Annotated in this window: 48 protein-coding genes and 1 pseudogene; 34 read left to right on the top strand and 15 right to left on the bottom strand. The window is 70.0% G+C overall.

Annotated features, from left to right (window positions below; all coding sequences use genetic code 11):
- The first annotated feature begins 138 nt into the window (after positions 1-138).
- From ACFWW9_RS28885 to ACFWW9_RS28865, 5 genes are all read left to right on the top strand, one after another.
- Positions 139-384: a putative leader peptide gene (locus tag ACFWW9_RS28885; protein WP_390384343.1), complete on the top strand. Its 246-nt coding sequence runs from the start codon at positions 139-141 to the stop codon at positions 382-384.
- Between the two features lie 63 nt (positions 385-447).
- Entirely contained in the window at positions 448-1278 is an 831-nt protein-coding gene (locus tag ACFWW9_RS28880) for an ABC transporter permease (RefSeq protein WP_390384342.1), read from the top strand.
- On the top strand, positions 1263-1964 hold the full coding sequence (locus tag ACFWW9_RS28875; RefSeq protein WP_390384340.1) for an ABC transporter ATP-binding protein: 702 nt from the start codon (positions 1263-1265) through the stop codon (positions 1962-1964). The genes ACFWW9_RS28880 and ACFWW9_RS28875 overlap by 16 nt, the downstream gene beginning before the upstream one ends.
- Positions 1948-2964, top strand: a complete 1017-nt coding sequence (locus ACFWW9_RS28870) for an ABC transporter substrate-binding protein (RefSeq protein WP_390384339.1) — start codon at positions 1948-1950, stop codon at positions 2962-2964. The genes ACFWW9_RS28875 and ACFWW9_RS28870 overlap by 17 nt, the downstream gene beginning before the upstream one ends.
- Positions 2961-4091: an LLM class flavin-dependent oxidoreductase gene (locus tag ACFWW9_RS28865; protein WP_390384338.1), complete on the top strand. Its 1131-nt coding sequence runs from the start codon at positions 2961-2963 to the stop codon at positions 4089-4091. Before ACFWW9_RS28870 ends, ACFWW9_RS28865 begins: the two co-directional genes overlap by 4 nt.
- A gap of 54 nt (positions 4092-4145) precedes the next feature.
- On the opposite strand, the gene ACFWW9_RS28860 is transcribed toward ACFWW9_RS28865, so the two are convergent.
- On the bottom strand, positions 4146-4544 hold the full coding sequence (locus ACFWW9_RS28860; RefSeq protein WP_390384336.1) for a hypothetical protein: 399 nt from the start codon (positions 4542-4544) through the stop codon (positions 4146-4148).
- Between the two features lie 140 nt (positions 4545-4684).
- Positions 4685-5812, bottom strand: a complete 1128-nt coding sequence (locus ACFWW9_RS28855) for a glycerophosphodiester phosphodiesterase (RefSeq protein WP_390384334.1) — start codon at positions 5810-5812, stop codon at positions 4685-4687.
- 206 nt (positions 5813-6018) lie between these two features.
- Between ACFWW9_RS28855 and ACFWW9_RS28850 the strand changes: the two genes are divergently transcribed.
- The 13 genes from ACFWW9_RS28850 to ACFWW9_RS28790 all read left to right on the top strand — a co-directional run bounded on the left by ACFWW9_RS28850 (position 6019) and on the right by ACFWW9_RS28790 (position 18283).
- Positions 6019-8022: a TRAP transporter permease gene (locus ACFWW9_RS28850; protein WP_390384331.1), complete on the top strand. Its 2004-nt coding sequence runs from the start codon at positions 6019-6021 to the stop codon at positions 8020-8022.
- The gene (locus tag ACFWW9_RS28845) at positions 8015-9004 is read left to right on the top strand and encodes a TAXI family TRAP transporter solute-binding subunit (protein WP_390384329.1); all 990 of its coding nucleotides are present in this window, start codon (positions 8015-8017) and stop codon (positions 9002-9004) included. The genes ACFWW9_RS28850 and ACFWW9_RS28845 overlap by 8 nt, the downstream gene beginning before the upstream one ends.
- A gap of 28 nt (positions 9005-9032) precedes the next feature.
- Positions 9033-10289, top strand: a complete 1257-nt coding sequence (purD, locus tag ACFWW9_RS28840) for a phosphoribosylamine--glycine ligase (protein WP_390384327.1) — start codon at positions 9033-9035, stop codon at positions 10287-10289.
- Positions 10290-10413: 124 nt separating this feature from the next.
- Complete coding sequence (locus tag ACFWW9_RS28835) at positions 10414-10857, top strand: hypothetical protein (protein ID WP_390384325.1); 444 nt, start codon at positions 10414-10416, stop codon at positions 10855-10857.
- Positions 10854-11462 carry a DUF3558 domain-containing protein gene (locus ACFWW9_RS28830; RefSeq protein ID WP_390384323.1) on the top strand — a complete coding sequence of 203 codons (609 nt, stop codon included), beginning with the start codon at positions 10854-10856 and terminating at the stop codon, positions 11460-11462. Before ACFWW9_RS28835 ends, ACFWW9_RS28830 begins: the two co-directional genes overlap by 4 nt.
- Before the next feature lie 9 nt (positions 11463-11471).
- Positions 11472-12755, top strand: coding sequence for a PPE domain-containing protein (locus tag ACFWW9_RS28825; RefSeq protein WP_390384321.1), 1284 nt, complete (start codon positions 11472-11474; stop codon positions 12753-12755).
- Entirely contained in the window at positions 12752-13525 is a 774-nt protein-coding gene (locus tag ACFWW9_RS28820) for an ESX secretion-associated protein EspG (RefSeq protein WP_390384319.1), read from the top strand. The genes ACFWW9_RS28825 and ACFWW9_RS28820 overlap by 4 nt, the downstream gene beginning before the upstream one ends.
- A 92-nt stretch (positions 13526-13617) precedes the next feature.
- Positions 13618-14199 (top strand): ESX secretion-associated protein EspG, encoded by a 582-nt coding sequence (locus ACFWW9_RS28815; protein ID WP_390384317.1) that lies wholly within the window; start codon positions 13618-13620, stop codon positions 14197-14199.
- A gap of 72 nt (positions 14200-14271) precedes the next feature.
- Positions 14272-14577, top strand: coding sequence for a hypothetical protein (locus ACFWW9_RS28810; RefSeq protein WP_390384315.1), 306 nt, complete (start codon positions 14272-14274; stop codon positions 14575-14577).
- A gap of 4 nt (positions 14578-14581) precedes the next feature.
- The gene (locus ACFWW9_RS28805; RefSeq protein ID WP_390384313.1) at positions 14582-15757 is read left to right on the top strand and encodes a transglycosylase SLT domain-containing protein; all 1176 of its coding nucleotides are present in this window, start codon (positions 14582-14584) and stop codon (positions 15755-15757) included.
- 353 nt (positions 15758-16110) lie between these two features.
- Complete coding sequence (locus ACFWW9_RS28800) at positions 16111-17277, top strand: pyridoxal phosphate-dependent aminotransferase (protein ID WP_390384311.1); 1167 nt, start codon at positions 16111-16113, stop codon at positions 17275-17277.
- A 48-nt stretch (positions 17278-17325) separates the two neighbouring features.
- Positions 17326-17490 carry a hypothetical protein gene (locus ACFWW9_RS28795; protein ID WP_390384345.1) on the top strand — a complete coding sequence of 55 codons (165 nt, stop codon included), beginning with the start codon at positions 17326-17328 and terminating at the stop codon, positions 17488-17490.
- A 40-nt stretch (positions 17491-17530) separates the two neighbouring features.
- Positions 17531-18283 carry a potassium channel family protein gene (locus ACFWW9_RS28790; protein ID WP_390384309.1) on the top strand — a complete coding sequence of 251 codons (753 nt, stop codon included), beginning with the start codon at positions 17531-17533 and terminating at the stop codon, positions 18281-18283.
- Here the strand turns inward: ACFWW9_RS28790 and ACFWW9_RS28785 are convergent.
- Both ACFWW9_RS28785 and ACFWW9_RS28780 read right to left on the bottom strand, forming a co-directional pair.
- Positions 18266-18853 carry an HAD family hydrolase gene (locus ACFWW9_RS28785; RefSeq protein WP_390384306.1) on the bottom strand — a complete coding sequence of 196 codons (588 nt, stop codon included), beginning with the start codon at positions 18851-18853 and terminating at the stop codon, positions 18266-18268. The two genes, ACFWW9_RS28790 and ACFWW9_RS28785, sit on opposite strands and share 18 nt — an antisense overlap.
- Positions 18854-18867: 14 nt before the next feature.
- The gene (locus ACFWW9_RS28780) at positions 18868-19887 is read right to left on the bottom strand and encodes a threonine aldolase family protein (protein ID WP_390384304.1); all 1020 of its coding nucleotides are present in this window, start codon (positions 19885-19887) and stop codon (positions 18868-18870) included.
- A gap of 153 nt (positions 19888-20040) precedes the next feature.
- On the opposite strand from ACFWW9_RS28780, the gene ACFWW9_RS28775 reads away from it, so the two are divergent.
- The 8 genes from ACFWW9_RS28775 (at position 20041) to ACFWW9_RS28740 (ending at position 25974) form a co-directional block, all read left to right on the top strand.
- The gene (locus tag ACFWW9_RS28775; protein ID WP_390384302.1) at positions 20041-20559 is read left to right on the top strand and encodes a SigE family RNA polymerase sigma factor; all 519 of its coding nucleotides are present in this window, start codon (positions 20041-20043) and stop codon (positions 20557-20559) included.
- A 23-nt stretch (positions 20560-20582) separates the two neighbouring features.
- Positions 20583-21296, top strand: coding sequence for a hypothetical protein (locus ACFWW9_RS28770; protein WP_390384299.1), 714 nt, complete (start codon positions 20583-20585; stop codon positions 21294-21296).
- A gap of 69 nt (positions 21297-21365) precedes the next feature.
- The gene (locus ACFWW9_RS28765; RefSeq protein WP_390384297.1) at positions 21366-21689 is read left to right on the top strand and encodes a DMT family transporter; all 324 of its coding nucleotides are present in this window, start codon (positions 21366-21368) and stop codon (positions 21687-21689) included.
- A gap of 19 nt (positions 21690-21708) precedes the next feature.
- Entirely contained in the window at positions 21709-22290 is a 582-nt protein-coding gene (locus ACFWW9_RS28760; protein WP_390384294.1) for a TetR/AcrR family transcriptional regulator, read from the top strand.
- Between the two features lie 64 nt (positions 22291-22354).
- Entirely contained in the window at positions 22355-22900 is a 546-nt protein-coding gene (locus tag ACFWW9_RS28755) for an RNA polymerase sigma factor (protein WP_390384291.1), read from the top strand.
- Positions 22897-23730, top strand: coding sequence for a hypothetical protein (locus tag ACFWW9_RS28750; RefSeq protein WP_390384289.1), 834 nt, complete (start codon positions 22897-22899; stop codon positions 23728-23730). Before ACFWW9_RS28755 ends, ACFWW9_RS28750 begins: the two co-directional genes overlap by 4 nt.
- A gap of 13 nt (positions 23731-23743) precedes the next feature.
- Positions 23744-25171 carry an adenylosuccinate lyase gene (gene purB / locus ACFWW9_RS28745; RefSeq protein ID WP_390384287.1) on the top strand — a complete coding sequence of 476 codons (1428 nt, stop codon included), beginning with the start codon at positions 23744-23746 and terminating at the stop codon, positions 25169-25171.
- Positions 25168-25974 carry an MOSC domain-containing protein gene (locus ACFWW9_RS28740; RefSeq protein ID WP_390384285.1) on the top strand — a complete coding sequence of 269 codons (807 nt, stop codon included), beginning with the start codon at positions 25168-25170 and terminating at the stop codon, positions 25972-25974. Before purB ends, ACFWW9_RS28740 begins: the two co-directional genes overlap by 4 nt.
- Positions 25975-26049: 75 nt before the next feature.
- Here ACFWW9_RS28740 and ACFWW9_RS28735 read toward each other — a convergent pair whose 3' ends face one another.
- Genes ACFWW9_RS28735 through ACFWW9_RS28720 form a run of 4 tightly spaced genes read right to left on the bottom strand, consistent with a single transcriptional unit; the run spans position 26050 to position 28948 of the window.
- Entirely contained in the window at positions 26050-26475 is a 426-nt protein-coding gene (locus tag ACFWW9_RS28735) for a hypothetical protein (protein ID WP_390384283.1), read from the bottom strand.
- A gap of 48 nt (positions 26476-26523) precedes the next feature.
- Positions 26524-27273, bottom strand: a complete 750-nt coding sequence (locus ACFWW9_RS28730) for an amino acid ABC transporter ATP-binding protein (RefSeq protein WP_390384282.1) — start codon at positions 27271-27273, stop codon at positions 26524-26526.
- Positions 27273-28100, bottom strand: coding sequence for an amino acid ABC transporter permease (locus tag ACFWW9_RS28725; RefSeq protein ID WP_390384280.1), 828 nt, complete (start codon positions 28098-28100; stop codon positions 27273-27275). The genes ACFWW9_RS28730 and ACFWW9_RS28725 overlap by 1 nt, the downstream gene beginning before the upstream one ends.
- Complete coding sequence (locus ACFWW9_RS28720) at positions 28097-28948, bottom strand: ABC transporter substrate-binding protein (protein ID WP_390384278.1); 852 nt, start codon at positions 28946-28948, stop codon at positions 28097-28099. The genes ACFWW9_RS28725 and ACFWW9_RS28720 overlap by 4 nt, the downstream gene beginning before the upstream one ends.
- A gap of 170 nt (positions 28949-29118) precedes the next feature.
- Between ACFWW9_RS28720 and ACFWW9_RS28715 the strand changes: the two genes are divergently transcribed.
- The gene (locus ACFWW9_RS28715; RefSeq protein ID WP_390384276.1) at positions 29119-30003 is read left to right on the top strand and encodes a phosphoribosylaminoimidazolesuccinocarboxamide synthase; all 885 of its coding nucleotides are present in this window, start codon (positions 29119-29121) and stop codon (positions 30001-30003) included.
- Between the two features lie 44 nt (positions 30004-30047).
- Here ACFWW9_RS28715 and ACFWW9_RS28710 read toward each other — a convergent pair whose 3' ends face one another.
- A complete protein-coding gene (locus ACFWW9_RS28710) occupies positions 30048-31037 on the bottom strand; it encodes an NAD-dependent epimerase/dehydratase family protein (protein ID WP_390384274.1) in 990 nt (329 codons plus the stop codon).
- Positions 31038-31228: 191 nt separating this feature from the next.
- On the opposite strand from ACFWW9_RS28710, the gene ACFWW9_RS28705 reads away from it, so the two are divergent.
- The 4 genes from ACFWW9_RS28705 (at position 31229) to purL (ending at position 35232) form a co-directional block, all read left to right on the top strand.
- On the top strand, positions 31229-31816 hold the full coding sequence (locus tag ACFWW9_RS28705; protein WP_390384272.1) for a hypothetical protein: 588 nt from the start codon (positions 31229-31231) through the stop codon (positions 31814-31816).
- 229 nt (positions 31817-32045) lie between these two features.
- Complete coding sequence (purS, locus tag ACFWW9_RS28700) at positions 32046-32285, top strand: phosphoribosylformylglycinamidine synthase subunit PurS (RefSeq protein WP_390384270.1); 240 nt, start codon at positions 32046-32048, stop codon at positions 32283-32285.
- A complete protein-coding gene (purQ, locus tag ACFWW9_RS28695; RefSeq protein WP_390384268.1) occupies positions 32282-32959 on the top strand; it encodes a phosphoribosylformylglycinamidine synthase subunit PurQ in 678 nt (225 codons plus the stop codon). Before purS ends, purQ begins: the two co-directional genes overlap by 4 nt.
- A complete protein-coding gene (purL, locus tag ACFWW9_RS28690; protein ID WP_390384266.1) occupies positions 32956-35232 on the top strand; it encodes a phosphoribosylformylglycinamidine synthase subunit PurL in 2277 nt (758 codons plus the stop codon). The genes purQ and purL overlap by 4 nt, the downstream gene beginning before the upstream one ends.
- Before the next feature lie 45 nt (positions 35233-35277).
- Here purL and ACFWW9_RS28685 read toward each other — a convergent pair whose 3' ends face one another.
- The 4 genes from ACFWW9_RS28685 to ACFWW9_RS28670 form a co-directional block, all read right to left on the bottom strand.
- Positions 35278-36054, bottom strand: coding sequence for a lysozyme (locus tag ACFWW9_RS28685; protein WP_390384264.1), 777 nt, complete (start codon positions 36052-36054; stop codon positions 35278-35280).
- Positions 36055-36146: 92 nt separating this feature from the next.
- Entirely contained in the window at positions 36147-36764 is a 618-nt protein-coding gene (locus ACFWW9_RS28680) for a GH25 family lysozyme (RefSeq protein ID WP_390384262.1), read from the bottom strand.
- On the bottom strand, positions 36764-37609 hold the full coding sequence (locus ACFWW9_RS28675) for a lysozyme (protein WP_390384260.1): 846 nt from the start codon (positions 37607-37609) through the stop codon (positions 36764-36766). The genes ACFWW9_RS28680 and ACFWW9_RS28675 overlap by 1 nt, the downstream gene beginning before the upstream one ends.
- Before the next feature lie 127 nt (positions 37610-37736).
- Entirely contained in the window at positions 37737-38591 is an 855-nt protein-coding gene (locus ACFWW9_RS28670; RefSeq protein ID WP_390384258.1) for an aldo/keto reductase, read from the bottom strand.
- A gap of 104 nt (positions 38592-38695) precedes the next feature.
- Here ACFWW9_RS28670 and ACFWW9_RS28665 point away from each other — a divergent pair.
- Positions 38696-39484 (top strand): annotated as a pseudogene (locus ACFWW9_RS28665) (LysR family transcriptional regulator); the annotation flags it as partial.
- Here ACFWW9_RS28665 and ACFWW9_RS28660 read toward each other — a convergent pair.
- Together ACFWW9_RS28660 and ACFWW9_RS28655 are read right to left on the bottom strand one after the other, a co-directional pair.
- Positions 39368-40465: a pentapeptide repeat-containing protein gene (locus ACFWW9_RS28660; protein WP_390384256.1), complete on the bottom strand. Its 1098-nt coding sequence runs from the start codon at positions 40463-40465 to the stop codon at positions 39368-39370. The pseudogene ACFWW9_RS28665 and the gene ACFWW9_RS28660 sit on opposite strands and share 117 nt — an antisense overlap.
- Complete coding sequence (locus ACFWW9_RS28655; protein WP_390384254.1) at positions 40465-41460, bottom strand: hypothetical protein; 996 nt, start codon at positions 41458-41460, stop codon at positions 40465-40467. Before ACFWW9_RS28655 ends, ACFWW9_RS28660 begins: the two co-directional genes overlap by 1 nt.
- Positions 41461-41563: 103 nt before the next feature.
- Here ACFWW9_RS28655 and ACFWW9_RS28650 point away from each other — a divergent pair, with 103 nt between their 5' ends.
- Positions 41564-42382, top strand: a complete 819-nt coding sequence (locus ACFWW9_RS28650; protein ID WP_390384252.1) for an SAM-dependent methyltransferase — start codon at positions 41564-41566, stop codon at positions 42380-42382.
- A gap of 61 nt (positions 42383-42443) precedes the next feature.
- On the top strand, positions 42444-44615 hold the full coding sequence (locus tag ACFWW9_RS28645; RefSeq protein WP_390384250.1) for a putative bifunctional diguanylate cyclase/phosphodiesterase: 2172 nt from the start codon (positions 42444-42446) through the stop codon (positions 44613-44615).
- The last annotated feature ends 322 nt before the right edge of the window (positions 44616-44937 follow it).

The following is a 44937-nucleotide window of genomic DNA, read 5'->3' as shown; positions in this document are numbered from 1 at the left end:
TTGATCGGGCCAAAAGGCAGTGCCCCAAAGCCCTGCCCGATCTCCAATTTTAAGGGGCAAATCCCCCAAATAAAATCGGCCACGTTCCGTGGCCGCGTCTTGCGTGCCGTCGGGGTCGCCAGGTGGCTGGTAGTGCCGATGTGGTCGCCAGGTGGCTGGTGGTGTCGTTGTGGTCGTCTGGTGGCTGTCTGTCTGTTGGTTGGTTCTTTTGCCGTGAAGGGTCGTAGTCCGAGGTATGTCAGTATTCGGGACGGCTGTGTCCGTCCGTTGACATCGCGTTGTGCCGGCCCAAAACTCTGTCTCATGAGTGGCCGCGAAGTCCTGGTCGCTCGCCTCCACGTCGATCTTCGGCGGCAGGCGAGCGCGATCTGTCGCACGCGCTGATCTCCCCTTCGCCGTTCGGGCGCTGACGCCCGCATCCCTTTTCCTGTCACCGCTGGAGAAATCGTGTCGATTTCCACTGCGGGTGTACTCGCGCGCCCAAATGAGGATGGTTTCGCTGCGCGCTCCACCCCTCGAGCCCGAAAACGTCGTTTGCCCGACCTGCGTCGCTGGCTCAGTCCTCTGGCTCTGCTCGTGCTCTGGCAGGTCGCCAGCAGTACCGGTGTCCTGCCGCCCGACAAGCTGGCATCGCCCCTCACCGTCTTCAACTCCGCTGTGGAACTGACCGCTGATGGCCAGTTGGGCAGTGCCTTCGTCGTGTCGATGGGGCGAGTTGCTGGTGGGTTTGCCATCGGTGCGTTCATCGGTGTTGCGCTGGGGCTGCTGTCTGGGCTTTCCCGGTGGGGTGAGCGTGTCTTCGATCCGCCGGTCCAGATGTTGCGCACCCTGCCCCACCTGGGGTTGATCCCTCTTTTCATCCTCTGGTTCGGTATTGGGGAGCAGCCGAAGTTGGCGCTGGTGGCGGCGGGGGTTGCCTTTCCGCTCTACCTCAACCTGCACGCCGGTATCCGTCAGACCGATCCCGGTTTGCTGGAGGCGAGTCGGGTGCTCGGTTACACCGGGGTGGAGCGGGTGCTGCACGTCGTGCTGCCGTCCGCGTTGCCGCAGACGTTGGTGGGGCTGCGGATTTCCCTTGGTGCTGCCTGGTTGTCGTTGATCGTTGCCGAGCAGGTCAACGCCGAGGCGGGCATCGGTTACCTGATCAACAACGCGCGGGAGTTCCTGCGCACCGATGTGGTCGTCGTCGGGCTGCTCGTCTACGCCCTCCTGGGGCTGGCGACCGATGGGCTCGTGCGGGCACTCGAAAGGAGGCTGCTCCGGTGGCAAGCGCGGTGAGCGTTCGTGGGCTGGTCAAGGAGTTCGGGGCGCGGCGGGTGCTCGATGAGGTCGACCTGGACATCCAGCCCGGTGAGTTCGTGGCCCTGCTCGGGCGTAGTGGGTCGGGCAAGTCGACGTTGTTGCGCGTGCTTTCGGGGCTCGACACGGATGTTGACGGGACGTTCGACGTGCCCGGCACTGTCTCGGTGGCGTTCCAGCAGCCGCGGTTGCTGCCGTGGCGGAAGGTGTGGCGGAACGTGTCCCTCGGGTTGAGGGGTGTGGATGGCCGTGCCGTTGCCGAGAAGGCGTTGGCCGAGGTTCGGTTGAGCGATCACGTCGATGCTTGGCCGTTGACGTTGTCCGGGGGTGAGGCGCAGCGGGTGTCGTTGGCCCGTGCGCTGGTTCGTGAGCCGGACGTGTTGTTGTTGGACGAGCCGTTCGGTGCTTTGGACGCGTTGACGCGGTTGGCCATGCACCACCTGGTGGACCAGTTGTGGCGTGAGCACCGGCCCGCCGTGCTGTTGGTGACCCATGACGTGGACGAGGCGTTGTTGCTGGCCGACCGTGTTCTCGTGCTCGATGAGGGGCGGATCGTCGCCGAGCACCACGTGAGCCTTGCCCGTCCTCGTCGTCGAGTGTCCCTTGTGGACCTCCGTACCCGTGTGCTGGCCGATCTGGGAGTCGATGATGTCGAAGCCGCGTAGGCGATTGCTGGTCGGAGCGCTGGCCGCGGTGCTGCTGGCGGGGTGCGGGACGGCGGCTACCACGTCGGGCACCGTGCCCGCCTCGGTCAGTCCCGAGGAACTGGCGAAGGTGGTGTTGAAGGTCGGTGACCAGAAGGGTGGGGCGAAGTCGCTGCTCACGGCCGCGAACCTGCTGGCCGACGCGCCTTACAAGATCGAGTGGGCCACGTTCACGTCCGGGCCTCCGTTGTTGGAGGCCGCGTCCGCTGGTGCGGTGGACGTCGGTGGGGTCGGGAACACGCCGCCGATCTTCGCCGCCGCGGCGAACGCCAAGATCGCCGCGGTGTCGGTGGCCAAGGGCAACGTGGAGAGCGACGCCTTCCTGGTGCCCGGTGACTCGCCGCTCAAGGCGGTGGCGGACCTGAAGGGCAAGAAGATCGCCGTGGCCAAGGGGAGTTCGGCGCACGGGCAGGTGCTGTTGACGTTGCGCGCGGCCGGGCTGTCCACAAAGGACGTGAACCTGACGTTCCTCCAACCGTCGGACGCCTACGCGGCGTTCACGCAGAAGCAGGTCGACGCGTGGGCCGTCTGGGACCCGTACACGTCGCAGGCCGAGCTGGAGGCGGGCGCTCGGGTGCTGGCGACCGGTGAGGGCACCTCGAACGGCTACACGTTCCAGGTCGCGGGCACGGCCGCCTTGGCCGACGGCGGCAAGAACGCGGCGATCAAGGACTACCTGATCCGGTACGCCAAGGCGCAGGTCTGGGCCGACTCGCACCGCGAGGAGTGGGCGCAGGCGTGGGCCAAGGAGACCGGGTTGAAGATCGAGGTCGCCCGTGCCGCCGTGGACCGGGGCAGCGACCTGCCCGGCGCGCTCGACGACACCGTGGTGAAGTCCGAGCAGGACCTGGCGGACGCGTTCACCGAGGACAAGACGCTGCCCGGAAAGGTGGACTTCGCGAAGTTCACCGACACCCGGTTCCAGGCCGACCTGAAAGCCGCCCGCGGAGGCAACTCATGAGCGTGACCCTGCACTGGTTCCTGCCCACGTCCGGTGACGGCCGCACGATCGTCGAGCGGTTCCACGCCAACCGCAGCCAGGGCGCTCCCGCGCAGCGGGACCCCGACATCGACTACCTGGCGCAGGTCGCCCGCGCCGCCGAGGCCAACGGGTTCGTCGGGGTGCTCACGCCGACCGGCACGTGGTGCGAGGACGCGTGGCTGACGACCGCCGCGCTGATCGCCCAGACCAAGACGCTGAAGTTCCTGGTGGCGTTCCGGCCCGGCGTCATCTCGCCGACGCTGGCCGCGCAGATGGCGTCGACCTACCAGCGGATCTCCAAGGGTCGGCTGCTGCTCAACGTCGTGACCGGCGGTGACGCGATCGAGCAGCAGCGGTTCGGCGACTGGCACGACCACGACCAGCGCTACGCCCGCACCGACGAGTTCCTGCACGTCGTGCGGAACGCGTGGACGGGCAAGCCGTTCGACTTCTCCGGCGAGCACTACCGGGTGGCGGGCGCGACCGTGCTCGCGTCGCCGAACCCGACGCCGCAGATCTACTTCGGCGGGTCCTCCGACGCGGCCCTGCCGGTCGCGGCGCGGCACGCCGACGTGTACCTCACGTGGGGCGAGCCGCCCGCGCAGGTGGCGGAGAAGATCGGCCGCGTGCGGGAGCTGGCGGAGGCGCAGGGGCGGACCGTGCGGTTCGGCATCCGGCTGCACACGATCAGCCGTGACACGTCCGCGGAGGCATGGCTGGAGGCGGCGAAGCTGCTGGACGCGCTGGACCCCGAGCACGTGCGCTCGGCGCAGTCGCAGCTCGGCGCGAGCCAGTCCGTCGGCCAGCAGCGGATGGTCGCGCTGCACGGCGGCGACCTCAGCGCGGGCGTGCGCGGCCTGGAGATCCACCCCGGCCTGTGGGCGGGGATCGGGCTCGTGCGCGGCGGCGCGGGCACGGCGCTGGTCGGCAGTCACAGCGAGGTCGCCGACCTGATCGAGGAGTACCACTCGCTGGGCGTGGAGGAGTTCGTGCTGTCGGGCTACCCGCACCTGGAGGAGGCGTACTGGTTCGGCGAGGGCGTGCGGCCGGAACTGGCCCGCCGCGGCCTGCTCGCCGGGCAGGAGAACCTGGTCACGACCGGGTGAGACGCCGATGGCCTGCCCTTCCTGGGGGAAGGGCAGGCCATCGGGTCGATCGGACTAGACGGACGGGGTGAGCGCCCAGTGGTTGCCCGCGGCGGTCGTGCCGTAGGTGATCACGTTGCCGCCGCGGCTCGGGCGGATCTGGCCGTTGCCGACCCAGAAGGTGTTCGACGAGGTGTTGTAGATGCCCCGGACCTCGATGGGCTCGACCGTGGTGCTGGAGCCGAGGATGTTGTAGGTCGCGCAGGTGCCCTTGTTGACGACGAAGGTGCTGAAGCCGCCGCGGTTGGGGAACACCACGTAGGACGCGTAGTTGCCGTTGGAGCAGACCTGGATCTGGCCGCTGCCCGCGGCGGCGGCGGAGCCCGCCGTGCCGAGCACCGTCGCGGTCGCCATGGTGGCGACCACGGCCGCGCCCGCCGCGATGCGCTTGACGCTGTCCATGCCGAGCTTCACGTTCTTCTCCCACTCGTCGGTGCTGTGCTGCTGTGGGCCAGAAGCTAGGGGCGGCGAACTCCTTGCTACAACGGGAAAACGCGTCTCGACGACGGCAGGGCAGGATCTGCTGCGCGAAAGATCATTCTCTTATCGCGCTCTTAACCCCGCAGTGACGAACGGGCTTCCACGGCGGTGTCCGAGTTGTCGCTGAACAGCCCGTCGATGCCCGTGGCGAAGAACTTCGCGTACTCGTCGAACGCGCGCCCGTACGCGGCCGGGTCGGTCGACGACCGGTAGTCCGCGGGCAGGAACGTGTTCTCGTTGCGGAAGGTGAACGGGTGCACGACAAGCCTCACCGCGTGCGCGTCCTTGACGAGGGTCGTCGGCGCGGCGAGGAAACCGGCCGCGTCCCGTGGGATGATCCGGTCCTTCGACGGGCCGATGCCGTCGGCGTAGGACGCGATCTCCTTGAGCCCGGCGGGCTTCACCAGGTCGTCGTACGTGCGCTTGTCACCGGCCTTGGTGAAGTCGTACGGCGCGCCCGTGGCGTTGATCAGCTGCACGATCGGCACCCGCAGGGACTTGTTCAGCACCTTGAGGTTTGCGACCTCGAACGACTGCACGAACACCTTGGCGTCGCGGCGGTTGAGGCCGTTGCGGTTGAGCGCGTCGACCAGCTTCGGCTCCAGCGGCAGGCCGATGTCCTGGAAGTACGTGGGGTGCTTGGTCTCCGGGTAGATGCCGATGTCCCGCCGCAGCTCCTTGGTGAGCCGCTTCTGGAGGTCGATGACCTCCTGGAAGGTCGCGATCTCGAACCGGCCGTCGTACAGGGTGTTGCGCGGGCGGACCTCCGGGATGCGCTCCTTGGCGCGCAGCGTCTTCAGCTCGGCCAGCGTGAAGTCCTCGGTGAACCAGCCGGTCAGCGCGACGCCGTCGATCGTCTTGGTCGCCTTGCGGGACGCGAACTCCGGGTGGTCGGCGACGTTCGTCGTGCCGCCGATCTCGTTCTCGTGCCGGGTCACGAGCTTGCCGTCCTTGGTGGAGACCAGGTCGGGCTCGAAGTAGTCCGCGCCCATCCGCACGGCCAGCTCGTAGGACGCCAGCGTGTGCTCGGGCCGGTAGCCCGCGGAGCCGCGGTGCCCGATGACCAGCGGGCCGGTCGGGCGCGACCAGGACTCGGCCTGGCGGTCGGTGTCCTGCGGGGCGGCGGACGCGGCGGGCAGCACCGCGACCCCCACGAGCGCGAGGGCGGCGAGCACCGCCCCGGCCAAAGCGATTCGGGCCATGGTCGAGGACCTCCTGGTACGGGACGGGACGGCCGCAGCCTCGTCGCGCGCGGCGTCATCCCGACCACCGTAGGAGGTACTCGAGGTCACGTCGGGGTGAACAAGAGGCAGCGGTTCGCCGTCTCGATTCCACGCCGATTGGCGGGTGTCGCTGTGACCCCGGTCACCGGTACGGTCGGCTGAGCTGATCGACATCGGGGGTGTCCGTGGCGGGTCCTGTCGAGCGCGTCAGCTCGTCCCCGGACGAGCGTCCCGACGTGGCCGGACTCGTCGCCGAGCACGACGAGGAACGGCCGTCGCGCACGCTCGGCGGACGCTGGGAACTCGGCGTGTGGATCGCCGCGCTGGCGGTGGCGCTGCTGGTGCTCAAGCAGGTGTTCGACCCGTTCAGCAAGGGCAACCAGTTCTACCTCGTGGTGTTCCTCGGCCTGACGCTGCCGCTGGTGTTCCTGAGCTACCGGCCGTGGCGGTCGGCTCCCGACGACCCCGGCCCGCTGGACTGGGCGCTGGCGCTGGTGGCGCTGCTCGTCGGCCTCTACCCGGTGCTCGGCGGCTACGACGCGTTCCTGGACCGGCAAGGCCAGCTCTCCACGCTGGACGTCATCGCCGGGGCCCTGCTGCTGGTGCTCGTGCTGGAGGCCTGCCGCCGCACGACCGGCGCGGTGCTGCCGGTCGTGTGCCTGGTGTTCCTGGCGTACGCCTACTACGGCGGGTACCTGCCGCAGGGCTGGGCGGTCGCGCACGCGGGCATCGACTTCAGCCAGATCGTCAACGCGCTCTACAACGACGCCAGCGGCTTCTTCGGCACCCCGCTCGACGTCGCCGCGACCTACATCGTGCTGTTCACGATCTACGGCGCGGTCCTGGACTCGTCCGGCGCGGGCAAGTTCTTCGTGGACATCAGCTTCGCCGCGTTCCGCAACTCCCGCACCGCGCCCGGCCGCACCGCCGCGCTGTCCGGGTTCCTGCTCGGCACGGTGTCCGGCTCGGGCACCGCGACCACGGTCAGCCTCGGCGCGGTGACGTGGCCGATGCTGCGCAAGGCGGGCTACCCCCGTGAGAACGCCGGTGGCCTGCTGGCGGCGTCCGGCATCGGCGCGATCCTGTCGCCGCCGACGCTCGGGGCGGCCGCGTTCATCATCGCCGAGTACCTCCAGACCTCGTACCTGGACGTGCTGCTGTGGGCGACCGTGCCGACGCTGCTGTACTACCTCGGCATCGTGCTCGCGGTAGAGGCCGACGCCCGCCGGTTCGGCGCCCGCCCGGTCGCCGTGGACTCGCCCAGCGCGGGGAAGTTGTTGCTGCGCGGCGGTTACCACTTCCTGTCGCTCGGCGTCATCGTGCTGTTCCTGGCGCTGGACATCCCGCCGTTCGCCGCCGTCGTCTACGCCAGTGGGGTCGCCGCGCTGTTCGCGTTGATCAGCCTGCGGCACGAGGACCGGTTCTGGCTGGTGTGGCTGCGGTCCGTGGCGAACGCGCTGGCGACCGGTGTGCGCGGCGCGCTGCCGGTGATCGCGGTGTGCGCGGCGGCCGGGATCATCACGTCGACGATCACCAAGACCGGGCTGGGGCAGGTGCTCGCGTCGGCGCTGGTGGCCGCGGCCCGCGCGGTGTCGTCCGACCCGACGGTCGTGCTGGCGCTGACGGTCGTGCTCGCGGCGGTCGCGGTCGGCGTGCTCGGCCTGGCCGTGCCCGTGACGGCGTCGTTCATCATCTCGTGGGTCGTGATCGGGCCCGCGCTGGCCGACCTCGGCGTCGCCGCGCCGGAACGCGCGATGTTCATCTTCTACTACGCCGTGCTGTCCGAGGTGACGCCGCCGACGGCGCTCGCCGCGGTGGCCGCCGCCGCGATCACCGGCGGCGCGGTGATGAAGACGATGTGGCAGACGTGGAAGTACACGCTGCCCGCGTTCCTCGTGCCGATCGCGTTCGTGCTGACCGACAACGGGTCCGCCCTGCTGCTCCAGCGGCCCTGGCTCGACGGGCTGTGGGTGGCGGTCGTGTCCGCGCTCGGCGTGGCGGCGCTCGCGGTCGTCACCGGCGGCTGGCTCGTCAGCCGGGCGGGCCTGCCGGAACGCCTGCTCTGCGTGCCCGCCGCGCTGCTCCTGCTGTACCTCCAGCCCGCCACCATCGCCGTCGGGATCGGCTTCCTGGCGGTGGCGGTGGTCGTCCACCTCGTGTTGCGGAAGGGGAGAACCCGAGATGCGTAGCTGGCTGCTCAAGGTCGCCGCGGGGGCGCTCGCGGTGGGACTGGTCGCCACGGGGTGCGGCGGCAAGCGCGAGGCGGCGCCCGCGGCGTCCGGCAGCTCGGGCTCGTGCGAGGCCGCGGAAGGCCGGATCACCATCGCGACCGGCAACGCGGGCGGCGTGTACTACGTGGTCGGCGGCGGCCTGGCGCAGCTGATCAGCGCCAACACGAAGCTGAAGGCCACCGCCGCCGAGACGGGCGCGTCGGTGCAGAACATCCAGCAGCTCGTCGCGGGCAACTACGACGTGGCGTTCTCGTTGGCCGACACGGCCGCGGACGCCGTGAACGGCAAGGACGCGTTCGACGGGAAACCGCAGAAGGTCAAGGCGCTGACGCGGCTGTACCCGAACTACACGCAGGTGCTCGTGCGGACGGACAGCGGCATCAACAGCGTCGCCGACATGCGGGGCAAGCGGATCTCCACCGGTTCGCCGAAGTCCGGCACCGAGGTGATCGCCAACCGGCTGCTGGCCGCCGCGGGCCTGAACCCGGCCTCGGACGTGCAGGCGCAGCGGCTCGACCTCACCAAGACCGCCGACGGCATGAAGGACGGCAGCGTCGACGGGCTGGTGTGGTCCGGCGGCCTGCCGACCGCGCAGATGACCGACATCACCACGTCGTTGAAGGACAAGGTGAAGCTGATCGACGTGAGCGGGCAGCTCGACGCGTTGAAGAAGATCAACCCGGTGTACGACGTGGCCCCGATCCCGGCGGCCACCTACGGTTTCGCGGCCGACGTGAAGACCATCGTCGTGCCCAACGTGCTGCTCGTCCGCGACGACTTCCCCGAGGCGAACGCGTGCGCCCTCACGAAGCTCGTCTACGACAAGAAGGCGGACCTGGAGAAGGTCCACCCGGCGGCCAAGGACATCCTCCGCGACAAGGCGGCCGACACCGCCCCCGTGCCCCTGCACCCCGGCTCGGAGCGGGCACTGCGGGGTTAGCCCGGATAGTCAACTACGCTGCTCCATCGTGCGTGTCCTGGTCATCGGGTCTGGCGCCCGTGAACATGCCCTTGTCCTCGCTCTGGCGAAGGACCCCGAGGTGATCGCGCTTGCCTGCGCACCGGCGAATGCCGGGATAGCGGGGCTGGCCGAGGTCTACGGGGTCGACGTCGGCGACGCCGGGGCTGTCGCCGCCCTGGCCAAGGAGTGGAACGCCGACCTCGTCGTGGTCGGCCCCGAACAACCGCTCGTGGCGGGCGCGGCGGATGCCGTCCGCGCGGCGGGCGTCCCGTGCTTCGGCCCGTCGAGGGACGCGGCGCGGATCGAGGGCTCCAAGGCGTTCGCGAAGGACGTGATGAACGCCGCGGGCGTGCCCACGGCCACGAGCGAGATCGTCGACACCTCGGCCCGCCTCGACTCCGCGCTGAACCGGTTCGGACCGCGCTGGGTCGTGAAGGACGACGGCCTGGCCGCGGGCAAGGGCGTCGTCGTCACCAGCGACCGCGCGGTCGCCCGCGCCCACGCCATGACCCTCCTCGAAGGCGGCCACCCGGTCCTCCTCGAGTCCTTCCTGGACGGCCCCGAGGTCTCCCTCTTCTGCCTCACCGACGGCACCACCGTCGTCCCGCTCCTCCCGGCGCAGGACTTCAAGCGCGTGGGCGACGGCGACGCGGGCCCCAACACCGGCGGCATGGGCGCGTACTCGCCCCTCCCGTGGGCGGGCCCGGACCTCGTCGACACGATCGTCTCCACGTGCGTCCAGCCGGTCATCGACGAGATGCGCGAACGCGGCACCCCGTTCACCGGCCTGCTCTACGCGGGCCTGGCCATGACGTCCACGGGCCCCCAGGTCATCGAGTTCAACTGCCGCTTCGGCGACCCGGAGACCCAGTCGGTCATCTCCCTGCTCCACACCCCGCTGGCGGGCCTGTTCCTGGCCGCCGCCAACGGCACCCTCGCTGCCCACCCGCCCCTCGACTGGGCGGAGGGCTACGCGGTGACGGTCGTCATCGCGGCCGAGGGCTACCCCGGCAGGCCCCGCACCGGCGACGTCATCGGCGGCGCGGAAGCGGACGGCGTCCTCCACGCGGGCACCCGCCGCCGCGAAGACGGCGCGGTCGTCTCCACCGGCGGCCGAGTCCTGTCCGTGGTCGGCACCGGCACCACCCTGGTCGACGCCCGCACCGACGCGTACACCCGCGTGGCGAGCGTCCACCTCACCGGCAGCCACCACCGCACCGACATCGCCCTCAAAGCCGCGAACGGCGAAATCCCGACCCCGTAGGCACCTGGTCGGTGACGGAACCGCCCACGCCTGGAGTTCGTCCAACACAGGCGCGTCTCACGCGGGCGTTGGTAGCCTGCGAAGCGGGACCGGACCGTCACCGACCGTACGGGGGTAGGACGTCGTGGCACAGGACAACACGGTCGGGGATGCGCTCCTCGGCGCCGTGGCCAGCGTCGGAGGAGCCGTAGGACAAGCCATCGGCGACCTGTTCAGAGCCGACGACCACCTCGGCTCCACCCCCGCGGCAGGCCAGCACTTCAAGGTCAACAAGGACACGGTGCTGGCGTCCGGGAAGATCATCAACGACCAGATCGTGATCCTCACCAAGGCCTACGACAAGGCCTACGAGAAGCTCCGGGTCAACCTCGAGGGCGCCGACGAGGTCAACGCGAGCATCGCGGGCGCGTGGAACTCGCGGCTGGTCGACGCGCCGGACTCCTACGCCAAGCGCGTCACGCAGTACATCGTGAGCCTGACCAACCTCGTGGAACAGCTCCGGACTTCGGCGGAGCAGTACGGGTTCGACGACGACGAGATTTCTACTTCGCTAGGGGTGCGTTCGTGAAGTTGCGTGGCCGGGTGCTGCTGATCGGTGTGCTGGCGATCGGCCTCACCGGGTGTTCGGGCGACAAGATCGGTCAACCGACACCGGAATCGTCGTCCACGCCGTCCGCCGCGCCGACCACCACGACCACGAAGTTCAACGCTCCACCCCCGGTGCGGCCCGCGGTCCTCAAGCTCGACGGCATCGACCCGTGCGCCACGCTCACCGCCGACCAGCGGAAGCAGTTGAAGATCGCGCGCTCCGAGAACGACCCGCTGGACGTCGGGAAGACCGGGAAGCCCGCTCCCACCTGCCGCAACCGCGCTACGGGCGAGAAGATCTTCAGCTACAACGTCTCCCTCGTCACCGATCGCGGTGTCGACTACTGGCAGGGAGGCGGGAACCTGGACGTCGACCAGAAGGAAGTCTCCGGTTTCGCCGCCTACCAGATCAAGCTGACCGGGACGTCCACCGGCGACTGCGTGATCACGGTCGACGTGGCGGACGGTCAGCAGCTGTTCGTGCAGTTCCTGCCGATCAGCGAGGGGTTCACGCAGGACCAGATGTGCCAGAACGCCAAGCAGGGTGCGGAGATGGCGCTCGCCACGTTGCAGACCTTGAAGTGAGGGGAAGTCATGAGCGGCTACGAGCAGATCGCTGACCATCGCTTCGAGGGCTACGACAACGCTGCCCTGGCGCAGCTCGTGGCCAAGTTCAAGTCCGGTGACGGGGCGCAGAAGTTCAGCGAGGCGTCGCACGCCCTGCGGGAGCTGGCCGCGAGTCTTGCCGAGACTGATGACGTGCTTCGCAAGGAGTTGGGGAAGCTCGGGATCGAGTGGCAGGGGGCGTCCGGGGAGCGGGCGGGGAAGACGATTACCGCGCAGGCCGACTACGCCGATGAGGGTGTGGATTCGGGGAAGCAGAACGCGCAGGCCACGGCTGTGCAAGGGGCTTCCTACAGCTACTCGCGGGACAGCATGCCGGAGCCTGCGAAGCTCCAGGGGGACACCGAGACGTCGATGATCGACGACGTCGGTGGGTTCTTCGGGTACGAGACGGATCACGCGCAGGAGGTCAAGGAGACCAATGCCGCGCGCGAGCAGACGATTCGTGGGTTGAACCAGTACACGGAAGCCAGTCAGGACGCGTTGAACCAGTTCCAGGTTCCCGGTCAGCCGCCGAACTTCGAGGTGACGACCACGTCCGCGGTGGTGGGTGCGCCTGTCGGGTCCGGGATTTCCGGGATCGGGAGTGCCACGCCGTCCGTGCCCGGTGGGAGTTCGGTCGGGTCGCCGGTCGGTAGTCCGGGCAGCTTGCCCGGCGGTGGTGGGGTGACGCCGACGCCGCAGCTGCCGGGTGGTGGTGTCGGGGGGATCACGCCGCCGGTGTTGCCGCCGGGCGGGGGTACCGGGGTGCTTCCTCCCGGTGTTGGCACGGTCGTGAACTCGCCTCTCGCGGCGGGGATCGGGAAGCCCGGTGGATTTGGGCCGGGGTTGGGGATCGGGCTGGGGATCGCGGGGGCCGCTGGGTTGGGCGCGGTCGCCGCGACGGCCAAGGGCGCGCAGGTGGTGCGCGGGTCCGGTGGGCCCGGAACCGGTGCGGCGCCGAAGGTTCCGGTGGTCAAGCCCGGTGTGCCCGGTGTCAGCGGCAACGGGACGATCGGTGGGGCGGGCAAGGCCGGGATGCCGATGGACGGGGACGAGCACGTCGCCAACCGCGGTGCCGCCGGACGGGGTGGTGTCGCGGGGCGGGGTGGTGGCTCGTCGATGATGCAGCCCGCCGCGGCCGCCGGGCGGGGCGCCGAAGGTGACGAGGACGACGAGCACGTGCGCAAGTACGGGGTCGACTCGGACGACGTCTTCGGCGACGATCGGATGGTCGTGCAGTCCGTCATCGGTGAGGAACCCGAGAACAAGTGACATCTCCAGGCTCGGTCGTGCTTTCCACGCTGGAGTTCGACGTCGTGTGGGAGGCGGCCCGCCAGCCGCGGCGCAACGTCGCCCTGGACGTGCCGAGCCCTGGGACCACGCACGCGGAGCGCGCCGAACTGGTGCGCTCCGCGTGGGCGGCGCTCGAAGGCCGAGGATTGGCCCGACGCGGTCGGGTCGTGGCCGAGGTCGCGGATTCGTTGGCGCTGCTGGGAAATCCGCAGGTCTCCATCGACATCTGGATCTGGGCCGCCGGGCGCAAGATCAAGGGGCTGGCCGCCTCGGCCGGTGAGGACGGGGTGCTGGCCGTGGTCGACGGCGCCGAGGTGTGGCTGATCGAGGCCCGCGGCAGCGCCCTCGCCGAGTCGGCGGTGTCGGTCGCGGGCGAGATGCCCGCCGGGTTCGGGCGGTCGATCAGCCTGCCCAACGACCTGCTGCGCGCGGCGTCCGACGAGGCCGGGCGGAACGCCGAGAAGCTCGTGATCGCGTTGGAGCGCCGGGGTTTGCCGTTGAGCGACGCGCAGGAGTTGGCGCGGATGGCGGACGGCATGGGCACCCGCGGCCAGTTCGGCGTCGAACGCGGCCAGCGCAGTGGACCGCCGGTCCGCGCCGGGCGGGTGGTGGCGTTCCACGACACGACGTCCGGCCGCTTCCTGCACCAGGTCCGGCCCAGCACGGACGGTCGCGCCTGGAGCACCATCACGCCCGTGGACAACGCCCGGCTCGCCTCGTGCGTGTGGGAGTTGCTGCAAGAGGTCTGACTGGGGAACCGCGCCGCCGCCCGGCGCGTCGATCCCTGTGCGGGCTCGGGGGGGCCGGGAGACACGCCCGCCGCCATCGGGAGTGACGTCTGGTGACCCCAGCACGACGGACCATGAGTTCGGCCGCCTACCAGGCCGCGTGGCACCACCTCGACCTCGGCGCGATGCCGATCGTCCTGCACGTCGAGCACGATCCGCTGACCAGACCCGCGGCGTGGGCCGAACTGTCCGAAGTGGACCTCGTGCGGGGTGACGAGGTCGACCCGTGGCTCGCGGCCGCGTTCAAGCTGCTGGCCAGCCCGCCGCGGGCGGTCGACCTGCGGTTGGGGATCGGGCGGTCGGCGGTGCGGGCGCTGGCGGCCGTGGCCGGTGGGGACGGGGTGCTGGCGGTGCTGACCGGGCGGGAACTGGCGGTGGGCGACCTGGCGGGCGATCTGGCGGGCGACCTGGTGTCGTCGCTGGTCGAGCTGGTGCCGGAGTACGGAGTGGGGGCGCGGTTGAGCGGGCAGTTCGGGGCCGCTGTGCTCGACCCGCGCGGGCGTCGTCGTCGGGCGGCGGACTTCGTGGACTTCCACGACACGGAGACCGGGCGGTGGCTGGCCGACGGGACGGCCGCGGACGCCGCCGTGCTGCGGGCGCGGGTGGGGGCGTTGCTCGATGACCTCGATGGATGACATTCGGGCCGAAGCCGGGACGGTGGCGCGTCGCGGCTCTAGCATTCAAGACGACTATTCAAGGGGGTAGGCGTGGCTGTCGCGAAGATCAACGCCGAGGCGATGGAGCAGTGCCGGAGCACCGTCTCCAGCCAGGCGGGACAATTCGGCGCGGTGGGCGACGGTTTCGCCAACCTGTACGGGAATCCGGACATCTTCGGCAAACTCGCGAGTTCCGGTGGGGTTGCGTCGGCGGCGTCGGCGTTGGACTCGGCCGCTGGGACGGAGTTCGCCGCGGCTGAGAGCCTGCTCGGGAAAGTCGAACGAGCGCTCGACAAGATCCAACAAGCCGTCGTCGACGTTGACGACCAAGGCGCCGACAACTTCCGGGCGAGGTGACCGAATGAGTGCTGTGGACGAGGTCGCGGGGCTGCCAGGGGGGCAGGAACTGGCGGCGCTGGCGCAGAAGGTGGAGTCGGCTCAGCCTGAGGCTGTGCGGGAGATGGCTGGTCGGTGGAAGGACGCCGCTGGCAAGTGCGGGGATAGTGGGAATGTTGTTCAGCAGTCGGTGAACCGGTTGGACGGGGCTTGGGAAGGGGCTTCGGCTGACGGGTTTGTGGCTTATATGGGGGAATTCGGGAAGAGTGGTGCTTCGCTCAAGGATGCGTTGAGTGGGGCTGCTGAGGATTTGGAGACCGTCGCTGGGGCTTTGGAGACGGCGAAGACTTCTGTTACGCGGATTTGTGAGGATCTGCTGAGTGCTGTTCGGGGGGCTCGGGCGAAGAATGCTTCCCTGTCGCCTGAGGATGTGGAGGGGATTGTTCGGTCGCTGTGTGCTGATGCGGCTGGGGATGCTAAGCCGGTGATCGAGACGGCGGAGAACGCTGTCAGTGCTGGGGTGAGTGCTTTGAAGGGGAGGGTTTCGGGGATCGCGCCGAAGTTCTCCTCGTTGGCGGATCCGATGGTGCAGACGTTTGTGCCCGCGCCTGCTAATCCGGTGGAGTGGGCTCCTGTTCGGGAGGCGGAGACGTCTACGTCCAGTGCTGAGCCTGTGTCCGCGCCTGTGTCTGATGCGCCGCCTGCTGCTGCCGCTCAGTCTTCTGGGGGTGGGGCTTCTGGTGGTGGAGGCGGTGGGGGTTCCGTCGGTGGTGGCGGTGGAGGTGGTGGCGGATTTGGTGGGTTTGGGGCCAGTGGGCCGCCGCCTAGTAGTGGGCCGCCACCTGGGAACGTTGATCAGTGGATCCGTGAGGCGATCAAGATTTTGCAGGCCAATGGGATTCCGGTTACCGATGCCAACATCGATGAGATTTGGACGATCATCGAGAAGGAGTCCGGGGGGAATCCGCATGCTATCAACGACTGGGATTCCAATGCTGCTGCTGGGACGCCTTCCAAGGGGTTGATGCAGTGCATCGATCCTACGTTCCAGTCGTACAAGTTGCCTGGGCATGATGATATTTACAACCCGGTGGATAATATTATTGCTGGGGTGCGGTACACGTTCTCGCGTTATGGTGGGTTTGAGGGGCATCCTGGGTTGGCTTCCATGGCCAGTGGTGGTGGGTACCAAGGTTATTGAGGGTTTCGGGTGGGTGTGGCACCCCGGTCGCGCAATTATTTCGATGCTTTCCAAGCTTTGTCAAGGCGGGAAAGATGCCTTGACAAAGCTTGGAAAGCACGAAGGCGCTTGGGATCGGGGTGGCGGGAGGGGTCTGGGCGTCACTCGGGTTGGGTGCGTCTGCTGGGGGTGAGTCGAGCCCAGGTTGGGTGTGACCGCTTGTTGTGAGTTGGCCCAAGGTTGAGTGCGACCGCTCGGTGAGTTGGTCCCGAGTCGGGTGCGCTTGTTGGTGGCTGGTTGGGTGCGCTCGTTGGTGAGGTTGTGCTGGTCACGGGGTGTGTTTGGGCTGGGGGGTGGCGGTTAGCCTGGCTGCTATGTCGGATGACCTGCGTCGCCTGTCTGTTGCCGCTCGGGCGGATGTGCCGCCGTTTCACGTGATGGACGTGATGTCCGCTGCTGCTCTACGGCAGCGGACGCATGGGGACGTGGTGTCTTTTGCTGCTGGGCAGCCGTCGAGTCAGGCGCCTGCCTTGGTGATCGAGGCTGCTCAGCGGGCGTTGGTGGAGCGGTCGCTCGGGTACACGGAGCAACTGGGGATTCTGGAGTTGCGGGTCGCGTTGGCCGGGCATTACCGGCGGCAGTACGGGCTTGAGGTGAGTCCGGATGACGTGGTGATGACGACTGGGTCTTCTGGGGCGTTCTTGTTGGCGTTCCTGGCCGCTTTTGATGTTGGGGATCGCGTTGCGTTGGCGCGGCCCGGGTATCCGGCCTATCGGAACATCCTGCGGGCGTTGGGGTGCGAGGTCGTGGAGTTGGCTTGTGGGCCGGAGACGCGGTTTCAGCCGACTGTGGAGATGTTGGCCGAGGTGGGGCCGATCGACGGGCTTGTCCTGGCCAGTCCGGCTAATCCGACTGGGACGGTGTTGGACGCTGCTGAGTTGGCGGCGTTGGGTGCGTGGTGTGTCGAGCGTGGGGTGCAGCTCGTCAGTGACGAGATCTACCACGGGATCAGTTACGGGCGGCCGCTCGCGTGTGCTTGGGAGACGTCTCGTGAAGCCGTTGTCGTGAACTCGTTCTCCAAAGCCTTTGCCATGACGGGGTGGCGGCTGGGGTGGATGGTGGTGCCCGAGCGGTTGCGGCGGGCTGTGGATCGGTTGACCGGGAACTTCACGCTGTGTCCGCCCGCGTTGGCTCAGTACGCGGCGGTGGCGGCGTTCGAGCCCGAGTCGTACGCCGAGATGGGTGCGTTGGTGGATCGGTACCGGGCCAACCGGGATCTGCTGTTGAGCGGGCTGGACGGGGTGGGGATCTCGCGGGTCGCGCCTGCTGACGGGGCGTTCTACGCGTATGCAGATGTTTCGCACCTGACCGACGACTCGATGGTGTTCTGCCGGAAGTTGCTGGACGACACCGGGGTGGCGATCGTGCCCGGCATCGACTTCGATCCGGTGCACGGGCACGAGTTCGTGCGGTTCTCGTTCGCCGGGGCGACCGGGGACATCGAGGAAGGGCTGCGGCGGCTCAAGGCGTGGCTCGGGTAGGGAACCGTTCGCGGTGGTCGATCGTTCACGAAGTAAGAGACTCAGGGGGTGCGCACTATGGTCCGGATCATCGCGGTGCTGTTGGCGATCTGGTTGGCGCTGACGATCCTCGGCGCAGTGGTCAAGGGGATCTTCTGGCTCGCCATCGTCGGTGGCGTGCTGTTCCTCGGCACCGCCGCCTACGGGGCGATCAAGGGCAAGTCCAAGACCTGAACCACTGGAAAACCGCAGGTCGAGAGTTCACTATGAGGCGGTGCTCCAAGCAGACGAACGCCGCCTCGTCGCCTGGGAGGCCCGTGCCGAGTGGCCCCTGACGGGGCTGGCGGTCGTCTTCCTCGTCGCGTACGCCTGGCAGGTGCTGGACGACGGCGCCACGCCGGGCGTGCGGGTCGTGCTCGAAGTGGTCCTGTGGATCGTCTGGCTGGTGTTCGCCGTCGACTACGTCGTGCGGCTCACGCTGGCCGTGAACAAGCCGAAGTTCGTCGTCCGGCACCTGTTCGACCTGCTCGCCGTGCTGCTGCCGGTCGTCCGGCAGCTCCGCGTGCTGCGCCTGGTCACCGTCCTCAACGTGCTGAACAAGCGCCTCGCGGGCAAGATCCGGCAGCGGGTCGGCATCTACGTGGCGGGCGTGACGCTGATGGTCGGGCTGTGCGCGTCGCTGGCCGTGCTGGACGCCGAGCGCCACCACGAGAACGCCACCATCACGACCTTCGGCGACGCCCTGTGGTGGACGTTGACCACGATCTCGACCGTCGGCTACGGAGACCGCTACCCCGTGACGTGGGAAGGCCGCATGGTCGCCGGCCTGCTGATGATCGGCGGCATCGCCCTGCTGGGCGTCATCACCGGCACGATCGCGTCGTGGCTGGTGGAGAAGCTCAGCGGGGTCGAGCAGCAGCTCGAACGGGCCGACGAGGCGCTGCTCACGGAGGTCCGCTCGCTGCGCTCGGAACTGGCCGAGCTGCGAGCGGAGATCAACGCCAAGGGCTCAGCCGAGCACGCCTAGCCGCACCAGCTCCTCGCGCGCGGGCACGGCGCCGAGCCACAGCACCCCGCCCATGCCCGCTTCGAGCGCGCCGTCGATGTTGCTCTGCCGGTCGTCGAAGAACACGCAGTCACCCGGCGTGGTCTCCAGCTGGCGCGCCAAGGCCTCCCAGATCGCCGGGTCGGGCTTGGCGACGCCGAGGTCGCCGGAGAACACCAGGTGCCGGAAGTTCTTCGCCCACGGCTGCTGCTCCACGGCCCGGCCGAACGACGACGGCGCGTTGGACAGCAGCGCCAACGGCAGGTCGGCGAGCTCGTGCAGCAGCGCCAGCGACTCGGCGTCCGGCTGGAGCCAGCCCTCGGTGTCCACTTCGGTCAACGAGGCCGCGAGGTCGGCCGACACGTCCGCGCCGACCGCCTCCCCGACACCCCGCCAGTAGTCCACGTCGGACTGGCCGCGGTCGTAGAGGTCGCGTCCGGCCCAGTAGACCTCTTCGAGCCGGTCCGCGGTCGTCCCCAGCATCGACGCCAACGTCGGCAGTGCCGCCGTGCGGGTGCTGATGACCTCGCCGTAGTCGAACACGATCCACATGGTCGGACGCTCCCTCAGCTCGCGGACGAGATCCGGCGCAACGTCTCCTTGATATCAGCTTCCGTCACGTCACGGTGAGTCACGAACCGGAGCTTTCCCGCCATCGGGCCGGTGTAAACCCCGAGGTGCCGCAGGCCCACGATGGTGACTTCCAGGTCCGGGACCTCGGCGAGCACGATGTTCGTCTCCGGCATCGGCACGGTCCAGCCCAGCTCGACCAGGCCTTCCGCCAACGTCCGCGCGTTGGCGTGGTCCTGCGCGAGGTCGTCGATCCGGTCCAGCCCGACCAGGCCCGCGGCCGCGAGGATCCCGCCCTGGCGGACGCCGCCGCCGAGCATCTTGCGGATCCGCCGGGCTTCCGCGACGAACGTCGTCGAGCCCGCCACGACCGACCCGACGGGCGCGCCGAGGCCCTTGCTCAGGCACACCTGCACGCTGTCGACGCCCACGGTCAGCGCCGCGGGCGGCACGCCGAGCGCCACGGACGCGTTCCACAGCCGCGCGCCGTCGAGGTGCACCCGCAGCCCGGTCTCCTTGGCCACCGACACGAGCATCGCGTGCTCGTCCGGCTGGGTCACGGAGCCGCCCGCCGCGTTGTGCGTGTTCTCCAGGCACAGCAGCGTCGTGCGCAGGTTGTAGTACGGCCCCTCCACGCCCGCGGCGGCGCGGATCGACTCGGCCGACGCGCGGCCGGGCGCGGCGTCCCACGCCAGCGCGTGCGGCATCCCGCCCGCGAGCCACGCGGCGGTGCCCAGCTCGGCGTCCAGGACGTGCGAGCCGAGCGGCGCGAGGAACCGGTCGCCGCGGTTCAGGTGGATCATCAGCGCGATCAGGTTGCCCATCGACCCGCTCGGCACCCAGAGCGCCGCGTCGACGCCGAGCAGCTCGGCGACGCGCTCCTCAAGAGCTCGCATGGTGGGGTCGTGGTCGATCACGTCGTCGGCCACCTCGGCGGCCGACATGGCCAGCCGCATGGCCTCGTCAGGTTGGGTGACGGTGTCGGAACGGAGGTCGATCGGTGCGATCTGGGTCACGAATGGATCACATCACACCGAGCGCGCGCACACCGAACGCCATCGGCAGTAAGACGATGGGGGGTGACGCACATCTCGTGAGGGGTTCGTGCAACCGTTGGGCCCGTCAGTTCCGTCCCGTACTCGCAAGCACGACGAGCGGAGAGAGTCCGCGTGGACCAGCACGACGAGCAGGAGTTCGCGGAGTACTTCGCAGCTCGCCGGGAGGCCGTGCGCCGAACGGCGTTCCTGCTCTGTGGTGACTGGCACCGGGCGGACGACTTCGCGCAGACGGCGTTCGTCGCGCTGCACCGCAGGTGGCGCAAGATCCGGGACAAGCAGGCCCTGGACGCCTACGTCCGCCGGTCGGTGGTGCGCGCGGTGATCGACGAGTCCCGGCGACCGTGGCGGAGGGAGCGTTTCGTTGACGAACTTCCCGAGACGCCCGTCGGCGACGGTGAGATCGGCGAGTCCGTCGCCACCAGGGAGACGCTGGTCGCGGGCCTGCGCCGGGTTCCTCCGCGCCAACGGGCGGTGCTCGTGCTGAGGTTCCTGGAGGGGCTGGACGTGGCGGGGACCGCCGAGGCGCTGGGATGCTCGGAGGGGACCGTGAAGAGCCAGACCTCACGGGGCCTGGAGGCGCTGCGCGACGCGCTCGGCGACGCGATCGACGACTTGCGACCGGCTTCATGACCGCGCCGAGGAGGTGGATGTAGGTGGACGAGAACAAGCTCGCGGAACTCTTCAAGGACGCGGTGCGGGACGCGCCACCGTCGTCCTTCGACGCCGGTGACGTGCGGGCCGCGTCGCACAGGGCGGCCGTGCGGCAGCGGTCGGTCCTGCTCGGCTCGACCATGGCCGCGGTGGTCCTGGTCGGCGGGGTCGCCCTCGGCACCGGCCTGTTCAGCAGCACGAGCCACGAGAGCGCCACCTCCGCGTCCGCCAACGACACGGGCGGGTCCGGCAAGGTGGCGGAGCAGGCGCCCGCCCCGTACGAGATGAGCACCCCGGACGTCACCGTGCAGCGCGGTGACGCCAACCCCCAGAACGACCCCGGAAGCTCTTCCATGCAGGGAGTGGAGCCTCCGGGGAGCGCCGACCCCACGGTCGGCGGCACCCCCAGTGGGTGCGGAACGGTCGACCGGGAGCTCGCCAACGCCCTCGCTGGCGAGCTCTCGGTCGCACCGGACAAGGCCGCGCCCGCCGGGCTGGCGTGCCCGGTGGGGTCGAAGTCGGCGTCGTTCGACCTCGCCGACGGCCGGGTGTACGCCGTCGTCGTGCCCGGTCGGGGGACGTTGAGCACACCGGACGGTGCCGCCCTGTCGAAGAGGCTGACGAAGAACGGGTCGACGTTGTACGTGGTCAGCGAGGCCCCGTCGGCCGCGGGCAAGGTGGACTCCATCGCCGCGAAGCTGGGCGGCAAGTTCTGACCCACCGGAGTTGTGGCACGGGTGTACCAGAAATTTGGTACGCTAGTGCCACATTCTGGAGGTGTCGTCGTGGCATGGTTCGTCCTGGTGGTCGCAGGCCTCTTCGAGGCCGGGTGGGCCATCTCGCTCAAGCAGTCCGAGGGCTTCACCAAGCTGGTCCCCTCGCTGTACTTCGCCGTCACGTTCGTCATCAGCCTCGGCGGCCTCGCCTGGGCGTTGAGGCAGCTGCCGGTCGGCGCGGCCTACGCGGCGTGGACCGGCATCGGCGCGGCCGTGACCGCCGTGATCGGCATGGTCTGGCTGGGTGACGGCGTCTCGGTCCTCAAGCTGCTGTCCATCACGGCCATCGTCAGCGGTGTGATCGGCCTCAACCTGGCGAGCGGCGGACACTGACGTGGGACAATCGGGCCTCATGACCGCTGCAACCCCCAAGGGCGAGCGCCGCCGCCAAGCGCTCGTCGAGGCCGCCATCGGCCTCCTCGTCGACGGTGGGTTCGACGCCGTTCGGCACCGTGCGGTCGCCGAACGCGCCGGCCTCCCGCTGGCCTCCACCACGTACTACTTCGACTCGCTCGACGAGCTCATCACCGTCGCGCTCGACCGCCACGGCCGCGCGGAACTGGCGTACGGCGAGGCCCGGCTCGCCGAACTCGACCCGGAGGAGTGCGGCGACGACGCCTTCATCGAACTGGTGCTCGACCTGCTCCTCGGCCCGTCCCACGACGTCGAGGCCGTCGTGCTCCGCTACGAGCGGCTGGTCGCCACCGGCCGCCGCCCGTTCCTCCGGCCGCTGATGCGCGAGCTGACCGTGGAGCTGCACGACCTGCTGCTGGCGATCTTCACCAAGGCGGGCAAGAAGCTCAGCCCCGAGCACGTCGGCGACCTGATCGCGATCGTCGACGGCACCGTGGTCAACGCGCTGGTGGAGGTCAGCCCGGACCCCAGGGCCGCGGCCCGCCGCAAGCTCGCCGTGGCGCTGGCGAAGACCGCCTGACCGGTCGTGCAACCCCGTCCGCGCGCGGCGCGTACTAAGGGGTGAGTGCGCGGAAGGGGTATGCATGCGCAAGGCCGAGGAACAGGGATTTCGTGAGTTCGCGGTGACCCATGCCGCTTCCCTGCGCCGCACCGCGTACCTCTTCTGCGGCGACTGGCACACCGCGGAAGACCTGATGCAGCAGAGCCTGATGAAGCTCTACCAGGCGTGGCACCGCGTGCAGCAGCAGGACCACGCCGGGGCGTACGCCAGGAAGATCCTGCTGCGCACCTGGCTGGACGAGAAGCGCAGACCGTGGCGGCGGGCCGAGCAGCGCGACGGCGAACTGCCGGAGACGGCCGACTCGGGGGCCGACCCGGACCTGGTCAGCGGCCGGTTGTGGGCCAAGGAGCTGATCCAGAAAGCGCTGATCAAGGTGCCTCCCCGACAACGGGCCGTGCTCGTGCTGCGCTACTTCGAGGATTTGTCCGTCACGGACGTCGCGGCGGTGATGGGGTGCACCGAAGGCACGGTGAAGAGCCAGACGGCGAGAGGGCTCGTGGCGTTACGAGCGGCCGTCGACGCTTTGGAGAACAACGGCTCGACCATGGAACGGGAGGTGGCGTCGTGAGTGAACAGGACTTGCGCGATTCTTTGCAGCAAGCGGTGTGGGACGAACCACCCCTGGACTTCGACCCCGACACGTTCATGGCCCGCGCCGAGCAGCTGACGAGGCGGCGGCGGGCGCTGATGAGCGTCGGCGTCGCCACGGCGCTGATCATCGCGACGGTGGCCACGCTGCCCGCGTTCCTCACGTCCGGCCGCAACCGGGTGGAGAGCGCGACCGGCGTGTCCACGACCAGCAGCGCGACGACCCCGTCGACGCTGAACTTCCCGTGGCCGCCGAACGACGTGAAGCGGCGCGGCCACACGTACTTGGAGGACCAGCCCTTCCTCGCCTCGATGTGGGAGGTCGTCATCAGCCCCGCGCTCCAGCACGAGGGGGCCGAGGTGAGCAGCATCGGCACGTGGAGCCCGGACTTCCAGCCGTCGGCCTACGCGCGGGACCGGTCGGTGAACGACATCCTCATGGGGTCGGTCGACTACGTCGGCCCGACCGGGGCGGCGCAGCTGAACATCACCCTGGCCGGGCCGGGAGGGTGGGGACCGACACCCGAGGGCATGTGCCGGAACCTGCCGGACCCCAGCACGTGCAGCCCGGTCAAGCGGCCGGACGGGTCCGTGGTGGTCGCCGTGGAACTGGGCGGCAAGACGGGCAGCGGCGGCTTCTACACGGGTGAGCGGACCGTCTACCACTACCGGAAGGACGGGTCGGTGGTCGGCATGACGTCGAGGCCGAGGCTGGCGGACCCGAACGCCGCGCTCGGGGTCAGCGTCCCGATGAACTTCGACCAGTTGACCAGGCTGGCCACCAACGAATCGATCACCCTGCCGAATTGACTAGGCTCACCTCGTGAGCAAGCCCCGAATCTCGAACGTCCTCGCAGGCCGCTACGCCTCCAACGAGCTGGTCACCCTGTGGTCCGCGGAGCACAAGATCGTGCTGGAGCGCAGGCTCTGGCTCGCCGTGCTGCGGGCGCAGGCGTCGCTCGGCATCGACGTGCCGGAGGGGGCCATCGCCGACTACGAACGGGTCGTCGAGCAGGTCGACCTGGCCTCGATCGCCGCCCGCGAGCGGATCACCCGCCACGACGTGAAGGCGCGCATCGAGGAGTTCAACGCCCTCGCGGGCCACGAGCACGTGCACAAGGGCATGACCTCGCGCGACCTGACCGAGAACGTGGAGCAGTTGCAGGTCCTGCGGTCGCTCGAACTGGTCCGCGGCCGCACCGCCTCCGTCCTCGCGCGCCTCGCGCGGCTGGCGACGGAGTACACCGACCTGGTCATCGCGGGCCGCTCGCACAACGTGGCCGCGCAGGCCACGACGCTGGGCAAGCGCTTCGCGACCACGGCGGACGAGGTGCTGGTGGCGTTCACCAGGCTCGACGAGCTGATCGCCCGCTACCCGCTGCGCGGCGTGAAGGGCCCGGTCGGCACGGCGCAGGACATGCTCGACCTGCTCGGCGGCGACCCGGCGAAGCTGGTGGAGCTGGAGCGCACGGTCGCGGGCCACCTCGGCTTCGAGAAGGTGCTGACCAGCGTCGGCCAGGTGTACCCGCGCTCGCTCGACTTCGACGTGGTCTCCAGCCTCGTGCAGCTCGCCGCGGGCCCGTCGTCGCTGGCGAAGACCATCCGGCTGATGGCGGGCCACGAGCTGGTCACCGAGGGCTTCAAGCCCGGCCAGGTCGGCTCCAGCGCCATGCCGCACAAGATGAACACCCGCTCGTGCGAGCGCGTGAACGGCTTCGCCGTGATCCTCCGCGGCTACCTGTCGATGGTCGGCGAGCTGGCGGGCGACCAGTGGAACGAGGGCGACGTGTCGTGCTCGGTCGTCCGCCGGGTCGCGCTGCCGGACGCGTTCTTCGCGCTGGACGGGCTGCTGGAGACGCTGCTGACCGTGCTCGACGAGTTCGGCGCGTACCCGGCCGTCGTCGCGCGCGAGCTGGACCGCTACCTGCCGTTCCTCGCGACCACGAAGGTGCTGATGGGCGCCATCCGCGCGGGCGTCGGCCGGGAGACGGCCCACGAGGTGATCAAGGAGAACGCGGTCGCCGTGGCGCTGGCGATGCGCGAGCAGGGCGCCGAGAACGACCTCCTCGACCGCCTCGCCGCCGACGACCGCCTGCCGCTCGACCGCGCCCAGCTGGACGCGCTGCTGGCCGACCGGCTGTCGTTCACCGGCGTGGCCGCCCAGCAGGTCGAGTCGGTCGTGGGCCAGGTCGAGGACGTCCTCACCAAGTTCCCGACCGCCGCGGGCTACGTGCCGGAGCCCATCCTGTGACAGCGGTCGTCCACGGCTTGTTCGTCCACTCCATCAAGGGGTGCACGGCGACCGCGCTCACCACGAGCGCGGTCGTCGAGACCGGCCTGGTGCACGACCGCGACTTCATGCTGGTCGACGCCGTGGACGGCCACTTCATCAGCCAGCGCAAGCTCCCCGCGATGGCCGTGATCACCCCGACCGTGGTCGACGAGGGGCTCCTGGTCACCGCGCCCGGCCTTGAGGACTACGAGCACAAGACCCGCTTCGACGGCGAGCGCCTGCCGGTGAAGGTGCACTGGTGGGACGGCCAGGGCGTCGACCAGGGCGACGAGGCCGCCGAGTGGTTCTCCGAGGCCTTGGGCCGCGCGTGCCGATTCGTCCGCGTGCCCCCGGACCTGGACCGGGGCCTGGAGGGTGAGGGCAAGGTCGGCTTCGCCGACGCCCACGCCCTGCTGATGACCTCGCTGGCGTCGTTGGACGGCCTCAACGAGCGCATCCTGCAACGGGGGGCCGACCCGATCCCGATGAACCGCTTCCGCCCCAACGTGGTCGTGACCGGCTGGCCGGAACCGCACACCGAGGACCGCGTCCGCGGCGTCACGATCGGCACGGCGTCGTTCGGCTACGCCCGGATCTGCGTCCGCTGCGTCGTGCCCACCGTCGACCAGGACACCGGCCAGAAGGCGGGCCACGAGCCGACCAGGACCCTGGCCGACTACCGCCGCGCCGAGGGCGGTGTCACGTTCGGCATGAAGGCCATGGTCCTCCACCACGGCACCCTGTCCGTCGGCGACGAACTGCACGTCACCGCCTGGGCCTGACGAACTGTCGTACCCCCGTCGTACCGTGTGCGTCGGGGGGCCTTCACCACGAGGGGACCCCTCTTCGGGCACGACCTACGCGGGCTGCCAGCGGAGCTTGTCGCCCTCGGCGGTGCAGACCATCGGCTTGAAGCGGCGGTTCACCGCGATCGCCCCCTCGAACGGGCACGCCGTTCCCTGGAGCACGAACGGGCCGCCCGGCGATTCCTCGGTCGGCGGTGGTGCCGTCGGCTCACCCGGCGGAGGTTGCGGTGGGGCCGGTGGAGGGGTTTCCGACGGGGGTGGGGAGGGTTCGGTGGTGGCCTCCACGGTCGGCGCCACGGAGGTCGTCGGCTTCACCGTGATGGTGTTGTTCGACGGCACCGGTGGGGTGCTGACCTGCGACGACGACGTGGCCGTCAGCGGGAACGTCGGGGTCGGGCCCGTGGCGTCGGGGGCGCCGCAGGCGGTCGCGGCTACCAGCAGCGCGAGGAGTCCCGCGGCCTTCGGTGGGGAAAGCACGTGGTGCACCATAGGTGCGTTCGGCCGCAAGCTGAACCCCCGATCGGGCTACAGGCGGCCCGCGTCGATGACTCGGCTGAGGAACCGCCGCGTCCGCTCGTGGACCGGGTCGCCCAGCACCTGCTCCGGCGGGCCGGACTCCAGGAGCCTGCCGCCGTCGAGGAAGCAGACGCGGTCGGCGACCTGCTTGGCGAAGCCCATCTCGTGCGTGGCCATCACGATCGTGCGGCCCTGACCTGCGAGTTCGCGCACCAGCGCCAGCACCTCGCCGACCAGTTCGGGGTCGAGGGCGCTGGTGATCTCGTCGAACAGCAGCAGCCGCGGCTCGTAGGCCAACGCCCGCGCGATGGCGACGCGCTGCTGCTGCCCGCCGGACAGCCGGTCCGGGTACGCGTCGGCCTTGTCGGCGAGGCCGACGCGGGCCAGCAGGTCGCGCGCCCGCTCGTCGGCGACGTCCCGCGCGACGCCGTGCACCACACGGGGTGCGAGGGTCACGTTGTCGAGCACGGACATGTGCGGGAACAGGTTGAACGCCTGGAACACGATCCCCATCGCCCGCCGCGCCACGTCGGCGTCCACGCGCGGGTCGGAGACGTCCACGCCGTCCAGCAGCACCTGGCCGTCGTCGATCTCCTCCAGCAGGTTGGCGCAGCGCAGCAGGGTCGACTTGCCGGAGCCCGACGAGCCGATCAGCACCACGACCTCGTGCTCGCGCACGTCGAGGTCGATGCCGTCGAGGACCGTGGTGGCCCCGTACCGCTTGACCAGCCCGCGCACGCGGAGAACCGGTTCGGACATCACGCCCCCTGCCTGCGCGCGGCGCGCCGCGACACCCAGTCCGCCAGCCGCCCGGACGGCACGGCGAGCAGCACGAACAGCAACCCGGCCACGACGTACGGCGTGAAGTTGTACGCGCCCGCCGACTCGATCTGCGCGGCCCGCACGGCGTCGACCGCGCCGAGCACCGAGATGAGGCCGCAGTCCTTCTGCAACGCCACGAAGTCGTTGAGCAGCGCGGGGAGCACGCGGCGGATCGCCTGCGGCAGCACGACGAGCCGCATGGTCTTGCGGTGGTTCAGACCGAGGGAGCGGGCGGCGGCCAGCTGCGACGGGTGGATCGACTCGATGCCCGCGCGGAACACCTCGGCCACGTACGCGGAGTACACGAGCACCAGCGCGATGCCGCCGAGCAGCACCGGGTCGTTGGGGATGCCGGACAGCCGCAGACCCGGCAGGCCGAAACCCACCAGGAACAGGCAGATGATCAGCGGCAGCCCGCGGAACAGGTCCACGTACCCGGTGGCCAGCGCCCGCAGCGGGAACCACACCGGTCCGCGCAACGTCCGCAGCGCCGCGATCCCCAGCGCCAGCACCAGGATGACGACCTCGGCCACCACCAGCACGCGGACGTTGAGCCACAGCCCCTCCAGGACCGCGGGCAGCGTCCGCCACGCCGAGTCGAGGCTGAAGAACGACTGCTTGACCCGCGGCCACCCCGGCGCGCTGCGCACGGCGAACCAGAGCGCGGCGGCGAAGACCACAGTGGACAGCAGGGCGACCGCCGTGGAGCGCCGAGCGCGGGAACGCTTGTACGCCAAGCGTTCCCGCTGGAGCTCGCTCGTCACTTGAGCTCGGGCGCCTTGCCCTCGGCAGCCAGCCACTGCTTCTCGATCTCGGCGAGCGCGCCCCGCGACCGCAGCGCCTCCACGGCGGTGGACACGCAGCCGGTCAGCTTGCTGCCCTTGTCCAGCACGATGCCGAACTGCTCGGGCTTGCCGTCGCCTGCCGGGATCTGGCCGACGATCGTCGCGTCCTCCATCTCCGAGGAGGTGATGAAGAACGCCGTCGGCAGGTCCACGACCAGCGCCTCGATCTGCCCGGCGCGCAACGCGGCCTTGGCGTCGTCGTTCGTGTTGTAGACCGCGATCTCCTGCTCGGCGGTCAACCGCTTCGCGGCGTTGTAGCTGGTCGTGCCGACCTGCGCGCCGATCTTGGCCTTGCGCACGTCGGCGATCGACTTCGCGCCCGCCGCGGGCGCGGTCTTCAGCGAGACGATGGCCTGCGCGACCGTGTAGTACGGCGCGGAGAAGTCCACCGCCTGCTTTCGCTCCTCGGTGATCGAGAACTCGGTCAGGTTGGCGTCGAAGGTCTTCGCGCCGGGCTGGATGGCCGCGTTGAACGGCACCCGCACCCACGCCACGTCCTCCTGGGCGTACCCGAGCTGCTTGGCGACCGCGTAGGCGACGGCCGACTCGAAGCCCTTGCCGTTCGTCGGGTCGTCGTCCTGGTACCACGGCGGGTAGACCGGCTGGTCGGTGCCGAACGTGAGCTTCCCCTTGGTCAACGTCGCCAGGTTGTCCTTGGTGCAGGGGACGCCGTCGACGGCCGTGGGACCGGAGGGGGCGGAGGTCTGGTCCACCGGGGCGCAGGCGGACAGCAGCAGGGCTGCGAAGAGCAGGGCGGGTGCGCGCATGTCGGGAATCTAACCGCCCGCGCGGCGGTTTTGGCGGTCGACCCACCATCCGGGAACGTCGAAATCGGCCCGTGACCTGCGTGGATGCCAATCGCAATGGTCTGAACAACTGGGTGGGCGCCACCGCAGGCCGGACGGGCGGCGCTCCGGCGCGAAGTACGCTGACCGGCGTGCCCAAGCTCGCCGATTACCCGCAGGTCGCCGTAGGCAAGGTCCGCAGGCTGTACGCCGTGGACGACGAGCTGCTGCTGCTCGTCGCGACCGACCACATCTCCGCGTACGACTACGTGCTGACCAGCGAGATCCCGGACAAGGGCCGCGTGCTCACCGCGATGAGCGTGTTCTGGTTCGAGCAGCTCGCCGACGTCGTCCCGAACCACCTCGTGGCCTACGACGACCCGCGCATCCCCGCCGAGGTCCGCGGCCGGGCGCTGCTGGTGAAGCGCCTGGAGATGGTGCAGGTGGAGTGCGTGGCGCGCGGCTACCTGACCGGGTCCGGCATGGCCGACTACCGGGCCACCGGCGCGGTGTGCGGCGTCGAGCTGCCGCCCGGCCTGGTCGAGGCCGACGAGCTGGCCGAGCCGATCTTCACGCCCGCCACGAAGGCCGAGCTGGGCGAGCACGACGAGAACGTGAGCTTCGACGCCGTGGCCGCCGACATCGGCGCGGACCTGGCGAACCAGCTCCGCGACACGACGCTCGCCGTCTACCGCGAGGGCCGTGACTACGCCCGCAAGCGCGGGATCATCCTGGCCGACACGAAGTTCGAGTTCGGCCACGACAAGAACGGCACGCTGGTCCTCGGCGACGAGGTCCTGACCCCGGACTCGTCCCGCTACTGGCCCGCCGACGTCTACCAGCCGGGCCGCGTGCAGCCGTCGTTCGACAAGCAGCAGGTCCGCGACTGGCTGACCTCGCCCGCGTCGGGCTGGGACCGCAAGTCCTCCGAGCACCCGCCCGCGCTGCCCGACGAGGTCGTCGCGACCACGCGGGCCAGCTACATCGAGGCGTACGAGACGGTCTCCGGCCGGTCGTTCGCCGACTGGATCTCCTGACCGGGCTCGGCGCGGAAGACCCTCTTCCGCGCCGAACCTCCTGGTCAGAGAGCTGACAGCAGCTCGTACTCCTCGTCGGGCGTGAGACCGGCCCGGCGCACGCGGTCGAGCCCCAGCTCCCGCTCGTACGCGAGCGCGTCCTTCGCGGTCTCGCCGACCGGCCGCACGCGCAGGCCCGCGGCCATCGCGGGCCGGGCGTCGCGGAACATCATCGCCAGGTGCGAGTCGGTCAGCCACAGCGGCAACGACCGCGGCCCGGCCCACGGCGCGATCTTCAACCGGTCCAGCACCTCCAGCGGGACGCGCACGAGCTGCGTGCCGGGAGGCGCCACCGCCCCGGCGATCTCGCCGAGGAAGAAGCTCAACGGCTCCGACGGCCCGGTCGCGTCGAACGTCCCCACCAGCCGGTTCTCCGCCGCGTCCACGATCCAGGCCGCCAGGTCCCGCACGTCGATGTGCGACGCGGCCTGGTCCGGCGAGTCCGGCACCGCGACCTGCCCGCCCTGCGACATGCGCGCGGGCCAGTACCCGAACCGGTCGCTCGGGTCACCGGGCCCGGTGATCAGCCCGGCCCGCACGATGAACGCGCGCTCCTCGAGCTGGTCCAGCACGGCGAGCTCGCTCGCCACCTTCACCGACCCGTACCGGTTCGCGTCGAACGGCGCGCCCGGATCGTCCTCGAGCGGCGGCAGCGTCGGCGACTGCACCGTCTGACCGGGCCGCGAGTGGTCGCGGTACACCGAGACCGTGGACACGAACGTCCAGTGGTCCGTGCTGCCCGCCAGCGAGCGGAGCGCGTCGCGCACCCAGTTCACCGACATCTTCGCGACGTCGACGACGGCGTCGAACCGCTCGCCCCCCAGGACGTCCAACGCCCCCGGCTGGTCCCGATCCACCACGACCAGCTCCGCACCCTCCGGCACGGACCCGGAAGCACCACGTGCCGCGCACACAACCTCGTGGTTGCGACGCACGGCCTCCGTCGCCACCGCCTTGCTGAGGAAGACGGTTCCACCCAGCACCAGGATTCGCATACGCGTAACACTGACGACCCGAACGTGGTTCCGCCACCGGTCTCGCAGAGGGCGAACACCCCGACCAGGTGATTTACGCCAAAGTAAGCGCGTGATGGCCGTAAGTGATCTTCAAGAAACTTGCGAAGAGGGCAACGAAACCGTACTCGGACCACCGGTCAAAAACCCCGGAACACCGCACGTGCGGGTGGGTGATCTCCAGTTGGCGCCACGCGCTGCCGATGGCCACCACCGTGAGACAGCACGCGTTCGCCGATGAATCCCGCCGCAACGACCGGTACCTGCTGGTCGTCGCCATCATCAACCCCGGAGACCTGACCAGGCTGCGCAAGTTGCTCAGGAGCCTCTTGTTGCCGGGGCAGAAAGAGGTGCACTTCAAGAAGGAGGACCCCTCCCGTCGCAAGGCCATCCTGTCGCGGCTCGTCGAGTGCGGCCCGGTCGCGCACGTCTACCAGCGGAGCTGTGCGGCAGGCGAGGAGCGCGCCCGTGAGGACTGCTTGACCGCGCTGGTGCTCGACCTGAAGGCGATCAAGGCGAGCCGTCTGGTGCTGGACAGCCGGGAGGAGCGCGACGAGCACGACCTCCGGACCATCAGGAAGGTTCTCGGCAAGGCCCCCACGACGGCGCCGCTCGTCTACGAGCACATGTGGGGCAACCAGGAGGAACTGCTGTGGATCGCTGATGTCGTGGGGTGGTGCTACGGAGCTGGGGGCGACTGGCGCAGGCGCGTGATGCCCGTGGTGGCCAGGGCGGTCGACCTCGACACCTGGTCCACATAGCGCGAAGCGCGGTTGCCGACCGTCCGGACGGGAACCGCGCTCACTTCCTCGGCCCCTCATGGGCCTCGGCTCCTCCAACGATACACGGGCCCCGCCGACGATCAAGCGGAGTAACCCAAAGGTGTGATGACCTGCGGTGTGTGGTGCAGCGCACCCGTGGACGGGGTGAACGTGCAGGTCAGGTAGGCTGTGGGCATCCCCCGCCCTCTGTAACAGGGAGCAGCCTGCTGTGGCTCGTGTCGTTGTCGACGTCATGCCGAAGCCCGAGATTCTCGACCCGCAAGGTCAGGCGGTGGCGAACGCGCTGCCCCGGCTCGGGTTCCAGGGAATCGCCAGTGTCCGCCAGGGCAAGCACTTCGAGCTGGAGGTCGACGACTCCGTCGACGACGCCACGCTCGAGAAGATCGCCGAGACCTTCCTCGCGAACCCGGTCATCGAGGACTGGGTGGTTCGGCGGGTCGACGCATGAGCGTTCGCGTTGGGGTGATCACGTTCCCCGGCACGCTCGACGACGTGGACGCCGCCCGTGCGGCGCGGTACGCCGAGGCCGAGGCGGTGCCGCTGTGGCACGGTGACCCGGACCTCAAGGGTGTCGACGCGGTGATCGTGCCGGGTGGGTTCTCCTACGGCGACTACCTGCGCTGCGGCGCCATCGCCCGGTTCGCGCCGGTCATGGAGTCCGTCATCGAGGCCGCCGGCAAGGGCATGCCCGTCCTGGGCATCTGCAACGGGTTCCAGATCCTCTGCGAGGCCGGGCTGCTGCCGGGCGCGCTGATCCGGAACTCCGGGCTGCACTTCGTCTGCAAGGACCAGTGGCTCGCGGTGGAGAACAACACCACCGCGTGGTCCAGCCGGTACGAGAAGGGCGCCGAGATCCTGGTGCCCCTCAAGTCCGGCGAGGGCGGCTACCAGGCCACCCAGTCCACTGTGGACGAACTCGAGGGCGAGGGCCGCGTGGTGTTCCGCTACGTCGGCGACAACCCCAACGGGTCGCGCAACAACATCGCGGGCATCACGAGCGCGAACGGCCGGGTCGTCGGCCTCATGCCGCACCCGGAGCACGCGATCGACGCGTTGACCGGCCCCACGGACGACGGACTGGGCATGTTCCTGTCCCTGATGGATGCGGTGGTGAACGCATGAGCATCGACACCGTCAAGAACGCGGAGACCACGCCCGACCAGGAGCAGCCGTTCCGCGAGCTGGGCCTCAAGGACGACGAGTACGCCCGCGTCCGCGAGATCCTCGGCCGCAGGCCGACGGACGCCGAGCTGGCGATGTACTCGATCATGTGGAGCGAGCACTGCTCCTACAAGTCGTCGAAGGTGCACTTCCGGCACTTCAGCGAGTCGCTGACCGACGAGATGCGCGCCAAGATGCTCGCCGGCATCGGCGAGAACGCCGGCGTCGTCGACATCGGTGACGGCTGGGCCATCACGTTCAAGGTCGAGTCGCACAACCACCCGTCCTACGTCGAGCCCTACCAGGGCGCGGCGACGGGCGTCGGCGGCATCGTGCGCGACATCATCGCGATGGGCGCGCGGCCGCTGGCCGTCATGGACTCGCTGCGCTTCGGCAAGGCGGACGCCCCGGACACCCGGCGCGTGCTGCCCGGTGTCGTCGCGGGCGTCGGCGGCTACGGCAACTGCCTCGGCCTGCCGAACATCGGCGGCGAGGTCGTGTTCGACGAGTCGTACGCGGGCAACCCGCTGGTCAACGCCCTGTGCGTCGGTGTGCTGCGGGTCGAGGACCTGCACCTGGCGCACGCGTCGGGCGCGGGCAACAAGATCATCCTGTTCGGTGCGCGCACCGGGCTGGACGGCATCGGCGGCGTGTCCGTCCTCGCCAGCGACACGTTCGCGGGCGACGACGGCAGCGGCAAGCGCAAGAAGCTGCCCGCCGTGCAGGTCGGCGACCCGTTCACCGAGAAGGTGCTGATCGAGTGCTGCCTGGAGCTGTTCCAGCAGGGCATCGTCGTCGGCATCCAGGACCTCGGCGGCGCGGGCCTGTCCTGCGCGACCTCCGAGCTGGCCAGCGCCGGTGACGGCGGCATGCACGTCTACCTGGAGCGGGTCCCGCTGCGGGCGACGGGCATGACCCCGGCCGAGATCCTGTCGAGCGAGTCGCAGGAACGCATGTGCGCGGTCGTGGCGCCGGAGAACGTCGAGGCGTTCATGGCCGTCTGCGCGAAGTGGGACGTCATCGCCTCCGAGATCGGCGAGGTCACCGAGGGCGACCGCTTGGTGATCACGTGGAACGACGAGGTCGTCGTGGACGTGCCGCCGCGCACCGTGGCGCACGAGGGCCCGGTCTACAACCGGCCCATCGAGCGCCCCGCGGACCAGGACGCGCTGATCGCCAACGGCCCCGAGTCGCTGGCCCGGCCGACCGAGGCCGCGGACATCCTCAAGACCATCGTCACCATGGCCGCGTCGCCGAACCTGGCGTCCCGCCGCTGGGTCACGCAGCAGTACGACCGCTACGTGCGCGGCGGCACGGTCCTGGCGCAGCCGTCGGACGCGGGCATGATCCGCATCGACGAGGAGACCAACCGCGGCATCGCGCTGGCCACCGACTGCAACGGCCGCTTCACCAAGCTCGACCCGTACACCGGCGCGCAGCTCGCGCTGGCCGAGGCCTACCGGAACGTGTCGGTCAGCGGCGCGACGCCCATCGCGGTGTCGGACTGCCTGAACTTCGGCTCGCCCGAGGACCCGGCCGTGATGTGGCAGTTCGAGCAGGCCATCAAGGGCATCGCCGACGGCTGCCGCGAGCTGGGCATCCCGGTGACCGGCGGCAACGTCAGCTTCTACAACCAGACCGGCAGCACGGCGATCCTGCCGACGCCGGTCATCGGCGTGCTGGGCGTGATCGACGACGTGCGTCGCCGCATCCCGACCGGTGTCGGCGCCGAGGCGGGCGAGACCCTGCTGCTGCTGGGCGACACCCGTGACGAGTTCGGCGGCTCCGAGTGGGCGCACGTCGTGCACGGCCACCTGGGCGGCGTGCCGCCGAAGGTCGACCTGGCCCGTGAACGCCTGCTCGGCGAGGTGCTGCTGGCCGGGTCGCGCGACGGCATGGTGTCCGCCGCGCACGACCTGTCCGACGGCGGCTTGGCGCAGGCGCTGGTCGAGGCCTGCCTCATCGGCGAGACCGGCGCGCGGGTGTTCCTGGACGGCGAGCAGGACGCGTTCACGCAGCTGTTCAGCGAGTCCGCGGGCCGAGTGCTCGTGGCCGTGCCGCGCAGCGAGGAGTTGCGGTTCACCGACATGTGCACCGCGCGCCAGCTGCCGTGGCGCAAGGTCGGCGTCGTCGACCCGGAGTCCGAGTCCCTGGAGATCCAGGACCTCGGCCAGCTCCCGCTCGGCGAGCTCCGCGCCGCCTGGGAGGGCACCCTTCCCGCGCTGTTCGACTAGCACCGGTGGTGGGGAGGCCTTCGCGGAGGCCTCCCCACCGTCAGGTCAGCCGTTCGCCAGTGCGACCAGGCGCTCGTACGCGCCGTTGAACTGGTCCTGGTCGATCGGCGACGACGAGTACTGCCAGAACGTGTACGCCCCCCAGTCGTACGGGAGCGCGCCGGGCGCCGAGGCGTACCTGGCCACCCACAACGGGTTCGTGGCGCTGAAGCCGCTGCCGACGCACTGGTTCCACCAGCTCGCGGACGTGTAGATCACCGGGTACACGCCGGTGCGCGAGTGGTAGGTGTCGCTGAACGCCCGCACCCACGTGGTCATCGAGGCCTTCGTCAGGCCGTAGCACGTTGCGCCGTAAGGGTTGTACTCCATGTCCAGCGCCGCGGGCAGCGTCCGGCCGTCGCGCGACCAGCCGCCGCCGTGGGCCAGCAGGTACGTCGCCTGTGCCGCACCGGTCGACCGGTCCGGCAGCGCGAAGTGGTACGCGCCGCGGATCATGCCGACGGCGTAGGACCCGTTGTACTGCTGGGCGAAGTTCGGGTTCAGGACGCTGGTGCCCTCGGTCGCCTTCACGTAGGCGAACTTCTTGCCCTGGGCCCAGTACGCGGCCCAGTCGACGTTGCCCTGGTAGCGGCTGACGTCGATGCCCGGCACGGTCGCGAGCACGGCCGGGTCGGACTTGGGCTTGGCGCGCGGGGCGCCCGCCTCGTGCTTGCGGATCTGCGAGCCCATCGCGTGGTCCTGCTGGGGTTCCGCTCCGGCAGGGGAGGGAGCGGTCACCAGCAGGCCTGTGCACACGGCCAAGACGAGCGCTAGGTGCTTCATGGTCGGCGGTGCAGGGGGGACGACTCGATCCGAGAGTGTGCAGCACTTCTCAACGCGATGGCCAGGCTTCTGGTGAATCACCCACGGGCGGGTCAGTCCGCGACCAGCGCCAGCAGCCGGTCCTGGGGATCGCGCTCCGCGGGTGGTGACGGCCGGTCCCACAACGGGTACACGCCCCACGGGCGGGGCAGCGCGCCCGGCGCGGCGGAAAACCGGTCCACCCGCAACGGGTTCGGTGTGCCGAAGTCCGCGCCCGCGCACTGGCTCCACCACACCGCCGACGTGTAGACCACCGGGTAACGCCCGGTCCACTCCTTGTACGTGTCGCCGAAGTCGAGCACCCACTCCGCCAGCGCAGCCCTCGACAGCCCGTAGTCGGCCTTGCCGTACGGGTTGAACTCCAGGTTCAGCGCGCCCGGCAGCGTCATCCCGTCAGCGCGCCACACCCCGCCCTGGTCGACGAAGAACTCCGCCTGCTCGGCGCCGCTCGACCGGTCCGGCAGGGCGAAGTGGTACGCCCCGCGGATCAGGCCGACGTCGAACGAGTCGGCGTACTGCGCGGCGAAACCGGGGTTCACCCGCTCGGTGCCCTCGGTCGCCAGCACGTACGCGAAGCGCTTGCCCTGCTGCCAGTGCGCGGTCCAGTCGGCCTCGCCCACGACCTGGGCGCTCGCGTCGACGCCGGACACCGCGTGGTCCGCCTGCCTCATCAGCCCAGCGCAACGCTGACGAGCTGTTCGGCGTTGCCGTTGAACAGGTTCTGGTCGCCGGGGAACAGCCCGGCCGCGTCCCACTGCCAGATGGTCTGGTAGTCCCAGCCGATCGGCAGCGCGCCCAGCGCCTCGGCGTAGTGCGCGACCCACAGCGGGTTCGTCCGGCCGAAGTGGACGCTGCCGCCGACGCACCTGTTCCACCAGCTCGTCGACGTGTAGATCGTCGGGTAGCGCTGGGTGCGGGCGACCACGCGGTTGCTGAAGTCCAGCACCCACTTGGTCATCGCGGCCTGGTCGAGGCCGTAGCAGGTGTCGCCGTACGGGTTGTACTCCATGTCCATCGCGCCCGGCAGGGTCTTGCCGTCCGGCGACCAGCCGCCGCCGTTGTCGACGAAGAAGTCCGCCTGCTCGACGCCGCCGGAGCGGTCCGGGAGCGCGAAGTGGTACGCGCCCCGGACCATCCCGACGTCGTAGGAGCCGTTGTACTGCTGGGCGAACTTCGGGTTCTTGTACCCCGTGCCCTCGGTGGCCTTGACGTAGGCGAAGCGGGCGCCGTCTGCCCACGACCCCGGCCAGTCGACGTCACCCTGGTGGCTGCTCACGTCCATGCCCGGCACTTCGCTGAACTGGGCGAGCGACCTGTCCCGCGGCGGGAGCGACTTCGCCGTCCTGGACGTCCCCTCGTGCTTCGCGATCTGCGAGCCCGCGTAGTGCTCCGCGGACCCCTCCGGCAGCGGTGCTGCGGTCGTGCTCGACACAGGCGTGGCGACGAGCGCGCTCGTCGCGATCGAGATGACGCCGAGCCGGGTGGTCCAGGTGCGGAATCGGGATCGGTCGGCCACAGGACGCCCCCATTCGGTCGTAGATCATGGGCTGTATGGCCTAGATCCTCCGTCGAAAGGGGGCGAACCGCACCCGGTGATCACCCGACCGGACCAGTCGAAGGGCACGTTCGGGGACGGTCTCCGGCTAGTCCAGGCGTGCGAGCTCGTCGGCGGTCAACTCCACGTGGGTGGCCTCGGCGGAGCTGCGGATGCTCTCCGGCCGCGACGCGCCGGGGATGGGGATGACGACCGGCGCCTTGGCCAGCATCCAGGCCAGACACACCTGCTGCGGGCTCGCGCCGTGCGCTTCGGCGATCTCCGCGAACGCCGTGCCGCGCTCGGCGAGGGCGCCCGCCTTGCCGATGCCGCCCAGCGGGCTCCACGGCAGGAACGCGATGCCCATCTCGGCGCACAGCTCCAGCTCGGGTTCACTCGACCGGTACGACGGGGAGAACTGGTTCTGCACCGCCGCGAGCCTGCCGCCGAGGACCTCGTTCGCCTGGCGGATCTCGTCGGGGTTGAAGTTCGAGATGCCCGCCTGCTTGATCTTGCCCGCGTCCAGCAGCTCGCCGAGCGTGCCGAACGAGTCGGCCAGCGGGACCGTCGGGTCCGGCCGGTGGAACTGGTAGAGGTCGATCGCCTCGACGCCGAGCCGCTTGAGCGACGCGTCGCACGCCGACCGCAGGTAGTCGGGGCTGCCGTTGAGGGCCCAGCCGCCGCCCGCGACCCTGGTGTGGCCGCCCTTGGTGGCCACGAACACGCCGTCGGCCGCCGAGCCTAGCCCGCGCAGGGCCTCGGCGATCAGCTCCTCGTTGTGGCCGAAGTCCTGGTCGTCGAACGAGTAGGCGTCGGCGGTGTCGATCAGCGTCACGCCCGCCTCGACCGCCGCGCGGACCGTGGCCAGCGCTCGTTCGCGGTCGGGGCGGCCCTCGATCGACAGGGGCATGCCGCCCAGTCCGATCGCGCTGACCTCGACGTCGCCGATCCGGCGGGTGCGCATCAGGGGTACCTCCTGGGAGAAGTGGATGGGTCAAGTCTGCGCCGGACGCATTAAGCTGTCCAACAGAACAGGTGTATGACATTCAGCAGTTTGGGTGATTAATCGTGGAGCTTCGCCAGCTGGAGTACTTCGTGGCGGTGGCCGAGGAGTGCCACTTCACCAGGGCGGCCAAACGCGTGCACGTCGCCCAATCGGGTCTGTCGGCGTCCATCCGGTCGCTGGAGACCGAGCTGGGAGCGCCCTTGTTCGTCCGCAGCACCCGCCAGGTCGAGCTGACCGACGCGGGCCGCGCTCTGCTGGTCGAGGCCCGCCGCGCGCTCGGCTCGGTGGACGCCGCCCGCGACGCCGTGGCCGCCGTCCAGGGCCTGCTGCGCGGCACGCTGTCCGTGGGCAGCCTCCAGTGCCTGCACGTCGTGCACCTGCCCGCAGTGCTGGCGAAGTTCCACGCCACCCACCCCGGCGTGGAGATCCGGCTCCGGCAGGGCGGCACCGCCGACCTGGTCGACGAGGTGCGCGCGGGCCGGGTGGACGTGGCGTTCGTGACCCGCTCGCCGGACCAGGACGTGCGGATGTCCACCCTGGCCACCGAGCCGCTGGTGCTGGCGTGCGCGCCCGGTCACCCGCTGGCGGGCCGCCGCTCGGTCGCGCTCGGCGAACTCGCGGGCGAGTCCTTCGTGGACTTCAACACCGGGTGGGGCACGAGGGACGTCGTCGACCGCACGCTCGCCGCGGCCGGGGTGGACCGGCGGGTCGGCGTGGAGGTCAACGACGTCCACTCACTGCTGGACTTCGTCGGGTTCGGACTCGGCGTCGCGCTCGTGCCGCAGTCGTTCTCGCTCAAGACGGAGCTGGTCCGGTTCGTCGGCATGGACGGCGGGCCGGTCGCGGAGACGGTCGTCGTGACCGGGTCGACCGTCAGCGCCGCCGCCAGGGCGCTGCTGGACCTGGTACGCCCCGGCTAGCTTCCAGCCCTCGGGCGGCGCGATCCGCATGCCCGTGCCGGGCATGACGGTCAGCACGCCCGTCGTCGGCTTGGGCAGGTCGGCGCTGAGGTGCAGGAACGTGCTCACCTCCGCGCCGCGCACGTCGAACTCGCCCGCGAAGGTGGTGTCCTGCAACGAGAGCCCGCCGTCGAACCGCGCGTCGGCCGCCGACACGCGGCCGTGGAACACGGCCCCGGAGAGCAGCGTCGGCTTGGACGCGTCCAGCTCGTTGACCATGGTGATGCCGTAGAAGTTCGCCCGCCGCGCGGTCAGCCGCCCGATCCGGCGGCCGGACAGCCGGAAGTACTCGAGGTTCGCGCCGGTCAGGTCCAGGTGGTAGCGGGTGGGGTCCTGGTCCATGCCGAACGGCAGCAGGTCGGTGATCAGCCGCTGGGCCGTGCGCCGCACCTCGCGCTCCCGGTCGCTGCTCGCCAGCTCCTCGTCCGACCGCGTCCTCGGCAGCTTGTCGGGGTCGCCGGAGTACAGGCTGTCGTAGCCGGGGTGGTCGAACGGCCTGCGCAGGTACGCGCACAGCACGTCCAGCACGGTCTGCTTGTACCGCGGGGCCGACCCCGTGAGCCCGGCGAGCGCGTGCAGCGCGCCCACCCGCACCTGGTCGGCCTCGTGGCCGAGCATCTCCACCGACCGCGCGAACCGCTCGTCGGCGACCTTGTCGCTCTCCAGCTCGTGCCGCGCCTCCTCGGTGCGGCGCCTGCGGTCGTTGAGCCACAACGCGTACAGCGCCACGACCGCGCCGCCCGACAGGCCGCCGGTCTTGAGCGCCTCGGCCTTGGACAGCTTCGGCTCGACCAGCAGCAGCACGACGACCGTCGCGACCGTGACCAGGATCGCCGCCAGCACGCTCGCCAGCAGCATCAACCGTCCGCGCATCACGCCAGGTCCTCGAACGTCCAGTCGGCGGGCAGGAAGTCGTCCGGCTCCTTGCGGACCCGAAGCCCGGTGAGGTCCGGCGGGGTGGAGAACACGGCGTCCCGCAGGGTGATCCCGCCGTCGTACCCGCCGTCGGCGAACTTCGAGGCGCCCTCGAACCGGACCTCCCGGAAGTCGACCCGGCCGTGGGACGTGAAGCAGCTGAACCACGCCTTCGCGCGGAAGACCGCGTGGTGCCCGTGCAGCCTGCCGTCGTTCACGGCGTCGGTGAAGAAGGCGTCGCCGTGGAACACCGCGTGGTGGAACGAGTTCGACTGGTGGAACTTCGCGCCGCGCGCGGTGAACAGGCCGACCTGCCTGCCCGCGATGTCGAAGTACTCCAGGGACGCGTTGGTGAGGTTCAGGTCGTAGACCTTCGCGTCCTCCTCGCCCGCGAGCGGGAGCAGGTCGCCGATCAGCCGCTGCGCGGTCAGCCGGACCTCCATCTCGTGCCGGTCGTCCGTGCCGCGGTCGAACGGCCGCCGGAGGTAGGAGCAGAGGATGTCCAGCACGGTCTGCCGGTACTCCTCCCGCGACTTCGCCAGGCCCGCGAGCGCGTGCAGCGCCCCGACCCGCACCTGGTCGGTCTCGTGGCCGAGCAGTTCGACGGCGCGGGCGAACCGCTCGTCGGCGACCCGCGAGCGGTCGTGCTCGGCGCGGTCGTTGTCCAGCTTCTGCCTGGCCTCCTCGGTGCGCCGCCTGCGGTCGTTGAGCCACAGCGCGTACAGCGCGATCACCGAGCCGCCCGCGAGACCGCCGGTCTTGATCGCCTCGCCCTTGGCCGTGGTGCTGTCCACGACGAACAGCCACCCGCCGACCAGCAGGAACGCGCCCATCGCGCCCACGATCGTCGGTGCCAGCATGTTCCGGTTCCCGCGCAGCCTGACCAGCAGCAGCACTGCCGCGGCGGCGATGACGACCGCTCCCGCGATCCAGATGTACGTCACGGGACGCATTCTGCTGCGTGAGCGTGGCCACTGTCCCCGGAACCGGTCGTGCGGACGGTGTCCCAACTCACCGTCGTGGACCATGATGGGGGAGTAGCGGGGAGGGAATCGCGTGGCGGAACGGCCGAAGTGGGTGCCGGGTGACATCGACCTGGAGCGTCCCAGCGTGGCGCGCGTCTACGACTACTGGCTCGGGGGCGCGCACAACTTCGCCGCGGACCGGGCCGTGGCCAACCAGACGCTGGAGGTCATGCCCGAGCTGCGCGGGGTGATCCTGACCAACCGGGCGCTGCTGCGCCGGATGGTGCGCCACCTGCTGGACCTGGGTGTCCGCCAGTTCCTCGACCTCGGCTCGGGCATCCCGACCGCGGGCAACGTGCACGAGATCGCGCACGCCGTGGACCCGGCGGCGAAGGTCGTCTACGTGGACATCGACGCGGTCGCCGTCGCGCACGGCAGGTCGATCCTCGCGGACGTGCCGAACGCGATCGCGCTGCAAGCCGACGTCCGCGACCCGAAATCCGTGCTGGAAGCCGCAGAAGTGCGGTCCGTGCTGGACTTCGACCGGCCGGTCGCCGTGCTGATGATCGCGCTGCTGCACTTCGTGCCGGACTCCGACGACCCGCACGGGATCATCGCCGACTACCTCGACGCGCTCGTCCCCGGCAGCTACCTCGGGATCACCCACTACGGGTCCGAGGAGGAGGGCGACGAGGGCGAGGGCGCGGTCGAGGCCCGCAGGCGGTACAGCAAGCAGGTCACGCCCATGATCCACCGCACCCGGACCGAGTTCGCGTCCCTGTTCGGCGACCTGGAGTTCACCGAGCCCGGAGTGGTCCGCCTGCCCTACTGGCGACCCGAGTCGCCGGACGACGTCGACGAGGCCGCGGCCCGCTTCCCCGGCTTCGCCGCGCTGGGACGGAAGCGGTAGTGGTCGACTCCGATGGGCAACCGGCCGTATCCTCTGCGTTTGTGGTGGCAGGCCGACGAACATGACGGAACGGGTTGACCAGCGGGTGCCCAGCAGCCGATCGGAACTGGACCCGGCCATGGTGGCCGGGGCCGAGGCTTTCGCGCGCACGTGGGCCACGGCCGTCATCGGCAGCAGCTACGTGCCGATGACCAGGGCCGAAGTGGCCGAACACCTCCAGTCGCTGACCGAGGTGCTCGTCCAGGCCCTCCTCGCCAACCCCTTCCGCACCGCCCCCGGCTACGAGATCGGCTCCAGGCTCGTGGAGGCCCACTTCACCGGCACGGACACCCTCGGCCGCACGGTGCAGCTGCTCGGCGAGGACCTGCTGGTCGAACTGGGCATCGGCGTGGACAGCCGGATGGCGTCCCGCCTCGCGGCACTCCAGGGCGCGCTGGCCGCCGGGTACGCGCGGGCGCTGCGCGAGCGGACGCTGGCCGAGCAGGAGGCGATCCGCGCCGCCGTGCTGGACGCCCGCGACCAGGCCGAGACGGCGCTGCGCGCGAGCGAGGCCCGGTTCCGCGCGATGTTCACCGAGGCCGCCATCGGCATCGGCATCGCGGACATAGAGGGCCGCATACTGGACGTCAACCAGGCGTTGCAGGACATGCTCGGCTTCACCGTCGAGGAGATGCGCCAGTACAACATCCGCGACCTCATGCACCCCGAGGACAGCGGCAACGTCTGGCGGCTCTACGACCAGCTCATCGCGGGCGACTGCGACCACTACCGGGCCGAGAAGCGCTTCCACCGCGCCGACGGCGAGCAGGTGTGGACGCACCTGACGCTGTCGCTGGTGCGCGACGACCACGGCGAGCCGCAGTACCAGGTCGCGATGATCGAGGACGTCACCGACCGCCACCTGCTCCAGAACCGCCTGCGCTACCAGGCGCTGCACGACCCGTTGACCGGCCTGCCCAACCGCGCGCTGTTCCTGGAGCGGCTCGGCCGGGTGTTCGCGGCCGCGGTCGGCGTGGACAGCAGGCGCGCGGGCCTGTGCTACCTGGACCTGGACGGGTTCAAGGTCATCAACGACAGCCTCGGCCACGACATCGGCGACCAGCTGCTGGTCGAGGTCGGCCGACGGCTGGACCACTCGGTGTCCGGCGACGGCAAGCTCGTCGCGCGCATGGGCGGCGACGAGTTCGTGATCCTGGTCGAGGGCTCGGCCAGCACCCAGGACATCGTCAACGTCGCGGACCGCGTGCTGCACGAGCTGGAGGCCCCGATCAAGATCGGCGGCCACGAGCTGACCGTGTCCGCGAGCATCGGCATCGTCGAACGCCCGCTGGAGGGCACGACGGCCGCCGACCTGATGCGCGACGCGGACATCACGCTGTACTGGGCGAAAGCGGACGGGAAGTCCCGCTGGGCGCTCTACAACCCCGAGCGCAACGCCCGCGAGGTCGCCCGCTTCACGCTGTCGGCGACCATGCCGGCGGCGTTGGAGCGCGACGAGTTCTACGTGGACTACCAACCGCTGGTGCGGCTCGCGGACAGCCGCGTGACCGGCGTCGAGGCCCTGGTCCGGTGGCAGCACCCGGAGTTCGGGCGGCTGGCGCCCGACCGGTTCATCGAACTGGCCGAGGAGACCGGCCTGATCGTGCCGCTCGGCCGGTGGGTGCTGCGCAAGGCGTGCGAAGAAGCCCGGCGGTGGCTGCTGGAGTTCGGCGACAACGCGCCGTTCGTGAGCGTGAACCTGGCCGTCCGGCAGTCGCGCGACCCGGAACTGGTACGGGACGTGAAGCGGATCCTGGACGAGTGCGCCCTCCCACCGCACCACCTCCAGCTGGAGCTGACCGAGAGCGCGATCATGGGGACGGCGGACGAGCCGCTGGAAGCCCTGCGCGCGCTGTCGGACATGGGCGTGCGGATCGCCATCGACGACTTCGGCACCGGCTACTCCAACCTCGCGTACCTGAAGCACCTGCCGGTGCACGAACTCAAGATCGCGGGGTCGTTCATGGAAGGGCTGCGCGCGGCGGACGAGGAAGACGCCGTGGACGCCCAGATCGTGTCGACCCTCGTGCAACTCGCCCACGCGCTGGGACTGGGAGTCACCGCCGAAGGCGTGGAAACCCCGTCCCAGGCCAAGCGACTGCACCGAATCGGGTGCGACACCGGTCAGGGCTGGTTCTTCGCCCGACCGGGTCGCCCCGAGGACATCGACCACCTGCTGCGCGGCGGGCTGTAGTTCGGCTGGGTGCTTGGGCGGCTGCGGGGTCCAGCGTGGCTGGTTGACGGCTGCGGTTTTCGGTGTGGTCACCTGGTGAGCCTCTAGTTCCAGCTCGGTCAGCTGGCGGCTGCGATTTCAGCGTGGTCACCTGGTGAGCCCCTAGTTCCAGCTCGGTCGGCTGGTAGCTGCGATTTCCGGCGTGGTCACCTGGTGAGCCTCTAGTTCCAGCTCAGTCAGCCAGCGGCTGCGATTTCCAGCGTGCTGTGGCCGATTTGACATGGGGCCCCTCATTTCGGCCTTGATCGGGCCAAAAGGCAGTGCCCGAAGGCCTGCCCGATCT

It is taken from the genome of Umezawaea sp. NPDC059074 (genome assembly GCF_042738955.1).
In the GTDB taxonomy this organism is placed as follows: Bacteria; Actinomycetota; Actinomycetes; order Mycobacteriales; family Pseudonocardiaceae; genus Umezawaea.
This window is presented reverse-complemented; position numbering and strand designations above follow the sequence as displayed.

Bases quoted from the DNA above. Each gene is read 5' to 3' on its own strand.
- ACFWW9_RS28885 (WP_390384343.1), top strand. From the start codon at position 139: ATGTGGTCGCCAGGTGGCTGGTGGTGTCGTTGTGGTCGTCTGGTGGCT.
- ACFWW9_RS28870 (WP_390384339.1), top strand. From the start codon at position 1,948: ATGTCGAAGCCGCGTAGGCGATTGCTGGTCGGAGCGCTGGCCGCGGTG.
- ACFWW9_RS28865 (WP_390384338.1), top strand. From the start codon at position 2,961: ATGAGCGTGACCCTGCACTGGTTCCTGCCCACGTCCGGTGACGGCCGC.
- ACFWW9_RS28855 (WP_390384334.1), bottom strand. From the start codon at position 5,812: ATGGCCCGAATCGCTTTGGCCGGGGCGGTGCTCGCCGCCCTCGCGCTC.
- ACFWW9_RS28845 (WP_390384329.1), top strand. From the start codon at position 8,015: ATGCGTAGCTGGCTGCTCAAGGTCGCCGCGGGGGCGCTCGCGGTGGGA.
- ACFWW9_RS28825 (WP_390384321.1), top strand. From the start codon at position 11,472: ATGAGCGGCTACGAGCAGATCGCTGACCATCGCTTCGAGGGCTACGAC.
- ACFWW9_RS28805 (WP_390384313.1), top strand. From the start codon at position 14,582: ATGAGTGCTGTGGACGAGGTCGCGGGGCTGCCAGGGGGGCAGGAACTG.
- ACFWW9_RS28800 (WP_390384311.1), top strand. From the start codon at position 16,111: ATGTCGGATGACCTGCGTCGCCTGTCTGTTGCCGCTCGGGCGGATGTG.
- ACFWW9_RS28785 (WP_390384306.1), bottom strand. From the start codon at position 18,853: ATGTGGATCGTGTTCGACTACGGCGAGGTCATCAGCACCCGCACGGCG.
- ACFWW9_RS28760 (WP_390384294.1), top strand. From the start codon at position 21,709: ATGACCGCTGCAACCCCCAAGGGCGAGCGCCGCCGCCAAGCGCTCGTC.
- ACFWW9_RS28755 (WP_390384291.1), top strand. From the start codon at position 22,355: ATGCGCAAGGCCGAGGAACAGGGATTTCGTGAGTTCGCGGTGACCCAT.
- ACFWW9_RS28730 (WP_390384282.1), bottom strand. From the start codon at position 27,273: ATGTCCGAACCGGTTCTCCGCGTGCGCGGGCTGGTCAAGCGGTACGGG.
- ACFWW9_RS28720 (WP_390384278.1), bottom strand. From the start codon at position 28,948: ATGCGCGCACCCGCCCTGCTCTTCGCAGCCCTGCTGCTGTCCGCCTGC.
- ACFWW9_RS28710 (WP_390384274.1), bottom strand. From the start codon at position 31,037: ATGCGAATCCTGGTGCTGGGTGGAACCGTCTTCCTCAGCAAGGCGGTG.
- purQ (WP_390384268.1), top strand. From the start codon at position 32,282: ATGAGCGTTCGCGTTGGGGTGATCACGTTCCCCGGCACGCTCGACGAC.
- purL (WP_390384266.1), top strand. From the start codon at position 32,956: ATGAGCATCGACACCGTCAAGAACGCGGAGACCACGCCCGACCAGGAG.
- ACFWW9_RS28685 (WP_390384264.1), bottom strand. From the start codon at position 36,054: ATGAAGCACCTAGCGCTCGTCTTGGCCGTGTGCACAGGCCTGCTGGTG.
- ACFWW9_RS28680 (WP_390384262.1), bottom strand. From the start codon at position 36,764: ATGAGGCAGGCGGACCACGCGGTGTCCGGCGTCGACGCGAGCGCCCAG.
- ACFWW9_RS28670 (WP_390384258.1), bottom strand. From the start codon at position 38,591: ATGCGCACCCGCCGGATCGGCGACGTCGAGGTCAGCGCGATCGGACTG.
- ACFWW9_RS28660 (WP_390384256.1), bottom strand. From the start codon at position 40,465: ATGCGCGGACGGTTGATGCTGCTGGCGAGCGTGCTGGCGGCGATCCTG.
- ACFWW9_RS28655 (WP_390384254.1), bottom strand. From the start codon at position 41,460: ATGCGTCCCGTGACGTACATCTGGATCGCGGGAGCGGTCGTCATCGCC.
- ACFWW9_RS28645 (WP_390384250.1), top strand. From the start codon at position 42,444: ATGACGGAACGGGTTGACCAGCGGGTGCCCAGCAGCCGATCGGAACTG.